This is a genomic window from Rhodanobacter terrae, assembly GCF_042657005.1.
Lineage (GTDB): Bacteria > Pseudomonadota > Gammaproteobacteria > Xanthomonadales > Rhodanobacteraceae > Rhodanobacter > Rhodanobacter terrae.
Genome location: NZ_JBHSNG010000001.1, coordinates 171263 through 226961, shown reverse-complemented (window position 1 = coordinate 226961; position 55699 = coordinate 171263). Strand labels below are relative to the sequence as shown.

The following is a 55699-nucleotide window of genomic DNA, read 5'->3' as shown; positions in this document are numbered from 1 at the left end:
GGCGGATATGATTGAAGAAGGGCCAGCGCATACCCCGCATCATTGGCCGTACGGGGGGTTTCGCGCAATGCGCGAGAAGTCATGGACGACGGTTCCCCCGGCTTGCCGCTTTACGAAGCTTTTACATGTGCCATCGCGAGATGTAAGGGGCACGGCTGCATGTCATAATGAGCCATTGCGCGAGGCCGCTGGTCGACCTTGTCCCCGAATCCATCATTGCGGAGCAACGAATGGCCCTTGCCATCCGCGACGTGTGCGAGCACGACCTGGATGCCGTACTGGCGCTCAACAACGCTGCCGGTCGCTCCATCCTCGCCCTCGAAGCCAGCCAGTTGCGCTACTTCTACGAGCACGCCGAATATTTTCGCGTGGCCGAGATCGACGGCCACCTGGCCGGCTTCCTGATCGCGCTGCGCGAAGGCGGCAATTACGAAAGTCCCAACTACCGCTGGTTCGCCGAACATTACCCGCAGTTCGTCTACATCGACCGCATCGTGATCGCGAATGCCTACCGGCGTCACGGCCTGGGCCGGATCTTCTATTGCGACGTGCAGAGCTACGCCGAAGTGCGGGTGCCGCTGCTCGCCTGCGAAGTGTTCCTGGAGCCGCGCGACGACGTGGTGGTGCTGTTTCACGGCACCTACGGCTTTCAGGAGGTCGGCCAGCAGCGCATGGGGAAAGACGGCCCGCAGGTCAGCCTGCTGGCCCGCGATCTGCCGAGCTACGCCTACGTACGCGACACCTGGCTCGAACATGGCGGCCTGCCGGACGTACCCTGGCTGGCCGAGCGCGAACGCCCTTTTGCGAATGACTCCACCCCACGCCGCCTCGCCGGAGAGCGGCGTCCATGAATGCAAAGATGGAAACTTCCGACGCGTGCGACCTGCGCTTCGGCCAGGTCGGTATTGCCTGCGTGCGCGTGCGCCGGGTCGACGCCGCCGCGTTGTGCGACGAACTGGAACGCCGCGTGCGTGCCGCGCCGCAGATGTTTGCCCGCGCTGCGGTGGTGCTGGACCTGAGCCACCTGCTCGACCTGCCCGACGACGGTGCCGTCGACGCGCTGCTCGAAGCGGTGCGCAGCGCCGGCATGCTGCCGGTGGGCCTGGCCTACGGCACCAGCGAGACCGAAGCACTGGCCAAGCGCATGGGCTTGCCGCTGATCGCCAAGTTCCGCGCCGCCTATGAACCGGTCAACAGCAGTCCCGCCGCCGAACCGGCCACGCAGGCGGAGCCGGCTGCTCCATCGGTGCAACGCGAGCCCATCCTGTCCGCGCCGGCTCCCGGCATCTTGCAAGGCGCCCAGCACCATGCCGGCTCGGTGCGTTCGGGCCAGCAGGTCTATGCGCGCGACCGCGACCTGATCGTCATCGGCGCCATCGCCAACGGCGCCGAGGTGATCGCCGACGGCAACATCCACATCTACGGCAGCTTGCGCGGGCGCGCCATGGCCGGTGCGCAGGGCGACCAGAAGGCGCGCATCTTCGTATCCGACTTCCGCGCAGAACTGGTAGCGATTGCCGGGCAGTATCGCGTTTTCGAAAAGATACCCGGCGACCTCGAAGGCCAGTCCGTGCAATGCTGGCTCGATGGCGAAAAGCTGATGATCGCCAAGCTGTGATCACCTACAACAAGAACAATCATGCGGAGATGGGCCCTTGACTGCTGAGATTATCGTTGTCACTTCAGGCAAAGGCGGCGTCGGCAAGACGACGACCAGCGCCTCGCTCGCCACCGGCCTTGCGATGGCCGGCAAGAAAGTCGCCGTGATCGACTTCGACGTCGGCTTGCGCAACCTGGACCTGATCATGGGCTGCGAACGGCGCGTGGTGTACGACTTCATCAATGTCGTGCACGGCGAAGCCACGCTGAAACAGTCGCTGATCAAGGACAAGCGCCACGACAACCTCTACGTGCTGGCCGCCAGCCAGACCCGCGACAAGGACGCGCTGACCCAGGAAGGCGTCGAGAAAGTACTCGACGGCCTGTCCGAAGACGGCTTCGAGTACGTCGTATGCGATTCGCCGGCCGGCATCGAGAAGGGCGCGCATCTGGCGATGTACTTCGCCGATCACGCGGTCGTGGTGGTCAACCCGGAAGTCTCCTCGGTGCGCGACTCCGACCGCATCCTGGGCCTGCTCGCCAGCAAGACCCGGCGTGCCGAGCGCGGCGAAGGCCCGGTCACCCAGCATCTGTTGCTGACGCGCTACAACCCCGCCCGCGTCGCGATCGGCGAAATGCTCAGCGTCAAGGACGTCGAGGAAATCCTCGGCATCGAAGTGGTGGGCGTGATCCCCGAATCGGAAAACGTGCTGACCGCCTCCAACAACGGCATCCCGGTGATCGTCGATGCCAATTCGCATGCCGGTCAGGCTTACAGCGATACCGTAGCCCGCATCCTCGGTGAGGAGCGCCCGCTGCGCTTCATCGACGTGCCCAAGAAGGGCTTTCTCCAGCGCGTGTTCGGAGGTTGATCACGATGGGCATTCTCGATTTTCTGAAGCGCAAGCCGGAGGCCACCGCCACCGTGGCCCGCGAGCGCCTGCGCATCATCGTGGCACAGGAGCGTTCCAGCCGCGGCGCACCGGACTACCTGCCGATGATGCGCAACGAGTTGCTCGAAGTGATCAAGAAATACGTTCACGTCGACCTCGATGCGATCAACATCAATTTCGAGCGCGACAGCGGACACGAAATCCTCGAACTCTCGGTGACCCTGCCGGAAGGCAAACAGGCCGCCAAGAGCGAAACCAAGAGCGAAGCCAAAATCGGCTGAGCCTGCCCCGGGGCACCCAGCCCGTAATCGCCGCAGCATGTCCGCCGGACAATCCAGCGTCGCCCGGCGTCGTCTCCCCCTCGGTCATCTGCGCCAACCGCGCACGCCCATGCCTTCCCCCACCTCTCCCCATGCCGATTCCGACGGCCCGGCCAGCACCGTGATGCGGATGGCGCAGATCGGATTCGAGGCGTCCACCGCCCTGCTCGCCCGCCATGGGCTGCTCTTGCAGCAGGTGTCCGCCGGCGAGCCGATTCCCGGCAGCTTCTGGGGCGACGAGGAAGCCGGCATCATCGGCAACACCGTGTATGCGCGCGACGACACGCCGGTGCATTCGTTGCTGCACGAAGCCGGCCACCTGATCGTGCTGCCGCCGGAAAGACGTCCGGACGTCCACACCGACGCCACCGATTCGATCGAGGAAGAGGACGCCACCTGCTACCTGCAGATCGTGCTGGCCGACCAGCTGCCCGGCGTGGGACGCGTGCGGCTGATGGCCGACATGGATGCCTGGGGCTATACGTTCCGGCTCGGTTCGGCGCTGGCGTGGTTCGAGCAAGATGCCGGCGAAGCGCTGAAATTTCTGCAGGAGCGCGGGCTGATCTGAGCGTCCCTAGCGCGCGTGCCACTCGCCGTCGCTGCCCTTACTGTATTGCTTCTTCACAGCCGCCCAGGCGACCTTGTGGGCAGCCTCCTCGCGCGATTCATCGCCACGCCGCTCGTTCTCGTCGGCGTATTCGTCCCACGCATGGTTGAACGCCTCCTTGTAGATGTCCTGCGCGTGCGTCGGCAGGTGATTGCGTACCGAATCGGGCAGGTCACTGATGGCTTTATAAGGCATGACAAGACTCCATGGGCCTGAGTAACGCCACTCATCACCCATGCACGGTCAAATGGCCGTCAACGTCGTGTCGTCGTTGCGGCAATTCCCGTTCGCCATTCGCCGCCGCCCCCGTCGAGCGGCGTGATCGCGCCGGGCACTGGCCTCACCGCGCATCGCGGCTCCGAGCAGACTAGCGACCATCGCGACAGCATCGGTGACGTCATGGCCACGCGCAGGCTGGTGCTGCTGTTCGACGGCATCTGGAGCAAGCCCGAATCGAATACCGGTGTGGAACGGTTGCCCCAGCTGGCGGCGCGCGACGCCACCGGCGCAATGGCCGCTCAGCGCGGCTCGGCAATCTCCGCCTGCATCCCCGTGGCCGGCTCGGCGGCTGCCGCTGGCCGATCGGGCGAACGGCGCGTGATCGCGTGGTACCACCGCCATGCCAACACGCCGGTAACGGTCAGTACCGATGCGCCGAGCGCGAGATGCAGCATGCTGACCGACAGCAGTGGCGAGAGCACGCCGGCCACCACGCTGCAGAGCAGCAGGCTGGCGAACGCCTGCACCGAGGAAATCCCGCCGCGCTGCCGCGGGAAACGATCCAGCAGCAACAGCGTCAAGGTGGGGAACGCTAGCTGCACGCCGACGCCGTGCAGGATCAGCGGCAGCATCGACCACGGCAGCCGCGGTGCGGGAAACGCCCATGCCAGCAGCAGATGCAGCGCACAGGCCAGCAACATCACCGCATAGCCCAGATTCAGCGTGAACGCCGCACTGTGCCGTTCGGCCATCCGTCCAGACAGCCACGCGCCACCGATCAGACCGGTTACCACCGGCAGGAACAGCCACGGGAAACCCGCCGCCGACAGGTGCAGCAGCTGGCGCACGATGCGCGGTGCCGAGGCGATATACAGGAACAGGCCGGCGAAGTTGACCGAACTGGAAATCAGCAGCGGCCAGAACGGCCGATCGCGGCCAAACGACAGGTAGCCGGCCAGCAGCGGCCGCGGCGCAAACGACGTACGCCGCGCCGGCGGGTGGCTTTCCGCCAGCAGCAAGGCCAGCGCCAGCGCCAGCAACGTGGTGAATCCCGCCAGCACCCAGAAAATGCCGTGCCAGCCGCCCAGTGGCAGCAGCAGCGCGCCGACCATCGGCGCAATCACCGGCGCCACCCCGAAAATCATCATCACGTGCGACATCAGCCTCTGCGCGGCAGGGCCTTCATGTGTATCGCGGACTATCGCGCGCCCCACCACCAGGCCCGCACCGGCGCACATGCCCTGCAAACCGCGGCAGGTCAACAACATCGCGAACGAGGTCGACAGCGCGGCGCCGGCCGACGCGAGCGCATAGACCAGCATGCCGGTGACGATGACGGGCTTGCGTCCGATCGCATCGGAGATCGCGCCGTGGAACAGGCTCATCGCCGCATAGGTGATCAGGTACACGCTGAGCAGCTGCTGCAGCGCGGCGTCGTTCACCGCAAAGCGCGCGCCGATCAACGGAAATGACGGAAACACTGCATCGATCGAGAACGGCCCGATCATCGACAACGCCGCCAGCAGCCAGGGCAGGCTGCGGCGCACGGTGCGATGTGGAGGGTTCATGGCGGCGCGACGGTAGCGGCAAGGCCACGCAGTATAGGGCCGCCGCGACGACGCACAGCGCTTGACTGCAGCACCGTCAGATCGACTAGGATGCCCACTCGGGAGATGGCATGCCTCCCGTTTCGGGGAATCTCCGGCATCCCGGAACAAACCACTTCTCGCCCGTCGTTGAGGTTGATGATGCCTGCACCACCGGCTTCCGGGGGCGCAGGCGTGCCTGCCACCGCGGTAACCGGACACTTTCATTGTCAGGAGACGCGCTCGTGGGCTTTAGCGGATTTGTTGCAATTGGTGTCGGCGGCGCGATCGGCTGCTGGCTGCGCTGGGGATTGGGCGTGCTGTTCAATCCGCTGTTCCCCACCTTGCCGCTGGGCACGCTGGCGGCGAATCTCGTCGGCGGCCTGCTGATGGGCTGCGCGATAGGCGTCTGGAATCACTTCCAGGCACTGCCCCCGCAGCTCCAGCTGTTCGTGTTCACCGGTTTCCTCGGCGGGCTGACCACGTTCTCCACTTTCTCGGCCGAATCCGCCACGCTGCTGCTGCGCCAGCAATACCTGTGGTTCAGCGGCCACGTGGCGGTGCATGTGATCGGCTCGCTGGCGATGACCGTGCTCGGCATCTTCCTCACCCGCAGCGTGCTGCGCCATTGATACGGGGAACCACATGAATCAGGAACACCTGCAACAAGGCGTGCATCTCTATTTCTACTGCCACCTGCGCGCCAAGCACGACGGCATGCTGCTGTCCGAGTGGCTGCTGGAACAGGCCAAGCAGCATAACCTCGGCGGCGGCTCGGTATTCCGCGCGATCGCCGGTTTCGGCCGGCACGGCGTGCTGCACGAGGAGCAGTTCTTCGAGCTGGCCGACGACCTGCCGGTCAAGGTCGAATTCCTGCTGCGCGAGGATCAGGCCGAGCTGCTGGTGCAGCTGGTGCGTGCGGCCGGCGTCGATGCGACGTATGCGTATTCACCGGCTAGCTTTGCGGTGGTCAGCAAACACTGATCAGCGCGAATCGCCCAACGACGAGGCAGGCATGAGCCAGGACGATCTGAAAAACCGCGCCAGCGAATTGCTCGAACAAGCCGGCATCCACATCGACGGCGATGCCCCGATCGACCTGCGCGTGCACGACGGGCGCCTGTACAACCGCGTGTTCGCGCGCGGCTCGCTGGGCCTGGGCGAGGCCTACATGGACGGCTGGTGGGATGCCGATGACCTGCCCGGCCTGTGCACGCGACTGCTCACCGCCGGGCTGGATCAGGAACTGAAAACGCTGGACACCTTGCTTGCGCACCTCAAGGCCCGGTTCATCAACCTGCAGCGCGGCGAGCGCGCGTTCGAGATCGGCAAGGCGCATTACGATCTGGGCAATGACCTGTTCCAGGCCATGCTGGGGCGGCGCATGGTGTATTCCTGCGGCTACTGGGCGAAGGCCGACAACCTCGACGATGCACAGGCGGCCAAGCTCGATCTGGTCTGCCGCAAGCTGCAGCTCAAGACCGGCCAGCGCGTGCTCGACATCGGCTGCGGCTGGGGCGAAGCGCTGAAGTACGCCGCCGAGCACTACGGCATCGAGGGTGTCGGCATCACCGTCTCGCAGGAGCAGGCCGACTACGCGCGCGATCTGTGCGCGGGGCTGCCGGTCGAGATCCGCCTGCAGGATTACCACGACATCAACGAGCGCTTCGACGCGGTGTATTCGCTGGGCATGTTCGAACACGTCGGCGGCAAGAACTATCGCGTGTATTTCGAAACCGTGCGCCGCTGCCTCAAGGAAGACGGCTTGTCGCTGCTGCACTGCATCGGCAGCAACAGCGCGCCGGCGCAGACCGATCCGTGGATCGAGAAATACATCTTCCCCAACTCGATGATCCCCGCCGCCAGCCAGGTCGCCGCCGCGCTGGAGGATCTGTTCGTGGTCGAGGACTGGCACAACTTCGGCGCCGACTACGACCGCACCTTGATGGCATGGCGCGCCAACATCGAAGCGGCGTGGCCCTCGCTGCCGGCAACCTACGACGAACGCTTCCGCCGCATGTGGCGCTATTACCTCGCCGTGTCCGCCGCGGTGTTCCGCAGCCGCCGCGACCAGCTGTGGCAGATCACGCTGAGCCCGCATGGCGTCGCTGGTGGCTACCGCGTGCCGCGCTGAGGTCGCTGTTGGCCGGAGTCCGGCTTTTTTTTGCGGCGACGTATCCGCCGGCACGATGCAAATCCAACGGAAGCGAACCATGAATCAGAAAGAAGACCCACTCTCCGAATACCTCGTCCTCTCCCGCGGCCAATGGGACAAGGACGCCTCGCGCGAAGATATCCAGGACGCGATCGACCGGTTCTACGCGTGGTATGACCGGCTCCTCGGCGAGGGCAGGATGGGAGTCGGCAAGCGGCTGGCGCGGGAGGGCAAGGTCGTGTCGCGGCGGGCGACCATGGACGGCCCGTTTGCCGAAGCCAAGGAGGTGGTCGGCGGTTACTGGTTCATCCTCGCGAACAGCCTGGACGAAGCAGCATGCATTGCGGCGGAAAACCCGTGCCTGGCTTACGGCCTGGTCTGCGAGGTCCGGCCGATCGACCCCGCACGCGGCAGCGCCTACGCATTGACCAACGAGACCCCGACCTAGGAATACGGCGGAACCCATGCACATCCGCCTCGACGACCTCACCGGCTCCGACATCATCCAGCTGCTGCGCGAGCACCTGCAGGGCGTGGCGCAGCATTCGCCGCCGGAGAGCGTCCATGCGCTCGACCTCGACGGCCTGCGGCGGCCGGAGATCACGTTCTGGAGCGTGTGGCCGGACGGCGAGCTGATGGGTTGCGGCGCACTGAAGGAGCTCGATCGCCGGCACGGCGAGATCAAGTCGATGCGCACTTCCGCGGCCCATCTCCGCAAAGGCGTGGCGGCGAGGCTGATCCAGCACATCCTGGAGGAGGCCGAGCGCCGCGGCTACGAGCGCGTGAGCCTGGAGACCGGCTCGATGGAAGGATTCGCGCCGGCTCGCCGCCTGTATGCGCGCTTCGGCTTCGTGACATGCGGGCCATTCGCCGACTATGCCGAGGACCCCAACAGCACGTTCATGACCCATGCGATACGCGCGACAATGCCGACATGAAACCGTCCTGGCCCGCGCGCCTGCTGCTCTGCCTATTCCTGCTGCTGCCCGCGGCAGCCATCGCCCGCCCCGCGTTATGGGTGGTGAAAAACGCCGACACCACCATCTACCTGTTCGGCACCGTGCACCTGCTGCCGAACGACACCGCGTGGCACTACCCGGCGCTGGACCGGGCGGTGGCGGACAGCCGTACGCTGTATATCGAGCTGACCGACGACGACCAGGCGAACATGATGGCGCTGGTGCTGCGCTATGGCCTGGACACGGAGCACCCGCTGTCGAGCCTGCTGAATCCGTCCGAACAGCTGCGGCTGACGACGGCGGCGACCAGGGCCGGGGTGCCCGGCGGCATGCCGGCGCTCAACGTGATGCGCCCCTGGCTGGCGGCATTGACGCTGGCGACCGCGCCGCTGCTGAAAGCCGGGCTCGACCCCGAGCATGGCGTCGACAAGCAGCTGAAGGAGCAGATGGCCGGTGACGGCAAACAGGTGCTGGGGTTGGAAACCGCCGAGCAGCAGATCCGCTTTCTCGCCGACATGCAGCCGGCGGTGGAACTGGCCTTCCTGCGTTCCAGTATCCGCGATGTCGACAAGGGCCCGCTCGAACTGACCCAGCTGATCGACGCGTGGAAGAACGGCGATGTGGCCACCATCGCCCGCCTCGAAGACGAGGACTTGCGACAGACCGAGCCGAAGCTGTATCAGCGCCTGCTGGTGCAGCGAAACCAGAACTGGGCCGCCCGCATCGGCGACCTGCTGCGCCACCACAGCGGCACGATCTTCATCGCCGTCGGCGCCGCCCACCTGGCCGGGCCGGACAGCGTACAGGCGCAGCTGCACAAGCTGGGCATCGATGCCGCCCGCCAGTAGCGGAAGGCTTGTGGCGGATTGTCTGCTGAAGGGACAGCTGCGAATGGTCGCGTCGCGACGTAAAGCCCCTCTCTCCCCGGGAGAGGGTTCGGTCGGAGCGCAAGAGTGACATTTCCCGCTCCGTGCGCACCCTCATCCGCCTGTCGGCACCTTCTCCTGGAGGAAGAAGGGCTTCCCCTTGCAGCTTGGCGGCTTGCTGAGGACGCGGATCGACGGTGAGCTGGGAATCGGCGCTTATCAGATCGCCCCATGAGACCGGATGACCAGCCCTTCGGCTGTCAAGAGCCCCGCTTGGCCAGCCGCCTCGATCAGTCGATGCCAGCGACAGCGTGCGGCAAGTAGCGTGCCTCGAGCGCCTCGATCTCGGCATCCGGCAACCTGACCGCCAGCGCCGCCACCGCTTCTTCCAGATGGTGCGGCTTGGTTGCACCCACGATCGGTGCGGTCACCGTGGACTTGTGCAGCAGCCAGGCCAGCGCCACCTGTGCGCGCGGCACGCCAAGTCGTGCGGCGACCTCGCCGACGCGTTCCACCACGGCCTTGTCCGCCGCCTTGCTCGCGGCATACACGCCATCGCCCCACGGGTCGGAGCCACCGCGCACGGTGCTGGGTTCGTCCTCCCACGCCCGCGCCAGCCGGCCGCGCGCCAGCGGGCTCCAGGGCACCACGCCGATGCCCTCGGCCGCACACAACACGAGCATCTCCCGCTCTTCCTCGCGGTACAGCAGGTTGTAGTGCGGCTGCATCGAGACGAAACGCGTCCAGCCGTGCAGGTCGGCGGTATACAGCGCCTTGGCGAACTGCCACGCCGACATCGACGAGGCACCGATGTAACGAGCCTTGCCGGACTTCACCACGTCGTGCAGCGCCTCCAGCGTCTCCTCGATCGGCGTGGCCTCGTCCCAGCGGTGAATCTGATACAGGTCGACATAGTCGGTGCCGAGCCGGCGCAGGCTGGCGTCGATCTCGGTCATGATCGCCTTGCGCGACAAGCCACCGCCGTTCGCATCGGCACGCATCGGATAGAACACCTTCGTCGCGATGACGACTTCCTCGCGCCGGGCGAAGTCATGCAATGCGCGACCCAGCATAAGTTCGCTGTCGCCGCCCGAATACATGTTGGCGGTGTCGAAATAGTTGATGCCCAGCTCGAGCGCGCGCCGGATGAACGGCCGGCCGTGCTCCTCATCCAGAGTCCATGGCCTCTCGTCGGTGGGCGTTACCGAATAGCTCATGCATCCGAGGCAGATGCGCGAGACCTTGAGGCCCGACTTGCCCAGATTGATGTAGTCCATGGTGAATTCTCCTCTTGGTTTCTCGGAAATATGCACGAAAAAAAACAGGCGCGGCACTCACCGGCGACTCGCCCGGTGCAGGTTGACGCCGGCGATGACCAGGGTGATGCCGGTCATCTCGACGGGACTCGGTATCTGGTGCAGCACCACGACGCCGACCATGCTCGCCGTAGCCGGCAACAACGCGAGCAGCAGCGCGAACGTGGCCCGCGGCAGACGCGCCATCGCCAGCTGGTCGCATATATAGGGGACCACCGACGACGACACGCCGATGCCGATGCCGGCGGTCAGCAGAGCCGGACTGGCGAGAGCCACCGTTGCATCATGCAGGCCCAAAGGCATTACGACCAACAGCGCCACCAGCATCGCCGCGGCGAGCCGATCGACCCCTGCACTGCCGCCGTCCCTGGCGACACGATGCCCGAGCACGATGTAGAGCATGAAAAGGCCGCAGTTCGCAAAGGCGAACAGGAAACCCATCGGCGCGTCCGCGATCCGGATGTGAGTCAACATCCAGACGCCGGCCACCGCCACGGCGAGCGCGACGATATTGCGCTGCGTGCGCGTGCCCGCCAGCGCCAGCGCGATGGGGCCGATGAACTCGATCGCGCCCACGGTGCCCAACGGCAGTCGTGCGATCGCCAGATAGAAACAGACATTCATGCAGCCGAGTACGGCGCCCAGCGCCACGATGGTCCAGCGGCCATTCGCGTCCTGCCGCAGGAAATAGCGCCACGGCCTTCGCCACAGCGCAAAAATCAGGCCGGCGCTGGCGATCCTCAGCCATGCCACGCCCAGCGGTTCGACGCGGGAAAAGAGCAGTACGGCAAACGCCGGGCCCAGATAGTGGAACACCGCACTGACGACGAAATACAGCTGCGGCGGCAACCGTTCATCGAGAGAGGTGCAAGGAGACGGCGAACGGCCCAGCGCTGATGTTTGCGGTTCATCGTGCATGGCTCTACTTTTACAAGCAATAAGCGCATGATCAATCAAGATATAAAGGGTTCGTGGGACAAATTTTTACTTGTTGAAGGTTTGGTGAGCCATATGCCTCAGATTTCCAGCCTCATGTCCGATCCGCGCAATATCGCGCTGATTCATGCCCTGCAGGCCGACCCGCGCCAGCCGGTGACCAAGCTGGCGACCACCGTCGGCATGTCGGCGCCCGCAGTGAAGGAACGGCTGAACCGGCTGGAGGACGCCGGCGTGATCCGCGGCTACCGCCTCGACCTGGATCCCAAGGCGATGGGCTGGCCGATCACGGCGTATGTCCGCGTGCGGCCGGTGCCGGGACAATTGCCGAAGATCGCCGAACTGGCGCAGAAGATGCCGCAGGTCGTGGAATGTCATCGCGTTACCGGCGAGGACTGCTTCATCATCAAGGTGCATCTGGATGCGCTGGAAAATCTCGACCTGATCCTCGACCGCTTCCTGCGCTACGGCCAGACCACCACCTCCATCGTGCAATCCACGCCGGTCCCCTTGCGCGCGCCGCCGCTGCCCGCCGTCAAGAGCAAAACCCGATGAGGCGCGGCCGCCGGCGCCTCACAATAATCGCCGCGAGGCAAGCTGTCCCGCGACGGCATGATCTGGCACCATCGACCGGCTATCCGCGCTCTGCGCGCAACTCATCAGACGTCCCCGCATGAACCTGCAAGCCAATTACGAACAGATCCCGCTGAAGGAATACGCCGAGCGGGCCTATCTCGACTACTCGATGTACGTGGTGCTGGACCGCGCACTGCCGTTCGTCGGCGACGGCCTGAAGCCGGTACAGCGGCGCATCATCTACGCGATGAGCGAGCTGGGCCTGGCCGCCACGGCGAAGCCGAAGAAATCCGCGCGCACCATCGGCGACGTGATCGGCAAGTTCCATCCGCACGGCGACAGCTCCTGCTACGAAGCGATGGTGCTGATGGCGCAGCCGTTCTCGTACCGCTATCCGCTGGTCGACGGTCAGGGCAACTTCGGCTCGCCGGACGATCCGAAGAGCTTCGCGGCGATGCGCTACACCGAATCCAAGCTCAGCCCGATCGCCGAGGCGCTGCTGGGCGAGCTGGGCCAGGGCACGGTGGACTGGGTGCCGAATTTCGACGGCACCATGGACGAGCCGAGCTGGCTGCCGGCACGCGTGCCGCACGTGCTGCTCAACGGTTCGATGGGCATCGCGGTGGGCATGGCCACCGATATTCCGCCGCACAACCTGCGCGAGCTGGCCAGCGCCTGCATCCGCCTGCTGGACGATCCGGACGCCAGCGTGGCCGACCTGTTCGAGCACGTGCGCGGACCGGATTATCCGACCGAGGCGGAGATCATCACGCCGCGCGCCGACCTGCTGGCGATGTACGAGAGCGGCACGGGCTCGGTGCGTGCCCGCGCGGTGTACCAGCGCGAGGAAGGCAACATCGTGATCACCGCGCTGCCGCATCAGGTCAGCCCGTCGAAGATCCTCGAGCAGATCGCCGCGCAGATGCGCGCGAAGAAGCTGCCGATGATCGAGGACCTGCGCGACGAGTCCGATCACGAGAATCCGATCCGGCTGGTGCTGGTGCCTCGTTCCAGCCGCGTCGATGCCGACGAGCTGATGCCGCACCTGTTCGCCACCACCGATCTGGAGAAGAGCTTCCGCATCAATCTCAACATGATCGGCCTGGACGGCCGGCCGCAGGTGAAGAACCTCAAGCGCATCCTCGGCGAGTGGCTGACCTTCCGCACCAGCACGGTGACCAAGCGCCTGGAACATCGGCTGGCCAAGGTCGAGCGCCGGCTGCACCTGCTCGAAGCGCTGCGCATTGCCTACCTCAACCTTGATGAAGTTATCCGCATCGTGCGCAGCGAGGACGAGCCCAAGCCCGTGCTGATAGCGCGCTTCAAGCTCAGTGAGGAACAGGCCGACTACATCCTGGAAACCCGCCTGCGCCAGCTGGCGCGGCTGGAAGAGATGAAGATCAACGCCGAGCGCGACCAGCTCGAAGAGGAACGCGCCAAGATCACCGTGCTGCTGAAATCGCCGGCCAAGCTGAAGGGGTTGATCAAGGAAGAATTGCGCGCCGACGCCGCCAAGTTCGGCGACGACCGCCGTTCGCCGCTGGTGCAGCGCGAGGCGGCGCAGGCGCTGGACGAGAGCGCGCTGGTCGCCAGCGAACCGGTCACCGTGGTACTGAGCCAGAAAGGCTGGGCGCGCGCAGCGAAAGGCCACGACATCGACGCCGAAGGCTTGAACTATCGCGAGGGCGACGGCCTGCTCGCCACCGTGAAGGCGCGCACCACCCAGCAGGTGGCGTTCATCGACTCCACCGGCCGCAGCTATTCCACACCGGCGCATACCCTGCCCTCGGCACGCGGCAACGGCGAACCGCTGACCGGGCGCTTCAGTCCTGTCGCCGGCGCCAGCTTCGACGCGGTGATCGCCGGCGACAACGACACGCGCCTGATCCTCGCCACCGATTTCGGCTACGGCTTCGTCGCCCGCTTCGAATCGCTCACCGGCCGCAACAAGGCCGGCAAGCAGATCATCAGCCTCAGCGACGGCGCGCACGTGCTGGCGCCGCAGATCAGCGCCGACCCGGCGCGCGACCGCATCGTGGTGGTCACCACCGAAGGCCATCTGCTGATGTTCTCGGTAGCCGAACTGCCCGAGCTTGACAAGGGCAAGGGCAACAAGCTGATCGAGGTGCCGAAGGCCAGGCTCGCCAGCGGCGACGAGCGCGTGGCCGGCATCGCGGTGGTCAGCGAGGGCAAGGGCGAGGTCACCTTGTACGCGGGCCAGCGCAAGCTCACCTTGAAGTGGTCGGATCTGGTCGAATACGGCGGCAACCGCGCCACCCGCGGCGGCCTGCTGCCGCGCGGCCTGCGCCGGGTGGAGCGGATCGAGACCACCGGCTGAACGGCGCGGCAGGAACTTCCTGCCGCCGCACGCTTCGAAGGTGGAGGTGCACGCCAATGCGCGTGGCGCGTTGAGCACGTCATACCCCGGAGTCAAGCATGAACATCAAACGGCACCTCACTGCCCTCGCAACCCTCTTGCTGGTCGCCACGGCATCGGCACAGACCGCCAACAAGCCGCTGAACCTCAAACTGCCGCCCAGCGATGTGCCGGCAACCAGTTCGACGACGGCCAAGCCTGCCAGCCCTGCGCCCGGCGCGTATTACGGCGACACCAGCGGCCGCATGGGCAACAACGACGCCACCGCAGCCACCACCACCGACTGCGACGACTACCGTTACAACCAGCCGCAGGTCCACGGCAGCGTCGGCATGGGCGTGGTCAGCGGCAACCATTTCGGCGGCAGCTACCAGACCGGCACGGTCAACCTCACCAAGGCGTTCGGCAGTTGCGATCACCCCACCGGCGGCGTCAGCATCTCGATCGGCGGCGGCACCGGCAATTTCCACGGCCACGGCCACTGATCGATCGGCAACGCAACGCAGACGGAAGCCGTCCATGCATGGCGAATACAAGATGCTCGGCGGCAAGCTGGTGGTGATCGACCTGGACGTGCGCCACGGCCGGCTCGCCGATGTGCGGCTGAGCGGCGATTTCTTCCTGGAGCCGGACAGCGCGTTGCGCACCATCGACGCCGCGCTGGAAGACCAGCCGGCACAGGCCACCGAGAACGAGCTCGCCAACGCCGTGCGCGACGCGCTTCCGCCCGACGTGATGATGTATGGTCTTTCGCCGGAAGCCATCGCGGTCGCCGTGCACCGCGCCTTGCATGGGGAAGCCGAGGCATGACGCGTACCGATTGGCGCGACCACGACTGGCAGCTGATCCACACGACTCCGCAATCCCCGTCGCTGCACATGGCGCTGGACGACGTGCTGACCCATGAAGTCGGCGCCGGTCGCCGCCGGCCGACCCTGCGCATCTGGGAATGGGCCGCCCCGGCGGTAGTGATCGGCCGCTTCCAGTCGCTGCGCAACGAGGTCGACGCCGACGCGGCAGAGCGCTATGGCATCGAAGTGGTGCGCCGGGTCAGCGGCGGCGGTGCCATGTTCGTCGAGCCGGGCAACACGATCACCTATTCGATCTACGCGCCGCAGTCGCTGATCAAGGGACTGTCGTTCCAGGAGGCCTATGCCTTCTTCGACGAGTGGGTACTGCAGGCGCTGGCCGAACTGGGCATCAAGGCGTGGTACCAGCCGCTCAACGACATCACCTCCGAAGGCGGCAAGATCGCCGGCGCCGCCCAGGTGCACCGTGGCGGCGCGGTGCTGCACCACGTGACGATGGCCTATGACATCGACGCCGCCAAGATGCTGGACGTGCTGCGCATAGGCCGCGAGAAACTGTCCGACAAGGGCACCGTCAGCGCGGCCAAGCGGGTCGATCCGCTGCGCAGCCAGACCGGCCTTCCCCGCGAGGCAGTGATCGAGCGCATGGTCGCCACCTTCCGCCGCCTGCACGGCCTCAGCGACGATGCCGTGCGACCGGCCGAGCAGGTGCGGGCCGAGGAACTGGCGCTGGGCAAATTCTCCAGCACCGCGTGGCTGGCCGACGTGCCCTAGCGCCCCCGCGATCTTGTAGGAGCGGCTTCAGCCGCAATGCCTGTATCGCAAGTGAAGCATCGCGGCTGAAGCCGCTCCCACAACGGCGAAAGCACGGCGCTACAGCCGGGTGTACGACCACGACTGCATGCGGCCGTCCCTGTACGGCATCACGCCGTGGAACGGACGCGGGTCGGTGTCGAACACCAGTGGCAGGAAGTGGCGGTCTCCTTCCCACATCGGCAGTTCCATCAACCGGTCCAGCGCCACCCACTCCAGCGTGCCCTCGGGGTTGGATGTCAGCGGCGTCCCGCTGTAACGCTCGATCACGAAGATGAAGCCGAGCCAGTCCTCGCCTTGCTTGCCGAAGCCGGGCCAGTTCAGCGTGCCGCGCAACTGCATCGACTCGCAGCTGATGCCGGCCTCTTCGAAGATCTCGCGCCGCATGCAGCCGGCGATATCCTCGCCCGGCTCCATCTTGCCGCCCAGACCGTTGTACTTGCCCAGGTGCTGGTCGTCCGGGCGGGCATTGCGATGGATCATCAACATTTCGCGACGGGCGGGCGAAAGCACGTAGCCGAGGGTTGCCACTATCGGGGTATAGGGCATCGCAGGGGCACCGAAAAAGAAATCGAGTCTAACGGCAGGCGCACTCTTTCGCGGAATCCGGCTGAACAATCGCCGCCGGCCGGGCTTGCGCCCGCGCCACGGGGCGGCGACCATCCGCAGATGTACCGATCCGCCTCGTCCCCGCTGCGCATGCGCTCCGCACCACGAAGGCCGCGCAGGCTGCTGCATGTGTTGCTGCCGCTGGCGCTGTTGGTGGGTGCGCCCGGCTGTGCACCGAGCGCACAGGCGGTGGACAGCGGCGAACTGGCGTTCGAGGGCCAGGACTACCGCGTCGTCCGGCTGGATCTCAAGCACGAGCAGCTAGGCCTGTACTGGCGCGACCCGCAGAGCGGCCAGCCGTTCGGCAGCATCGAGTCCTTGCGCCAATGGGGCGACGCGCGCGGCCGGCGGCTGCTGTTTGCGACCAATGCCGGCATCTACGACCACAAGTTCGCGCCGCTGGGCCTGTACGTCGAAAACGGCAAGACCGTGGTGCCGCTGAACCTGGCGCATGGCAATCCCGCATCCGGCAATTTCTCGCTGCTGCCCAATGGCGTGTTCGCGATCTACCCGGACGGGCACGCGGCGGTGCGCACCAGCGCCGCGTTCAAGGCCGAAGGCAAACCGGCGCAATGGGCCACCCAGTCCGGCCCGATGCTGCTGATCGACGGCAAGCTCAACGAACAGTTCGTCGACGATTCGTCCAGCCTGAAATGGCGCAGCGGCGTCTGCGTGAAAACCTCGACCGAAGTGGTCTTCGCGGTAAGCGAGGCGCCGGTGAACTTCCATACGTTTGGACGTCTGTTCCGCGACCGGCTCGGTTGCCGCGACGCGCTGTACCTGGACGGCAGCATCTCGCAGCTGTACGTCGACGGCGAGGGCTACACCGGGGCACCGGCCTTCATGGTCAAGCCCTACGCCGGCATCTTTGCGGTATTCGCCAAGCCATGACGACGCGGCGCTGGCGTGTCCTGCGCGCTCTGCTGCTCGCCCTGCTGGCGCTGCTGCTGATCGTGTTCGGGGCCGGTTGGTGGCTGCTCGCGGGCAGCCGGGCCCAACTCGACGGCATGCGCCGCATCGCGAGCCTCTCGGCGCCCGTCAGCATCAGCCGCGACGCGCTTGGCACGGTCACCCTCGAGGGGAAAAGCCGTACCGACCTCAGCTACGCGCTCGGCTATGTGCACGCGCAGGAGCGCTTCTTCGCGATGGACCTGATGCGTCGCATGTCGGCCGGGGAATTGTCCGCGCTGATCGGGCCGGCGGCGCTGGAAACCGATCTCAACCATCGCCGCCATCGCCTGCGGGCCGTGGCCGAGGCAGCCTATGCTCGGTTGCCGGCGACGCAGAGACGCGAGCTCGACCGCTACCGCGACGGCGTCAACGCCGGCCTCGCCGATCTGCGCGTACGGCCTTGGGAATACCTGCTGCTGGGCGTCCGGCCGCAGCCGTGGCGCTCCGAAGACAGCATGCTGGTGATCGCCGCGATGTACCTCGATCTGGACGGCGACGGCCGCAACCAGCGCGAACTGCGCTTTAGCCAGATGCGCTCGGTACTGCCCGCTCCGCTGGTGGACTTCCTGCTGGCGCCCGACCCCGACTGGGAGGCGCCGCTGAGCGGCCAGCTGTCGCGGGCGCCGGTGATCCCCACGACCGACATGTTCGACCTGCGGCATCTGGCACCGGCCCGACTTTCCGCCAGGCTGACCGCCGCGCTGACACCCGCGCTCGATGCGCGGCGTCCCGGCAGCAACAGCTTCGCCGTCGCCGGCACGCTCACCGGCACGGGCGCGGCCATGCTCGCCAACGACATGCACCTGTCCCTGCGCGTGCCCAACATCTGGTTCCGTACCCGGCTGCGCTATCCGGATCCCACCGCGCCGAACGGACAGCGCGACGTCAACGGCGTCAGCCTGCCCGGCACGCCCGCCATCGTGGCGGGCAGCAACGGCCAGATCGCCTGGGGCTTCACCAACAGCTATGGCGACTGGCAGGACTGGGTACGCGTGCAGCGCGACCGGACCGACCCCGCGCGCTACAAGGTGCCCGACGGCTGGGCGGCGATCGAAATCCACGACGAGCACATCCAGGTCAAGGGCAGGCCCGACAGCGTCCTCGAGGTCGAGGACACCCGCTGGGGGCCGATCATGGGCAAGGACGCCGACGGCACGTCGCTGGCACTGGCATGGACCGCCGGCCGCCCGCGCAGCTACAACCTCGATCTGATGCAGCTGGAGCACGCGGGCGACGTACCCGCCGCGTTGAACCTGGCGCCAAGGCTCGGCATCCCGCCACAGAATCTGCTGGTCGCCGACAGCGCCGGGCATATCGGCTGGACGATCGCGGGCAACGGCATTCCGCTGCGCGCAGACATCGATCCGCTGCTGCCGTCGGACTGGTCGACATCTGGCAGCGGCTGGCAGGGCTGGGCCGCACCCACGCAATATCCGCGTATCGAAGATCCTGCCGGCGGCCGCCTGTGGACGGCCAACAACCGCACCACCGACGGCGATGCGCTGACCTTGCTCGGCAACGGCGGCTACGACCTCGGCGCCCGCGCACAGCAGATCCGCGACGACTTGCAGGCACATGCCCGTTTCACATCCGGCAACCTGCTCGACATCCAGCTGGACAACCGCGCGCTGCTGCTGACCCGCTGGCAGCAACTGCTGCAGCAGACATTGACAGGCGCCAGGACGCCGGCGTTGCAGCAGCTGCGCCAGCTCACCCAGCCGTGGCGCGGGCGCGCCGCCGTCGACAGCGTCGACTACCGGCTGGTGCGCACATTCCGCGACCGGGTCAGCGAGCTGGTGCTGGCCCCGTTCGTGGCACGGGTCAAGCAGCGCTACCCGGACTTCAGCTGGCCCGCCCACACCAGCGCCGAAGCCGCGGTATGGGAATTGATACGCGGTCGGCCGCCGCAATTGCTCGATGCGAAGTATCCCGACTGGAACGCCTTGCTCATCGATGCGGCCAGTCAGGTGGCGACCGAGCTTGGCCAGCAGCCCGGTGGCCTCGCCGCACGCAGCTGGGGCGAGTACAACCGCAGCCGTATCCGTCACCCGCTCTCTGCCGCGTTGCCGCGCTGGCTGGGGCGCTTCATCGACATGCCCGACCAGCCGCTGCCCGGCGACAGCAACATGCCGCGCGTCGACATACCCGGCTTCGGCGCTTCCGAGCGGCTAGACGTATCGCCAGGTCACGAGGCCGAAGGCGTGCTCGAGATGCCGGGCGGCCAGAGCGACAACCCGCTGTCGCCCTACTTCGGTGCGGGACACGCGGACTGGGTCGAAGGCCGGCCTACACCGTTGTTGCCGGGGCAGACGCAGCACACGCTTACTCTAGAGCCTGGCCACGCGCTGACGCGCTGACCGACTTCCCCTCAGCGGGAACCTCGCACGCCCCGGTTGCGGTCACACCGCCCCGACCACGAAGCTCGGCTCGCGGAGCTCGGGCCGGAAGGCGGTTCCGGCCGGCCGCGCGTGGTATCGCCTCGCGGTCATGGGCGTGGCCGCGCCTGTGCGGCATTCGGCCGCACGGGGTGATCCGGGATCACCTGATCAAGGTCAAGGGGGTCGCCTTCGTGCGCACGCATGATCCGCTCAGTCCACAAGGCGGATTCGCCTCATGATCAACTGCAATACCGTCATCATCGGAGCCGGCCCGGTCGGCATGTTCCAGATTTTCGAGCTGGGCCTGCTCGGGCTGGATGCGCACGTGATCGATTCCGTGCCGCATGCCGGCGGGCAATGCACCGAGCTGTATCCGGACAAGCCGATCTACGACATTCCGGCGGTGCCGGTGTGCAGCGGGCGCGAGTTGATCGAGCGGCTGCAGCAGCAGATACGCCCGTTCGCCCCGCAGTTCCATCTGGGCAATACCGTCACTTCGCTCGAGCGCATGGCGAACGGCCGCTTCCGTTTGCACACCAGTGCGGGGCTGGCGTTCGACGCCGGCGTGGTGATCATCGCCGGCGGGTTGGGCGCGTTCGCACCGCGCGCGCTGGACCTGCCGGAGGCCGCATCATTGGCAGGCCGCACGCTGCATTACAAGGTGTCGCAGCCGGCACTGTTCGACGACCAGGACATCGTGATCGCCGGCGGTGGCGATGCGGCGCTGGACTGGGCGCTGGCCCTGGTCGACCGGGTGCGCAGCCTGGTGCTGGTCCACCGTTCGTCCAGCTTCCGCGCGGCACCGGCCAGCGTGGCGCGCATGCAGGCGCTGTGCGACGAGGGCCGCATGCAGCTGTGCGAAGGCGACATCGCCGGGCTGGAAACCGCCGACGAGGCTCTGGCGCAGGTGCGCGTGCGCACGCGCAGCGGCATGGTCCAGCGCATCGAAGCTTCGCACCTGCTGGTGTTCTGGGGCCTGCATCCGGCACTGGGGCCTATCGCCGAATGGGGGCTGGCGCTGGAACGCCAGCAACTGGTGGTGGATCCGTCGACGTTCCAGACCTCCACGCCCGGCGTCTTCGCAGTGGGCGACATCAATACCTACCCGGGCAAGAAGAAACTGATCCTTTCCGGCTTCCACGAGGCGGCGCTGTGCGCCTTCGCCGCGCATGCGCACCTGCATCCCGGCGACAAGGTGAACCTGCAGTACACGACCACCAGCCCGGCGCTGCAGCGGCGCCTTGGCGTGCGCGGCGATGCCGTCGCGCAACCTCCGCCACGAGTTGCCGCCGGCGCGGCCTGAACCCTCGCACATCGCGTCACACATGCACACACCCACCGCCACGGGAGGCATCCCATGCATCGTTTCCCCGACCCCAGCGACCTGCGCTCGCCCGAGCGCCGGCGCTGGCTGAAACAGACCGGGCAACTCGCCCTGGCCGGCGGCCTGCTGGCTGGCGGCGGCTGGGCAGTGCTCAGGCGCAGGCAGAACCTGTGGCAGGTCCGGCGCGAGCACACGCTGATGCAGACCTCGGTGGCGGTCACCTGCCTGTCCGACGACGTGCAGGCGGCGGGCGCGGCGATCGAGGCGGCCTTCGCGCGGATGGCCGCGACGGCTGCGGAGCTGACCCGATTCGATCCCGCCAGCCCGCTGTCGCGGCTGAATCGCGACGGCCGGCTGGCGCTGGTGCCGGCGAACCTGCAGGCGGTGCTGCGCGAGGCGCTGTCGCTGTCGGCGCTGACCGGGGGCGCGTTCGACGTCACCGTGCTTCCGGTGCTGCGTTATCTCGAAACCTTGCGTGGCGTATCCGGCATCGATGCGCACGAACACCATTCGATCGACCGCCGCGAGCAACTGGTGGGCTGGCGCGACCTTGCGCTGGACGCGCGCGGCGTGCGGCTGCGGCGGCCGGGCATGGCGGTGACGCTGGACGGCATCGCCAAGGGCCATGTGGTCGACCAGGGCATCGCGGCACTGCGCGCGGCTGGCATCGAGTACGGCCTGATCGACGCCGGCGGCGACATCCAGGCGATCTGCGGCAACGATCCGCAGCGGCACTGGAACGTCGGCATCGTCGACCCGCGCGACGTGAGCCGGGTGGCGGCGGTGGTGCAGGTGCGCAACGCGGCGCTGTCGACCTCCGGCAACTACCGCGTGTTCTTCTCCACCGACCGGCGCCTGTTCCACATCGTCAACCCGCGTACCGGCTATTCGCCGCAGAGTTATTCCAGCGTGACCGTGGTGGCGCCGCGGTCGGTGCTGGCCGACGGCATGAGCACGGCGGCGTTCTCGCTGGAGCTGCCGCAGCTGTCGGCGCTGATGGCGGCGCGGGACCACCAGTGGCTGGCGTTCTCGCGCACCGGCGAGCAGCGCTGGCGCTCGCGCGATCTGCCGCTGATCGCCGGTACGGCGGAGCTGGCGTGATGTGCGCCTGCCGCTCCCGCTCTTTCGTGGCGCAGTTGCTGCTCGCGCTGCTGCTGCTCGCGCCGGCGCCCGTCGCACTGGCCGGCATCGACGCGAAGCACCCGCAGCTGCACCAGGCGTTCCCCGACGCCACCCGCTTCGGCGACATCGAGGGCACCCCGCCCGCCGCCGCGGTGTACCGCGGCGACAAGGTCATCGGCTACGCGTTCGAGACGGTGATGGTGGCGCCGGTGCCGGCCTACTCGGGCGCACCGATCAACATCCTGGTCTCGATCGGCACCGACGGCAGCATCCGCGACGCCCGCGTGCTGGAACAGCACGAGCCGATCCTGCTGGTCGGCATCCCGGTGCAGAAGCTGTACGACTTCGTGGCCCGCTACATCGGCCACCGCGTGGACGATCGCATCGTGGTCGGCGGCGGCAGCAGCGGCAGCGTGCGCATCGACGCGATCAGCAGCGCCACGGTGACCTCGATGGTGGCCAACGAGACGATCATGAACTCGGCGCTGAAGGTGGCTGCCTCGCGCAAGCTGATCGCCGGCGCGGCCGACACCGGCGCGGCCGCCGCGCAGGTTCGCTCCGGCTACTTCGTGCCCGCCGACTGGCAGGCGCTGACCGGCAACGGCGCGATCGGCCACCTGCAGCTGGCGCGGCAGGCGGTCGTCGATGCGTTCAAGGGCCAGCCGGAGAGCGGCCTGGTCGACGACCCCACCGCGCCGGCCGCCGGCCATGGCACGGACACCTTCATCGACCTGTACTTCGCCGACGTCACCCCGCCCACGGTGGGAAGAAACCTGCTGGGCACCGCGGCCCACGCCGAGCTGATGAAACAGCTCAAGCCCGGCGACACCGCGATCGCGGTGATGGCCAACGGCATCTACTCGTTCAAGGGACTGGGCTACGTGCGCGGCGGCATCTTCGACCGCGTGCACCTGCTGCAGGACGGCAAGCTGGTGCTGTTCAAGGATACCGACCTGGTGTCGATGAACGACACCCCGCTGCGCGGCAAGCCGGCGTTCGCCGAGCAGGCGATCTTCATCGTGCGCAACAGCGGCAGCGGCTTCGATGCGACCCGGCCGTGGACCCTGCAGCTGATGGTGAACCGCCAGGTCGGCCCGCTGCAGAGCATCTACCACACCTTCACCCGCGACTACCGCATGCCGGCGGCCTACACCACGCGACCGGACGCCGCCGCCAAGGCGCAGGCCGACGCGCTGCCGGCCGACGCGCCGCTGTGGCAGAAGGTCTGGTACGGGCGTCGCATCGACATCGCGCTGCTGCTGGCCGGGCTCACCGTGCTCACGCTGATCCTGATGTTCCAGGACTGGATCGTGACGCGCCCGCACCTGCTCGAACGCCTGCGCGTGGGATTCCTGATCTACACGCTGGTGTTCATCGGCTGGTACGGGCTGGCGCAGCTGTCGGTGGTGAACATCCTCACCTTCATCCAGTCGGTGCTGCACGGCTTCCGCTGGTCCACGTTCCTGATGGATCCGCTGGTATTCATCCTGTGGGTGTTCGTGGCCGCCACCCTGCTGCTGCTCGGGCGCGGCATCTACTGCGGCTGGCTGTGCCCGTTCGGCGCGCTGCAGGTGCTGGTGAACAAGCTGGCGCGCCGGCTGCACGTGCCGCAGTTCGAAGTGCCCCAATACGTGCACGAACGGCTGTGGGCGATCAAGTACATCATCCTGCTGGTGCTGTTCGGGATGTCGCTGCAGTCGCTCAACATGGCCGAGCGCTACGCCGAGGTCGAGCCGTTCAAGACCGCGATCAACCTGCACTTCGCCCGCTCCTGGAGCTACGTGCTCTACGCGGTGGCGCTGGTGGCGGTGTCGGCGTTCAACAACAAGTTCTACTGCCGCTACGTATGCCCGCTGGGCGCCGGGCTGGCGGTGTCCGGCCGCTTCCACCTGTTCGAGTGGCTGCGCCGGCGCAAGGAATGCGGGCGCCCCTGCCAGATCTGCGCGAACGAATGCGAAGTGAAGGCGATCAACGCGATCGGCCAGATCAACTTCAACGAATGCCACTACTGCCTGGATTGCCAGGTCACCTACGCCAACGACAAGAAGTGCCCGCCGCTGGTGGAGCGCCGCAAGAAGCGCGAACGCGCCGCACGGCCGCTGCCCACGCCGGTGCTGACGATCATCCCGGCAGCGACGCCGGCGACCCCCGAGCCGGCGAAGGCCGCCGACTGACCCACTCACCTATCCAGAGGGATGGAGCGCCATGCACGACGAATCGAGCAACAAACCCGGCCAGTCCGGACAAGCTGCGGAACCGGGCAACCCCGCGCGCCGCAACTTCATGAAGACCAGCGCGCTGGCCAGCCTCGCCGGTGCGGCGGGACTGGCGCTGGCAGGCTGCGGCCGCAAGGGTGACCAGGCCGGTGCCACCGGACCGGCCAAGGCGGCCTCGGCCGCCGGCGAACTCTCCGACCACGTGCCGCCCGGCCAGCTCGACGAGTACTACGGTTTCTGGAGCGGCGGCCAGTCCGGCGAGGTGCGCATCGTCGGCGTGCCTTCGATGCGCGAGCTGATGCGCATCCCGGTGTTCAACCCCGACTTCACCATCGGCTGGGGCGTCACCAACGAGAGCAAGCGCGTACTCGGGCCGAACTTCCCGCCCGGCGGCGACTGCCACCACCCGCACATGAGCCAGACCGACGGGCACTACGACGGCCGCTACATCTTCATCAACGACAAGGCGCACACCCGCGTGGCGCGCATCCGCTGCGACGTGATGCGCACCGACCGCATCACCGACGTGCCCAACGTGCAGGCGATCCACGGCCTGCGCGTGCAGCGCGCCCCGCGCACCGGCTACGTGTTCGCCAACGGCGAGTTCCTGATCCCGGCGCCGAACGACGGCCGCGACCTGGACGATCCGAAGAAGTACCAGACCATGTTCAGCGCGCTCGATGGCGACACCATGGAGGTCGTCTGGCAGGTGCTGGTGGACGGCAACCTGGACAACACCGAGGCCGACTACGCCGGCAAGTACGCCATCTCCACCTGCTACAACAGCGAGCGCGGCATGGACCTGCCCGGCACCATGGAGGCCGAGCGCGACTGGGTGGTGGTGTTCGACATCGCGCGTATCGAGGCGGCGGTGAAGAAGGGCGACTTCAAGACCATCGGAAGCTCGAAGGTGCCGGTGCTGGACGGCCGCCACGGCTCGTCGTTCACCTTGTACATCCCGATCCCGAAGAACCCGCACGGGATCAACGCCAGCCCCGACGGCAAATACGTGGTGGCCAACGGCAAGCTCTCGCCCACCGTCACCGTGATGGAGTGGAGCCGCATCGACGACTGCTTCGCCGGCAAGCTCAAGGACCCGCGCGATACGGTGGTGGCCGAGCCCGAGCTGGGCCTGGGCCCGTTGCACACCGCCTACGACGGTCGCGGCAACGCCTACACCACGCTGTTCATCGACAGCCAGATCGCCAAATGGAACATCGCGGACGCGATCGCCGCCCACGCCGGCAAGAAGGTCAACTACCTGCGCCAGAAGATCGACGTGGCCTACCAGCCTGGTCACTGCCATACCTCGATGGGCGAGACACGCGACGCCGACGGGCGCTGGCTGGTGTCGCTGAACAAGTTCTCCAAGGACCGCTTCCTGCCCACCGGCCCGCTGCATCCGGACAACGACCAGCTGATCGACATCTCCGGCGAGACCATGAAGCTGGTCGCCGACGGCCCGGTCTACGCCGAGCCGCACGACGTGATCCTGCTGCACCGCCGGCTGCTGATCGACAAGGTCAAGAAGAGCTGGGACCGCGACGATCCGTTCTTCGCCGAGACGGTGGCGATGGCCAAACGCCACGGTATCAACGTACTGTCCGACAGCAAGGTCATCCGCGAAGGCCGCAAGGTGTTCGTGTACATGACCTCGGCCGCGCCGATCTTCGGCATGGGCAGCTTCAAGGTGAAGAAAGGCGACGAGGTGACCGTGGTGGTGACCAACATCGACGCGGTGGAGGACGTGACCCACGGCTTCTGCATCGTCAACTACGGCATCAACATGGAGATCAGTCCCGGCGCCACTGCTTCGGCCACTTTCACCGCCGACAAGGCGGGTGTGTTCTGGTACTACTGCACGTTCTTCTGCCATGCGATGCACATGGAGATGAGCGGGCGGATGCTGGTCGAGGCCTGAGCCGCGCCGTGCCGTCGCGCAGCGCGCGGCGGCACGGCCTGGCCCTTCGGTCCCATGCATATGCTTCGTTTCCTTGCGGCCCTGGCGCTGGCGCTACCACCGGCGGCATCGGTGTATGCGCACGTGTCGCTGGAGCAGGTCGTGGCCGCGGCAACGCCGGGCGCCACCGTCAGCGTGCCGGCCGGCGTGCACGCGGTGCACCTGCGGCTGGACAAACCGATCACCCTCGTCGGCGAACCCGGCGCGATCCTCGACGGCGGCGGCGAAGGCGACGTGGTGCGCATCGGCGCCGCGCAGGTCTCCGTGCGCGGGCTGACCATCCGCCATAGCGGCACCGATCTCACCGCGATGAACGCCGGCATCTTCGTCGAGCGCCAGGCGCGCGACGTCACGCTCGAGGGCAACCGCATCGAGGAGAGCCTGTTCGGCGTCTACCTCGACGGCGCGGCCAACGTGCGGGTCGCGCGCAACGTGATCCGCGGCATGCGCTCGCTGCGCGTGGCCGACCGTGGCGACGGCATCCACCTGTGGAACGACACCGGCTGCACCATCGAGGGCAACGACGTGGCCGAGTCGCGCGACGGCATCTACGTCTACGTCAGCCCGCACAACACCATCGCGCGCAACGTGGTGCACGAGGTGCGCTATGGCATCCACTACATGTATTCGCAGCACAACCTGCTGCTGGACAACGTCAGCCGCGGCAACCTGGCCGGCTATGCGCTGATGTCGTCCGATCACCTCAAGGTGATCGGCAATACCGCCGAGGACGATGATTCCTACGGCTTCTTGCTCAACTACATCTCGCACAGCGAAATCGCCGGCAACCAGATACGCCACATCACCGGTCTGCGCGACGCGCAGGGCGAGCTGATCGACGGCACCGAGGGCAAGGGGCTGTTCGTCTACCTGTCGCAGTTCAACACCATCCACGACAACCTCGCCGCCGACTCGCAGATCGGCATCCACGTGACCGCCGGCTCGGAGAACAACCGCCTGTGGGGCAACCGCTTCGTGGACAACCGCATCCAGGTCAAGTACGTGCAGAACCTCGCCCAGGAGTGGTCGGCGCGCGGCCGCGGCAACTTCTGGAGCGACTACCTCGGCTGGGACCTGGACGCCGACGGCATCGGCGACATCCCGTTCCGCCCCAACGACGGCATCGACGTGCTGCTGTGGAAATACCCCTCCGCACGCAACCTGATGTCCAGCCCCGCGGTGCTGCTGCTGCGCTACGTGCAACGCGCGTTCCCGGTGTTCACGCCGCCATCGGTGCAGGACAGCCACCCGCTGATGCAAGCCCCCGCCTCCTTCCGGCCCGACCATGAACCAAGCGATTGAATTCGACGCGCTGGCCAAGCGCTACGGCGCGCTCGCCGCGCTCGACGGCGTCAGCGCCTGCGTGCCGCGCGGCCAGGTGATCGGCCTGCTCGGCCACAACGGCGCCGGCAAGTCGACCCTGATCAAGCTGATCCTCGGCCTGATCGCACCCAGCGGCGGCCGCCTCGCCGTGCTCGGCCAGTCACCGTGGCGCGCGCACGCCTTGCGCCGGCGCATCGGCTACCTGCCCGAGAGCGCCACCTTCTACGCCAACCTCAGCGGCCGCGAGCTGCTCGACTACCTGGCCCGGCTGAAGCAGGCGCCGCGCGCCCAGGCGCAGGCGCTGCTGGAACGCGTCGGCCTGGCGCACGCCGCCGACCGGCGCATCGGCACCTACTCCAAAGGCATGCGCCAGCGCCTCGGCCTCGCGCAGGCGTTGCTCGGCTCGCCGGAACTGGTGCTGCTGGATGAACCGACTACCGGTCTCGACCCGCAGGCCACCCGCGAGCTTTACCGGATCGTCGGCGAACTGCGCGCGGACGGCCGCTGCGTGCTGGTTTCCTCGCACCTGCTGGCCGAACTGGAACCGCATATCGACGGTGCGCTGATCCTGCGCCAGGGCAAACTGCTCGCCGCCGGCAGCCTGGCCGCACTCGGCGAACAGGCGGCACTGCCCGCCCACATGCTGCTGCGTCCGCACGAGGACGCCGGCGCCGAACTGATGACCCAACTGGCCGCGCGCGGCCTGGCCGCGCAGTCGCGGCCCGACGGCCGACTGGAGCTGCAGGTGCCGCGCGAAGCCAAGCTGCACACGCTGCGCGAACTCCTCGCCAACCCCGCCATCGCCGACCTCGACGTACGCGAGCCGACACTGGCGCAACTGTATGACTGGCTCGGCGCCGGCCCCCAGCCCGCCACGGACGCCCGCGCATGAACAGCATTTTCATCGTCGCCTGGAAGGAGTTCCGCGACGACTTCCGCAACCGCTGGACGATCGCACTCACCGTGCTGTTCGCGCTGCTGGCGCTGGGCATCGCCTGGTTCGGCAGCGCCGCCGCCGGCCGGGTCGGCTTCACCTCGTTCGACGCCACGCTGGCCAGCCTGACCACGCTGGGCGCTTTCGTGATCCCGCTGATCGGCCTGCTGATCGCCTACGACACCATCGTCGGCGAGCGCGACGACGGCACCTTGCTGCTGATGCTCAGCTACCCGCTGGCGCGCGGCCAGCTGGTAGCCGGCAAGTTCCTCGGCCACTGCGGCGCGCTGGCCGCCGCCACGCTGGCGGGTTTCGGCCTCGCGGTGGCGATCATGCAGCTGATGCAGCCGCCCGCGCAGACGCTGCAGGCGTGGCTGCACATCGGCCGCTTCATGCTCAGCGCCTCGCTGCTGGGCGCCTGCTTCGTCGGGCTGGCCTGCCTGATCAGCGTGCAGACCGCCGACAAGTCCCGCGCCGCCGGCCTGGCACTGATCGGCTGGTTGGCCAGCGTGGTGCTGTTCGACCTCGCGCTGCTGGCGCTGCTGGTAGTCAGCGGCGGCAACCCGGTCGAGCGCGCGGTGTATCCCTACCTGCTGCTGCTCAATCCGGTCGACGTATTCCGGCTGGTCAACCTCACCGCGCTTGGCGACGGCGCCGGCAACGACCTGCTGACCGGCATGACCGCCCACCACACCTACTCGCCCGCCCTGCTGTGCCTGGTACTGCTGGGCTGGGCCATGGCGCCGTTCGCGTGGGCGATGCTCGCGTTCCGGCGCAAGGAAATCTGAGGAGAACCCGCATGAGGATCCCTTCCGCGATGAGCTTCCGTGCGGTGGTGCCGGCTCTCGCCCTGACCCTGCTGGTCGGTTGCGGCGGCAGCACCGCCCCCGCGCAACATGCCGTCGACATCCATCCGGACGACACCTGCGCGGTGTGCGGCATGTACCTGGACGGCTCGCCCGGTCCGCGCGCGGAGGCCTGGGTGACCGGCCGCGCCAAGCCGTTGATGTTCGACTCCACCCGCGACTTCTTCGCCTACGTGCTACAGCCGGAGAACCAGCCCGATCTGCAGGAACTGTTCGTGCAGGACAGCGCGCGCATCGACTGGCGCCAACCTGCCCACGCCGCGATCAGCTTCATCGATGCGCGCCGCGCGTCCTACGTCGCCTGGCAACCACTGCCCGGCTCGATGGGACCGACCCTGGCGCCGTTCGCCACCCGCGCTGCGGCGGCGGCCTTCGTCCGCGAGCATGGGGGCGCCGTGTTTGGTTTCGACGAGATCACGCCGGCGCTGGTGGCCACACTGGACTATCGGTGCCCCGCCCGGGTGGCCGCCGACGATGGCCAGCGCCGACAGCAGTGCCTCGCCCAACCCGCGCCTTCCACCGGCCTGCCGGCCCATCCAAATCCGTAACCGGGAACCCAGAACGTGTTTGGACCAGGGACGCCGTGATCCGTTCAATGCAGGCGTCCCCGGCCCTCTCTGCCCGCAGACCAAGGGGTTATCGCACGGTCATGTCTCGATCAGCAGGCGCTCGCAGACGGCGCGATACAGCTGCGGCAACTGCTCCAGTTCCTCCACCGCCACGCACTCGTCCACCTTGTGGATCGTGGCGTTGACCGGACCGATCTCGACCACTTCGACGCCCATCGGCGCGATGAAGCGACCGTCCGACGTGCCGCCGCCGGTGCTCTGCTCGGGATCGATGCCGCACAGCTCGCGGCAGACCGCCAGCACGGTTTCGCGCAGCACGCCGCCGGGCGGGGTGAGGAACGGCTCGCCGGAGAGGTTCCAGTCGATCGCGAAGTCCAGGCCATGGCGGTGCAGGATCGCCTCGGCGCGCGCGCGCAGGTCCTCGGAACGGCTGGCGGTGCAGTAGCGGAAATTGATCAGCGCCTCAAGCTCGCCGGGAATCACGTTGGTGGCGCCGGTGCCCGCGTTGAGATTGGAGACCTGGAACGAGGTGGGCGGGAAGTCGCTGTTGCCTTCGTCCCAGCGCTCGGCAGTCAGCTCCGCCAGCGCGGGCGCGAAGGCATGGATCGGGTTCAGCGCCTTCTCCGGATAAGCCACATGCCCCTGCACCCCGCGCACGCTGAGCGTGCCCGACAGCGAGCCGCGCCGGCCCACGCGGACGAGGTCGCCGAGCCGCTCTTTTGCCGACGGCTCGCCCACCACGCACCAGTCGATGCGCTCGCCGAAGGCGCGGAAGTGCTCGACCACCTTGCGCACGCCATCGAGATTGGTCGGCCCCTCCTCGTCGCTGGTCAGCAGCAACCCGACCCGGCCGCGATGATGCGGATGCGCAGCCACAAACCGCTCCAGCGCCACCACCATCGCCGCCACCGAGCCTTTCATGTCGGCGGCGCCGCGGCCGTATAGACGGCCATCGCGGATCGTCGGCTCGAACGGCGGGCTTCGCCATGACGCCTCGGGGCCGCTAGGCACCACGTCGGTGTGGCCCAGAAAAATCAGGGTCGGCCCGGTCGTGCCGTGCACGGCCCACAGATTGTCGACTTCGCCGTAGCGCAAATGCTCGACGCGAAAACCCGCGGACTCCAGTCGTCCGCCGATCAACGGCAGGCAACCGGCGTCTTCGGGAGTCACCGAGCGGCGACGGATCAGGTCACAGGCGAGGTCGAGAACGTGGGACATGCGGCAAGGCTGATGGTCGGCGGTGCTGCAGCATATCAGGCAGACGGGCAACGACTGCGTGCCGCCCCGCCGGAAATTGCCGTATGATTGACTGAGTCAACTATTGTGTCGATGTTGGGAACTCGAAAAACCCGTGATTTGGACCGCCATCCCAGCGAAAGCTGGGGCCCGGTGACTCTCACTCATCGAAGCCCAAGAACACTGGATCGCCGCTTTCGCCGGGATGACGAGCAATGGCCAGTTTTTCCGAGGTCCCCATACGTCATGTCCCATATTCCCGGACAGGAGCCGCCGTCATGCCGAGTGCCGTACCCGCCACACACGTGGAAACGTTCCGCGAATTCAACCGTTTCTACACGCACCGAATCGGCGTGCTGGAAAAAGGCCTCTTGTCCAGTTCCTTCACCCTCGCCCAGGCCCGTGTCTTGTTCGAGCTGGCACAACGCGCGCAGGCCAGCGCCAACGAGATCGGCGACCTGCTGGGGCTGGATGCCGGCTACCTCAGTCGTATCGTGCAGGGCTTTGCCAGCAGCGGGCTGATCACGCGCAAGCCCTCGCCGGACGATCGCCGGCGCATGCTGCTGTCGCTGACCGCCGCCGGCAGGCGGGCGTTCGCGCGGCTGGACCGCAGCTCCCGCACCCAGGCCTCGGACATCCTGGGCGGACTTTCACCCGATGGACGCGATCGCCTGCTGTCCAGCATGCAATCCATGCGGCGCCTGCTGGCAGGCGCGGAGCCCCGTGCCCGCGGCCGCGTCACGATTCGCACTCATCGCGCGGGCGACATCGGCTGGGCGATCGAACGGCATGGCCGGCTGTACACCCACGAGTACGGCTGGAACGAGGAGTTCGAGGCGCTGGTGGCCACGCTGTTCGCCGACTTCGCCACGCGCCACGACCCCGTCCGCGAGCGGATGTGGATCGCCGAAGTCGACGGCGTGCGCGCCGGATGCGTCTTCGTGGTGCGGAACGCGGACGACCCCACGCTCGCCCAGTTGCGCTGCCTGCTGGTCGACCCCGGCGGACGCGGCCATGGCATCGGCCGCCGCCTGGTGGACCGCTGCATCGCCTTCTCCCGCGCTGCCGGCTACCGGGGCATGACGCTGTGGACCAACGACGTGCTGGTGTCCGCCCGGCGCATCTACGAGGCCACCGGTTTCACCTTGGCGAAGGAGTATCCCCACCACAGCTTCGGCCACGACCTGGTCGGCCAGATATGGACACGCGACCTCTGAGCGCCGGTTTACGGTCTGGCTCGCGCGATCAGCCCGCGATCGCCACTCCCAGCAGGTGCCCCACGGTATAGGTGACCGCCGCCGCCGCCGTCGTGATGGCGAGTTGCCGGGCGATCGAGAACAGCATGCTGCGGCCGGTGAACAGCGAGGTGCCGATGCCTATCAGTGCCAGCCCGGCGGCGGTGGAACAGGCGCTGGCCAGCAACGCGGCATGACCGCCCAGGAAGAAGTACGGCGCCACCGGAAACAACGCGCCACACGCGAACAGGCAGAACGACGAAACCGCCGCGCCGTAAGCCGAGCCACCCAGCTCTCCCGGATCGACGCCCAGATCCTCGAGCACCATCATGTCCAGTGCCGCCCGCGGAGTATCGGCGAGATGTCCGGCCAGGTGCTCGGCGGCGGCCTGCTCCATCCCCTTCTCGCGATAGATCCCTGCGATATGCCGCAGGCCGTCTTCCGGCGCCACGGCAAGACGCTCTGCGCGTTCGGTGATCTGCGCCTGGTAGAACTCGCGCGAACTGTTCACCGACAGCCATTCGCCCAGCGCCATCGAACAGGCGCCGGCAACCAGGCCCGCCAGGCCGGCCAGCAGCACGGCGCGGTCTCCCGACGCGGCGCCAGCCATGCCCATCACCAGGCTGACGTTGGAGACCAGCCCATCGTTCGCGCCCAGCACCGCCGCCCGCAAGGTATTTCCGCTCTGCGTGCGATGCCGATGACCGTGCGCACCGAGTTCGCGCGGCGCCACGAAATGATCGCGGTGGCCGCTGCGGTCCACCGGCGTGTCGTCGTGATCGGCATGCTCCAGCCGCACCACCGTCGGCATCACGAATTCGGTACCGAAGCGTTGTGCGAACCAGCTCAGCGCACGCACGCGCGCGCCGATGCGGATCGGCGGCACGGCCGCGCCCAGGACACGCAGACGCGTTTCCCAGAACTGCGCATTGCTCTGCTCGCCCGCCGCTATGCGGCGATAGGCCTGACTCAGTCGCGGATCGGTCGCCAGCTCCGCCAGCCGCGTATACAGCGCGGCGTTGTCGCGTTCGATGCGCAGGTTGCTGCGGAATCTGCGTGCGGGATGACTGCCCATGTCCGCGCCCGTCATGGAGCGTCGAGCTCGTCGTCGCGCTGACCAAGACAGACCAGCGCAAGCAGCAGCACGACGACGAAACGGAAAGCGCTTTCCAGGCCATTCCACTGGCTGGACATCCACATGCCGAACCACTCGCCGCCGATAGCCATGAAACCGCCCAGCCACAGCAGCAGGCCGGCCGTCAGCCCGTATATCGCAACGCGCTTGGCACGACGGAACGTCGATGCCGGTGCCCGGCGTGCGCGCCACATGCGCCAGGCGCCGATCCAGCACAGCATGGCGGCCACGCTTTCGGTGCCGATGATCAACGCATAGGCCGCTTGCTGCAGCAGCGGTGAATGGACGGCACGGTAGTGGATGCTGGCGTCGGGAAAGATCGAATCCATCGCCAGCACGTGCTGCACGAATACCAGGTTGCTGCCGTAGTCGGTGATGTTGCCGAACGCGACCAGCGTCAGCCACAACGCGATCACGGCCATCAGCAGGATGCCGGAAAGCCGCATCGCCATCTCAGCGCCCGAACAGCTTCTTGAAGCCGTTGTCGGTGAAGCCCACGCTCACCGTGCCATCGGGCTGCACCACCACCGGACGGCGGATCAGGGCTGGATACTCCTTCAGCAGCAGGGTCCACTCCGGATCGCTGCCCGGCTCCTTGCGCTGCGGCAGCAGGTTGCGCCAGGTCGTGGACGACTTGTTGACGAGATTCTCCCAGCCGCCCAGCTGTTGCGCCCATTCCTTCAACGTCGCCGCCGGCACCGGCGCAGCGCGGTAGTCGACGAAGTCATGCGGCACCTCGAAGCGGGCGAGCCAGTTGCGCGCCTTTCTGCAGGTGTCGCAGTTTGGAAGTCCATACAGGACGGGATTCATTCGCCGCTCCGCAGCAGTTCGTTGATGCTGGTCTTGCTGCGCGTTTTCTCGTCGACCTGCTTGACGATGATGGCGGCGTACAAGCTGTGGCTGCCGTCCTTGGCCGGCAGGCTGCCGGATACCACCACGCTGCCGGTCGGCACGCGGCCATAGCTGACCTCGCCGGTGGCGCGATTGTAGATGCGGGTGGACTGGCCGAGGAACACGCCCATGCCGATCACGCTGCCGCGTTCCACCACGACGCCTTCGACGACTTCCGACCGCGCGCCGATGAAGCAGTTGTCCTCGATGATGGTGGGGTTGGCCTGCAGCGGCTCCAGCACGCCACCGATGCCGACGCCGCCGGACAGGTGCACGCCCGCACCGATCTGCGCGCAGGAACCCACCGTGGCCCAGGTGTCGACCATGGTACCGGCGCCGACATAGGCGCCGATGTTGACGTAGCTCGGCATCAGCACGGCGTCTTTCGCGATATGCGCACCGCGGCGCACCAGTGCGCCGGGTACCACGCGTGCACCGAGATTCTGCAATTCGGCGTCGTTGCCGTGAGCGAAGCGCAGCGGCACCTTGTCGAATGCCTGCGCGGGGCCGCCATCGACCACGCGATTGTCATTGAGGCGGAAGTACAGCAGTACCGCTTTCTTGATCCACTGGTTCACCGTCCAGCCACCGCGGCCATCCGGTTCGGCGACACGGCGTTCGCCGGATTCGAGCAGGTCGATGACCTGGCCGATGGCGGGCCGCAGGTGGGTCTCGATCTCGGCCTGGGTCAGGTCGTTGCGGCGCTCGAAGGCGGCGTCGATCAGGGTTTCAATGGTTTGCACGGGACTATTCACCGGTTGAAGTCGGACGGAAGGCGGCAGCCCTGAGGCTGGTCACAAAGAGTACATGCTGCCGGCATCGATTCGACGTCGCCGCCGAATTCATCGGTCTTTAACGCGAGTCGGCAGTACAGTGCATGGCCTTCGGCAACGGCGCGAGATTTCCGCCGGCGCTTCGTGATGCTGGCGGCTCGACCTGTCGCGAACCGCCGCCTCGGCGCCGGCCAGCCCAACCCTCCTCGAGGAACCCGAAATGAGCCAGTTGAAGATCGCCGTCATTGTCGGAAGCCTGCGCGCGGATTCGTTCAACCGTCGGCTCGCCCGCGCCGTGGAGAAACTCGCGCCGACCGAATTCGCGTTCAGCCACATCCAGATCGACGACTTGCCGTTGTACTCGCAGGATTTCGATGCCGCCTACCCTGCCGTTGCCACCCGACTGAAGAAGGATATCGAATCAGCCGATGGCTTGCTGTTCGTCACGCCCGAATACAACCGTTCGATTCCCGGCGTGTTGAAGAACGCCATCGACATCGCGTCGCGTCCGTGGGGCACCAACTCGTTCGCCGGCAAACCCGCCGGGGTGATCGGCACCTCGATCGGCGCCACCGGCTCGGCACTTGCGCAGCAACACCTGCGCAACGTGCTCGCCTACCTCGACGTACCGACGCTGGCGCAGCCGGAGGTATTCGTTCATTTCAAGGATGAGCTGATCGCGGACGACGGCACGATCCGCAGCGAAGGCACCGCGAAATTCCTGCAGGGTTTCGTGGACCACTATGTCGCCTGGGTCAGACGCTTCGCCCACTGAGAGAATCCGGTCGGGCCGCCGATCCGACGTGGCCGGCGCGCCGTTTTCACCGCGCCGAAACGACGGGTATGCTCATCTTGCATCACCCGCTTGCGTCGCGGCAGCCATGTGCGACACGCCTCTTCATCAGGCCACCACGACGCGAGATTCGCCCCGTCATCTGTCGCAGGGCCGCATCATGCGTGAACAAATCAGCGAAGGATTCATGGTCTTCATCTCCGATGGCGACGAAGGCATCGGTTCCGTCCGCGAGATCAGACCTGGATTGCCTGAACTGGTCGTCTATATCGAGAACGCGGGCGACTTCGTGGTGCCGCTCTCGGCGGTCAGGGACGTCCATTCCGACAAGGTCGTGCTGAACTTCGACCGCCTGGATCTCCGCCTGCGCGATGCGATCCGGCACGCTCGGGACTCGGAAGATCCGAACTACGAGTCGCCGGCATCAACGGAAGACGAAGACACCTGACCGCTGGAAAAGGTCTCGGCCCGGGCTGGCGGAATAATATGCACGCACCGGTCTTGCCGCATGCCCGCCGGACAGGTCACCGATCCGGCCCGGCGGGACAGGCCGCCGGCGGCGCATCTTCCACGCGCGTACCCCAGCCGGACACGTCCGGGGTATCGGCCAGCTGGTACTTCAGCGTGCCGCCGCGCTCGAGCCGGTCGACGTCGATCCACACCGCGGTTTGTGGCCGGCCATCGAAACTCGCCCCGCGAACGGAGCGCGGGTGCAGCGCGTTCGCGCCGTTGGCTTCGACCACCAGCTTTCTGCCTCCGGCCAGCGTACCGGCCCAGCCGGTCGTGCAGCACACCGGCGAGATGAAGGGCGCGCCGCTGACGATCGCGGTCGCGACGGGCGCCAATGGCAGCAGCTGCTTCTTCCAGGATGCCGGCGACGGCTACGGCTACCGCAAGGGGCAGTCGCGCACCATCGTCGTGACTCAGGACGAAACCGGCGTGCGCCTCGACATCCCGCGCAACCGCGGCTGGCAGCGCATCGAAGCGGTCGAATTCGTCGGCATCGGCGCCGCGCCGGCGCTGGTGCGCATCGACGGCAAGCCTGCGCGCGACGTGCGATTCGACGCCCGGACGCGGCGCCTGCGCGTCGCGTTGCCGAACGAAGGCGTGAAGCGGATCGAGCTGTCGCGCTGAGGCGGGGCACGCGCCATGCCGGATAACGCGAAGGCATCCCGGGGAGCAGCGCGCCAGGTCCGCGACGGGACTCATCTGCGTCCGTCCGCTCAGGGACAAACAAAAGGGGAACCCTCCCGGATTCCCCTCTCAGGCCCATCAGATCCATGGGCTAGAAATTGGTGGGCGGTACAAGGATCGAACTTGTGACCCCTACCATGTCAAGGTAGTGCTCTACCGCTGAGCTAACCGCCCGTCCCGCGCAAACCAGCTACGCGAGCCGCGCAGTATACGGGAGCTGCCGGCGCCCGACAATATCCCGGCAGGCGGCCCCGTTGCCGGCTCAGCGCAGGACCTGTTCGCGCAACTGGTGGATCTGGTCGCGCAGCCGGGCGGCCTCCTCGAACTCCAGATTCTGCGCGTGCTTGTACATCTGCGCCTCGAGCTTCTTGAGCATGCCGGCCGTCTGTTGCGGGTTGAGCGCGCCGTAATCGGCAGCCTGCTCGGCCACCGCGCGGCTGCGCGAGGATTTGCCGCCGCGGCGATTGCCCGCCTCGCTGCGCGCGCCTTCCATGATGTCCGCGATACGCCGCACGATGGTGGTCGGCACGATGCCTTGCTGCTCGTTCCACGCCAGCTGTTTCTCGCGGCGGCGCGCGGTTTCGTCGATCGCTGCCTGCATCGATCGGGTGATCTGGTCGCCGTACAGGATCGCCTTGCCGCGCACGTTGCGGGCAGCGCGGCCGATAGTCTGAATCAGCGAGCCGGTGGAACGCAGGAAGCCCTCCTTGTCGGCATCCAGGATAGCCACCAGCGACACTTCCGGCATGTCCAGCCCCTCGCGCAGCAGGTTGATGCCGACCAGCACGTCGAACTCGCCCAGACGCAGATCGCGGATGATCTCGCTGCGCTCGACCGTCTCGATGTCCGAGTGCAGGTAGCGCACTTTCACGTCGTGTTCGGCCAGATATTCGGTCAGGTTCTCCGCCATGCGCTTGGTCAGCGTGGTGACCAGCACGCGATCGCCGATCGCCACGCGCTTGTGCACTTCGCTGAGCAGATCGTCGACCTGGGTACGCACCGGCCGTACTTCCACTTCCGGATCGACCAGGCCGGTGGGACGCACCAGCAGCTCGACCACCGCCTCGCCGGATTTGTCCAGCTCGTAGGCGCGCGGCGTGGCGGAGATGAAGATCGAGCGCGGCACGCGCTGTTCCCACTCCTCGAAACGCAGCGGCCGGTTGTCCATCGCCGATGGCAGGCGAAAGCCGAATTCCACCAGGGTTTCCTTGCGCGACCGGTCGCCCTTGTACATCGCGCCCAGCTGCGGCACGGTGACGTGCGATTCGTCCACCACCAGCAAGCCATCGGACGGCAGGTAGTCGAACAGCGTGGGCGGCGGCTCGCCGGGCGCGCGCCGGGTCAGGTGCCGCGAGTAGTTCTCGATGCCCTGGCAGTAGCCGACCTCGGCCATCATCTCGATATCGAAACGTGTGCGCTGGTCCAGCCGCTGCGCCTCGACCAGCTTGTTGTCCTTGTACAGTTGTTCCAGCCGCTCCTTCAGCTCCACCTTGACCGTCTCGATCGCGTTCAGCACGCTCTCGCGCGTACTGGCGTAATGCGTGCGCGGGTAGACCGTATAGCGCTGCACCTTGCGGACCGTCTCGCCGGTGAGCGGATCGAACAGCGACAGGTTCTCCACCTCGCCGTCGAACAGCTCGATGCGCAACGCCTCGACTTCCGACTCGGCCGGGAATACGTCGATGATCTCGCCGCGCACACGATAAGTGCCGCGGCGCAACTCCATCTCGTTGCGGGTGTATTGCAGTTCGGTCAGCTGATGGATCAGCTTGCGCTGGTCGATGCGCTCGCCCTTGGCCAGGATCAGCCGCAGCGACAGATAGTCTTCCGGATTGCCCAGGCCGTAGATCGCCGACACGGTCGCGACGATGATCGAATCGCGCCGCGACAGCAGCGCCTTGGTCGCCGACAGCCGCATCTGCTCGATGTGCTCGTTGATCGAAGCGTCCTTCTCGATGAAGGTGTCCGACGCCACCACGTAGGCTTCCGGCTGGTAGTAATCGTAATAGCTGACGAAGTACTCCACCGCGTTGTGCGGGAAGAATTCCCTGAACTCGCCGTACAGCTGCGCAGCCAGCGTCTTGTTCGGCGCCATCACGATGGTCGGCCGCTGCACCCTCTCGATCACGTTGGCGATCGTGTAAGTCTTGCCTGAGCCAGTGACGCCGAGCAGGGTCTGCGCCGCCAGGCCTGCCTCGAAGCCCGCGGAGAGACTCTGGATCGCCTGCGGCTGATCGCCCGCGGGTCGATAAGGTGCAACGAGCTGGAAGCGGTCGGTCATCGGCTACAGATGTGGGCGCGGTAGTGCATTTTAAATCGGGCCTGCTGACAAGGTGCGTCAGCAGAGGCCGACCCGAGCTCCGCCTTCGGGCTACTGGCTGGTTGGCAGCAGCGTCCTAGCATGAGTGTCCCGGACAACGCAGGACGCGACGCCGTGACAGCCCTCCGGAACGTCAGGTCCATTCATCGGCAACAAGGCGCGACCTTGATCGAGCAGATCATGGTGCTCGCCATCGTAACGGCGCTCACCGGCCTGGCCATACCGTCCATGCGGAAGCTGCTGGACCGGAACCAGTTGCAGGTCGCGCAGACCGACTTCATCGCGGCACTTCGACACGCTCGCGAAACCGCCATCGTCAGCGGCAGGCGCACCTTGTTCTGCCCGACCCGCGACGGCAACCGCTGCCATGGAGATACCCGCTGGGACAGCGGATGGCTGCTCGGCCACGATGCCAACGGCGACAACCAGCCCGACAACGGGCCGCTTTATGTCAGCCTCGGCCACAGCTACCACGGCAAGCTGATCATAAGCAGCAGCACGGGCAGGCACGTCGTGCGTTTCCAACCCGACGGCAGCGCCAGCGGCAGCAACATCACCTTGCTGTTCTGCCAGCCCGCCAGCCCGCAGCATGCGCTCAGCGTGGTGGTCTCCAACTCCGGCCGCGTCCGCGGCGCTCCGGCCAGCAAAAATCAGATCGCAAACTGCTCGCAAATGAACTGACCGGACGTCGTCGCCGCAAAAAGCAAAAAGCCGGCAATGTGCCGGCTTTTCATCGAACGTGGCGCCCGAAGCTGGACTCGAACCAGCGACCCCCTGATTAACAGTCAAGTGCTCTAACCAGCTGAGCTATTCGGGCGTGAGCTGCGTAGTTTGTCGATAGCGCCGCGGGCTGTCAAGCCATCGCGGACAGGTTTTCGCGCACCCTCAGGCGGTCAGCACCCGGTAGCACGGCACATACGCCGCGCCGCCGGGCAGCTTCATGCGGTGCTGCTGGACGAACGCCTGCAACAGCTTGTCCAGCGCGTGCATGATGTCCGCGTCGCCGTCGATATCGAACGGGCCATGCCGCTCGATCGCCTGCACGCCTTCCTCCTTCACGTTGCCGGCGACAATGCCGGAGAAGGCCCGGCGCAGATCCGCCGCCAGCTCATGCCGCGGCCGGTCATGACGGATCTGCAGCGCGCGCATGGCCTCGTGGGTGGGCCGAAACGGCAACTGGAACTCCAGCGGAACCTGCAGCGCCCAGTTGAAGAAGAAGGCGTCCCTGGTGTCCAGCCGGTTGTGGCGCACCTTGTCGATGCCCTTGATCATCGCCCGCGCCACTGCCGACGGGTCATCCACGATGATCTGGTAATGCTGCGCCACCTCGTCGCCCAGGCTCAGGCGCAGGAAGCGATCGATCTGCTCGAAGTAGGCGGCCGATTCGCGCGGCCCGGTGAAGATCAGCGGAAACGGCGTACCGGCGTTGTCCGGGTGCAGCAGGATGCCGAGCAGGTAGAGAATTTCTTCCGCGGTACCGACGCCACCGGGGAACACCACAATGCCGTGGCCCATGCGCACGAATGCTTCGAGCCGCTTCTCGATGTCCGGCATGATCACCAGATGATTGACGATCGGGTTCGGCGACTCGGCGGCGATGATGCCCGGCTCGGTAATGCCGATGTAGCGGTTGTGCCGGCGCCGCTGCTTGGAATGCGCAATGGTCGCGCCCTTCATCGGCCCCTTCATCGCACCCGGCCCGCAACCGGTGCAGATGTCCAGCCCGCGCAAGCCCAATTGATAGCCGACCAGCTTGGTGTATTCGTACTCGTCGCGCGAGATCGAATGACCGCCCCAGCAGACCACCAGGTTGGGGTCGATGTTCGGCTTCAGGATGCGCGCGTTGCGCAGTATCTCGAATACGGCCTGGGTCAGCCCGGCCGAACCGCCCAGGTCCACCCCGATCTGTTCCAGCTGGGTGGACACATAGACGATGTCACGTACGACCGCCACCAGCAGCTCGTTGATGCCGCGAATGATCTGGCCATCCACGAAGGCCTGTGCCGGTGCATGGCTGAGCTCGATCTTGATGCCGCGATCCTGCTGCAGCACCTGGATATCGAAATCCGGGTATTGCTCGAGGATCGCCCGCGGATCGTCGCTGATGCTGCCCGAAGTCAGCACCGCCAGCGCACAGCGTCGCAGCAACGCATGCAGGCCCGAGTCGCTGGCGCCGCGTAACCGCGCCACCTCGTTGCGGGAAAGAATATCCAGCCCGCCGACCGGTGAAATGCGGGCGCTGACCGTGGCAGCCTTGGCGGCCGCGCGGGTATGTGTGTCATTCATTTGAATGGTTCTCCTTGCCGCTTCTTCGCGGAAACGTGCGCCCGCGTCGAGCGAGACGGACCGCGTAGCTTCCCGCGCCCGTCCCGCATGGTCAAGCGCGCCAAAAAAAACCGGCGCCCTCGCGGACGCCGGTTGCCTGCCTGACCAGTCGACGGATCAGAAGGTGTATTTCACGGTCAACTGCACGGACCAGCGCTGAGCCAGATCGTCGTTGTTGTTGATGTAGGTCGGAACCGCCAGCGGGTTGTAGTTGCCGCCTTTGTCGATGTAGTTGGTGCAGGTTGGCGCACCGCCGCAGGCGATGTCGTAGATGTACTTGCCGGTAGCCGGATCCACGCCGTAGAAATCGGCCAGCGGGCGCCCGCCCGGGAAGCCCACGCGCTTCTCGATACCCCACTTCTTGTTCAGCATGTTAGTGAAGTTGTAGACATCGAGCTTCACGATGCCCTTGTTGCCCTTGAACAGGCCCGGGATCTCCTGGCTGAAGCTGAGATCGAGCTGATTGATCCAGCCGGCACGGTCGCCGTTGCGTTGGGCGATCTGGCCTTGATGATCCTTCAGGTAGTCGTTGTGCTGGATGTAGTTGTAGAACTGCTGCTGCAGCTGCGCATCACGCGCGGTATTGCCCGTGGTGCGGAACTCCACCTGACCCGGCTTTGGAATAAAGACCAGGTCGTTCACGTAGGTGTCTCCGTTGGCATCGTTGCCGAACGTCCAGCTGTACGGCGACGCGTTGTGGCCGTCGAAGAACGCGCTAGCGCTGGTGACATAGTCGCCGAAGAAGCGGTGCTGCCAGTTGAGGCCGGCGATCACGCGACGCGGAATCGAATAATTCGACGGGCTAGCCACGTTCTCGTTCGGATTGGTGACGTAGTCGTTCTTGTAGTTCGAGGTGGCCACGCTGGAGGTGCCCGGATTGACTTCGGTCGCACGGCTCCAGGTGAAACCGACCATGCCGGACCAGTCGTCGGAGAATGACTTCTTCAACGATAGCGCCAGGCTGTCCGCGGTGCCGCGGCTGGTATTGGCCAGGTTGATCACATCGCCGAACGCCGCGTTGGCGCCGGTGCGGGTCGCCTGGCCGGTGGCCTTCGGATCCTTGTTCGGCAGTGCGTAGAACGTCTCGCGACCATCGGGCAGCATGCCGTTGGCCGTGCCGGCCACTTTCTGCGGGTTACCCAGGTTCAGGTTCTGATACAGGATCGCATCACGCTGGATGATGTGCTCGTAGTCGACCGTGGCGACCAGGCCCCACCACGGCAGTTCCTTGTCGAAGCCCAGGCTCAGCTTCCACGCACTCGGCAGACGGAAGCCCGGCGAGAGGGTGTTCACGGTCATCTTGCCCGCACCCAGTGCACCATCGTTCTGATGGTACGGATCCGGACTGAAGGCCGGAACATTGGTACCGTTGCACGGCGCGGGACGCGTCGGGCCGCAGTTGTACTGGGTCTGGGTGACGCCGGAGTTGGAGAAGATGTTGCCGATCCAGACATTCGGCGGATTAGCGATGAACAGGCCCGCGCCGCCGCGCAACTGGGTCATGTGCTCGGTGTTGAAGTTGTAGTTGAACGACATGCGCGGCTGCACCACGCGGTTGCCGTTGACCGTGGTCTGGTTGCTGCGGCCGTAACCACCGGTCGCGCTGCCCTTGGCGTTGACACCGGGCGCCAGCGCAAACGTGGGGTTGTACAGCGGCTGGTCGTCCATCAGCGGAATGTCGATGCGCACGCCGTACTGCACCGACAAGTTGTTGTTGACCTGCCAGGTGTCCTGCAGGAACACGCCCCATTGCTTGATGCCGTAATTGGCGGCTACCTGTGCCTGGGTCAGGCCATTCGCCGGGCGGTTGTAGTAGTACTGGTAGTAATACTGCCTGAGGAAATTCTGCAAGCCGGTCATCGTCACGCTACCGGCCTTGGAGTCCTCGAACGTGTAGCTGCCGTAGGCGTTCTGCAGGAACAGGTTGTAGAACTTGTCCTTCTCGAAGTCGACGCCGCCCTTGATGGTGTGGTCGCCCGCGTAATAGGTGCCGGCCCACGCCGCGCTGAGGGTGGACGTTTTCAGCACGTTCGCCTGGCTGGAATACTCGGTGCCGAACTCCACCGCCGGGCCGCTGAACGTGCCGGGGTATACCGTGATGTCCGGCATCGCCACGCCGTTGTACGGGCCGCGCAACTGATCGAAGCTCGCATACGACACGGTCGTGTCGGTCGAGAAATTGGGCGACCAATCGTCATAGAAGTGCAGCGCATAGCTCTTGCTGTCGACGTTGGTGTTGTACCAGCCGCTGGACAGCACCAGCTTGGTGGTGCTGCCGGTGATGATCGGCTTGTTTTCCTTGGTCTGGCTGTAGGTGAAGCTGGCGCGGTGGTCGTTGTTGATGTTCCAGTCGATCTTGCCCAGGTAACGCTTGTCCTGCAGGTTGGAGTTGCCGCCGCCGATCGAACCGAGATCCTGGGTGATGCCCACGGTCTTGGCCGCGTCACGCACCTGCTGCACCATCGCCGAGGTCAAACCTGCAATCGGCGTACCTGCACCTGAATCCACCGGGCCGTACGGGCTGCCGGCACCTACCTGAACGCTCTTCTCCAATGATGCGAAGAAGAACAGCTTGTCCTTGATGATCGGGCCACCGACGGTGGCGCCACCGGTCCACTGACGGTCGAAGCCCTGGTACTTCGCATCGTTCTCGTTCTTGCCGATCATGTTCTGGTTCTGGAACACGTAGTACACCGAACCATGGAAATCGTTGGTGCCGCTCTTGGTCACCGCATTGATGGTGGCGCCGAGGCCGCGGCGGGTCGCCGTGTCGTAGTTCGCCGTCGAGATGTTGTATTCCTGGATGGTGTCCTGCGAAATCGGCGTACCCAGCGTCGGCAGGCCGTTCGCGTTCAGGCCGAACGGATCGTTCGCACTGACCGAGTCGATGGTGATGTTGTTGTAGCGGCTGTTCTGGCCGATTGCGGACATCTCGCCGCGGGCGCGGTCCGTCACCACGATGCGCGGATCGAGGCGCACGATGTTCTGGATCGAGCGTCCCGGCGTCGGCGTGGCTTCCAGCTCTCGGCTGGAGATGTTCGTCGAGATGCCCTTGTTGTCGGGCGAGAAGGTCTGCGCCAGCGTGCTGGCGGAAACGGTGACGCCTTGCAGATTCTTCGCGTTCTGCTCGCTCGCACCACCCATGGTGAGGTTGATCGCCGACTCCTGCGCCAGCTGCAGATAGACGTTGTCCTGTTCGGCCTGGCTCAGGCCGGCCTTGGACGCGGTCACGTCGAACGGACCGCCGACGCGCAGACCCTGCGCCGAATAGCGACCGTCCGCGCCGGTGGTGGTGATCTTGGTGGTGCCCGAGGGTTCATGCACGATCTGCACCGTGGCGCCGGCCACCGGCTGGCCGTTCGCGTCGAGCACGCGGCCGCTGATCGAGGAGGAGGTGTCTTGGGCAATGGCCGGTAATGTCACGGCGAGCAACGCGGCAATGGCCAGCGGCAAGAGTTTTGAGCGGATTGAACTGTTCATCGTGGACGGACCCCTAGGATTCGCGACGTAAGGAAACTGGACTTTGGACCGCAGACATGAGGGGCGGCGGCCGCAAATGGGCACCGCTCATGCTTGATCCGTACTGTGTTTTTTGCGGTGATTCGTGACGCGAAGGTGACGGGGCCACCCCGTCTGCCAACAAATTGTTAAGTCAATTTTAACGGCAGTTTATGACACTTCGGCGACAAAGTTCCACCGTTTTGCAAAAAATTACGCCGCCCGAAAGGGATGGGTATATCGCAGTTATTTCCATGAATTCAGATGGTTGGAATTTAATAACGCGCAAGATATTGCATCGGGACAGCGCGCGCATCCACGGATCGCCCACGGAATTTTTCAGCCCGTTCTGCCGAGATAACGGGCGCGTTTGGCCGGCTTCAGGCTTGCCAGATCCAGCATCACCAGGCCATCCACGCAGCCGGAAAAATCCGGGTCCTCGCCGAAGTCGAGAAACTGCACGCCTTCGGGTTCGACCAGGTCGACGTACTGGCGATACAACACCGGCAGACTGACGCCCAGCGCATCCAGGTGGTGCTTCAGTTTGCCCAGGCCGGCCGACGCATCCAGGCCTTCCAGCGCCGCGCGCACGCATTGCACGACTTCGGGCGAGATCACGAACGGCTGTCGCGCGGCGGCCAGTCCCGGCGCGCCGAAATAGTGCTGGTGCGCCGCAGCGATCCATTCGCGCGCCTCGCGCGGCAGGCTCACCGACATGCTGACCGGGCCGAACAGGTAATGCAGTTCCGGGTGCCGCTGCAGATACAGCCCGATGCCCTGCCACAGCTGGTCGAGCGCACGGGAGCGCCAGTACGCCGGCGCCACGAAACTGCGCCCCAGCTCCATGCCCTGCGCCAGCCGCGACTCCAGCGCCGGCGAATAGCTGAACAGGCTGGAGGTATACAGCCCCGACATGCCGCGTTCGGCGATCAGCCGGCCGCCATGCCCGAAGCGATAGGAACCGACGATGCGCAGCGCCTGCGGATCCCACAGCACCAGATGTTCGTAGTGCGGGTCGTAGGCATCCAGGTCGCGGCGCGCGCCGGTGCCTTCGCCGACCTTGCGGAAGGTCAGTTCGCGCAGCCGCCCGATCTCGCGCAACACCGCGCTGTCGAATGCGCCCTTGAACAGCCACGCCTGCTTGCCGTCGCCGAGGTCGGCCAGCTTTTCCGAGCGCGCCAGCTCCGCGGCCACCTGCTCGGCCGGCTCCGGCAACGCCAGCGGCGCCTGGCCGCCGAAGATCAGGCCGCGATGCTGGCCGACCCGATACACATGCCGGCGCATCAGCTTGGTGGCCTGCGCCGGCGAACCGCCGCTGCGCCGCTGCAGCTCATCGGCGCTGACCAGCGCACCGATGCTGAAACCGATCCGCCGCTTGCCCGGCGCCACCGCCTCGCGCGGCAGCATCGCCGTGCTCAGCGGCTTGGCCAGCATCGACAGCCCGTAGAACATCGCCGAATTGCGTGCGGCGACATGGATCGGCAGCACCGGCGTCTTGCTGCGCAACGACAACCGCACAAAACCGTCCGACCACCGGCCGTCACGCACGCCGCCCGGACGCATACGCGAGACCTCGCCGGCGGGAAACACGATCAGCGCCTCGCCGTTGTCCAGTGCGCGGTAAATGCCGCGCAGGCGCGACGCGGCGCCTTTGCCAAACACGTCCACCGGCAACATCAGCTTGCCCAGCTGCGGAATCACGGCCAGCCAGTCGTTGCCGAGAAAACGCACGTCACGGCGTACCGAGCCGATCAGCTGCAGCAAGGCCAGGGCGTCCTGCATGCCCAGCGGGTGATTGGCCACCACCAGCAACGGGCCGTCGACCGGGATGTGCTCGCGTTCGCGCGGATTGACCTGATAGCTGGTACCGAGAATGTCCAGCACGCGCTCGACAAAATCGAAACCCTCGGCGGCGCCGACTCGTTCCAGTACGCGATTGAAGCCGTCTTCGTCGGCCAATCGCCCGAGCACACCCGCCATCGGGCGGCGGATGCGCGGGTATTGCGCCAGCCATGGCAGGCGCTCGGTCAGGGATTGTTCGATGCTCAGCATATCTGCGCCCTCGGATTTCCCCCATCCTGGCGATCGATTATGACAGCTGAGCAATCATCCGAAACGCTCCCCGCGACAGATCGGATGGCGCCGTTGTTTCAAACGTTCAGATGCAGGAACGATGCCACGCCGGCCATGAACATCTGCACCGACAATGCGATCAGCAGCATGCCCATCACGCGCTCCAGCGCCGTCAGCACGCTCTCGCCGAGCCAGCGGAACAGATAGGTGGCGCTGAGCAGGATCAAGGAGGTCGCCAGCCACGCCAGCAGCAGCGCTATCGTCCAGTCGGCCGTGCGGCCGGGCTGGGTGTTGGTCAGCAGCAGCAGCGCCGCCATGGCCGATGGGCCGGCCACGCCGGGAATCGCCATCGGCACGATGAACGGCTCGCCCTGCCCGGGCTTGCCAAAGATGCCGCCGCCGTCGGCCGGCGGAAACACCATGCGGATGCCGATCAGGAACAGCACGATGCCGCCGGCGATGCTGATCGAGTCCGGCTTCAGCTGCAGCAGCCTGAGGATGTGCTGGCCGCCGAACAGAAACGCCAGCAGCACGCCCAGTGCGATCAACAGCTCGCGCACCATCACCCGGCGCCGACGCTTCGGCGGCACGTCTTTCAGCAAGCTCAGGAAGAACGGGATATTGCCCAGCGGGTCCATGATCAGAAACAACATGATTCCCGCCGACAACGTGGTCATCTGCGTTTCCATCTCGACTCCATTTTTGTGTGAAGCGGTCGCTTTTCTGCGAAGCGGTCGCGGCGCCGGGGTGCCGGCGTTCAGTCGGCCCGCAGATCCAGTACCGCGCCGCGAGCCGCCGCGCCCTGGGCGCCGAGCAGGTAGATCGCCGCGGCGGCGGCGGCATCCGGCAGCGCGCGCTGCATGATGTCTTCGCCGAAGTACGCCTGTTGCCGCAACGACGTGCGCATCGGCGCCGGCAGCATGGCATGAACACGCAGTGCGCTGTGGTCGGTTTCCTCGTGCAGGATCGCCACGAAGCGCTCCAGTGCCGCCTTCGACACGCCGTAGCCGCCCCAGTGCGCGCGCTGCAGCAACTCCGGATCGTCCAGCACGAACACCACCGCGCTGTCGCGGGCTTGCGTCAACAGCGGCAGGCAAGCCTGGGTCAGCGCGAACGGGGCGTTGACGTTGACGTGCATCGCGCGCAGCCAGGCATCCGGCTTGTGCATGGTGATCGGGGTCAGTCCGCCGAAGCTGACGGCCGCGTGCACGATGCCGTCGAGCCGTCCGAAGTCACGCTCCAGGCCTTCGGCCAGTGCGGCGTAGTCGCGCGGCGTGGCCACCTCCATGTCCAGCGGATGGATCACCGGCTCGGCCAGGCCCTCGGCCAGCATCGCGTCGTACAACTGCTCCAGCTGGCGTTTGCGCTTGCCGGTGATCACCACCGTGGCGCCTGCACGCGACGCCGCACGCGCCACTGCGCCGCCCAGCCCGCCATAGGCGCCGGTCACCAGCACCACGCGATCGGCCAGCGTATCGGCAGCCGGTAGCCAGCCGCCCGGCAAACGGGAAACCGGCAGTGTCGTCAAGAGACTGCTCCGGCGACGTCGCTGGCCATGCGGGACAATTCACCGGCGGATTTCAGATCCTCGATGATGTCGCAACCGCCGATCAGCTCGCCCTGGATGAACAGCTGCGGAAACGTCGGCCAGTTCGCAAAATGCGGCAGCGCGGCGCGCAGCTGCGGATCGGCCAGCACGTTCACTGCGCGGAACGCGGCGCCAGCCTCCGACAATGCCATGGCGGCACGGCTGGAGAAGCCGCACATCGGAAATTCCGGCGTGCCCTTCATGAAAAGCACGATGGGATGTTCGGTCAGGATCGCCCTGATTCGCTCGTTGATGTCCATAGCTCGATGTTTCATCTTTACAATGCAGGCAGACCGATATTGTATCAGTCACCCGTCGGCTGCCGTCCGCTGCGCCGGCCTTTTCTCCCCCCAGCCACTGCTAAGGAGCCTCATCATGGCGATCGAACTTCCCCCGCTTCCGTACGAAAAGAACGCGCTTGAGCCGCACATTTCCGCCGAAACGCTGGAGTTTCACTACGGCAAGCACCACCAGGCCTACGTGACGAACCTCAACAAGCTGATCGAGGGCACCGAATTTGCGGGCGCCGCGCTGGAGGACATCATCAAGAAATCGTCCGGTGGCGTGTTCAACAATGCCGCGCAGATCTGGAACCACACGTTCTACTGGAACTCGATGAGTCCCAAGGGCGGCGGCGAGCCCACGGGCAAGCTGGCCGACGCGATCGCCAAGGCGTTCGGTTCGTTCGACAAGTTCAAGGACGAGTTCAGCAAGTCCGCCGCCGGCAACTTCGGTTCGGGCTGGACCTGGCTGGTGCAGCGTCCGGACGGCTCGCTCGGCATCGTCAACACCTCGAATGCGGCCACCCCGATCACCGGCAGCGACAAGCCGCTGTTCACCACTGACGTGTGGGAACACGCTTACTACATCGACTACCGCAACGCCCGCCCGAAATATGTGGAAGCGTTCTGGAACCTGGTGAACTGGGATTTCGCGGCCGGCAATCTGGCCTGATTCGCCTGTCTGCTGAAACAAGAAAACGGAGCCGAACGGCTCCGTTTTTTTTGGCTGGATCCGGACCCGATCAACCCAGCGCGTGCAGCACCGGCACGGCCTGCGCCTCGCGCCCCAGGCCCTCGGCGATCGCGGCCAGTCGTACCGCCATCTGCGCGGCATCCGGTGCGCACACGGTGGCATGACCCACTTTGCGACCCGGCCGCGCCTGTTTGCCGTAGTCGTGCCAGTGCGCATCGACCGCTTGCAGCACGGGCGCCATATGGGGCAATTCGCCGATCCAGTTGAACATCGCCGAAAGACCACGCGCGCCGGTGTCGCCCAGGGGCAGCCCGAGCACTGCACGCACATGATTCTCGAACTGGCTGGTGTGTGCACCCTCGATGGTCCAGTGGCCGGAGTTGTGCACCCGCGGAGCCATCTCGTTGCCGAGCAGCTCGCCGTCCTTGACGAATAGCTCCAGCGCGAACACGCCCACGTAGCCCAGCCGCTCGGCCAGAGTTCGGGCGAGCGCGGTCGCGTGCTGCTGCAATACGTCGATATCCGGCGCGGGGGCCAGGCTCATCGACAACACGCCGTCGGTATGCCAGTTGCGGGTCAGCGGCCAGGTGCGGAAATCGCCGTCGCGACCGCGCACGGCGAGCACCGACAACTCGCGCTCGAACGGCACGAACGCTTCCAGGATCAAGCCATGCTTGGATCCCTGCGCGCCAAGCTCCGCCCATGCCGCATCCGCATCGGCCAGTGCTCGCAGCCGGAACTGGCCCTTGCCGTCATAGCCGAGCCGGCGGGTTTTCAGAATCGCCGGCGCGCCGACCACGGCCAATGCCTGATCCAGCTGCTCGCGCGTATCCACCGCCATGAAGGCCGGGGTCGGCAGACCGCATTCGCGAAAGAGGGTTTTCTCGGCCAGACGATCCTGCGCTACCGCCAGCGCGTGCGGCGCGGGAAACACCGCCACCCGCTGGGCCAGCCAACGTGCCGTCTCGGCCGGCACATTCTCGAAATCGAAGGTGACCACGTCGACCTGCGCGGCAAACGCTTCCAGGGCGGTGTAGTCGGCCCAGTCGGCCACCACCAGTGGCGCGACCTGCCCGGCACAGGCGTCGGCGGAGCTGTCCACCACCAGCGCCTGCGCACCCAGCGGCGCCGCCGACAGCGCCAGCATGCGCGCCAGTTGGCCGCCGCCAAGAATGCCCAGCACGGACTGCCGCCGCTCGCTCACTGGCGCGGATCCGGCTGTTCGAGCACGGCCTGCGTCTGCCGCGTCCGCCAGTTGTCCAGCGCGCTGGCCAGCGCCGGATCGTGCAGCGCCAGCACCGCCGCGGCCAGCAGGCCCGCGTTCACCGCGCCGGCGCGGCCGATCGCCAGCGTGCCCACCGGAATGCCGGCCGGCATCTGCGCGATCGAAAGCAATGAATCCATCCCGTTCAGCGCCTTCGACTGCACCGGTACGCCGAATACCGGCAGACGGGTCTTCGCCGCCAGCATGCCGGGCAGATGCGCGGCGCCGCCGGCACCGGCGATGATCACCTGGATACCCCGCGCCGGGGCCTGCTCGGCGTAACGGAACAGAAGGTCCGGCGTGCGATGCGCCGACACCACCTGAACCTCGTGCGGCACGCCCAGCTCGGTCAATACGTTGGCGGCGTGCTGCATGGTTTCCCAATCCGAACGAGAGCCCATTACCACGCCAACGCGCAGCGGCTTGGTTGTTTCTGTCATGGCCGGACCGTCCAAAAACGGCTATTGTACGGGCTTTCCCAGCCATGGCACACCTGCAGACCCCTCATGGACAAGCGTCTACTCGACATCCTGTGCTGCCCCGTCAGCAAAACGCCGGTACGCCCGCTGAGCAAGCATGAGCTCGATGCAGTGAATGAGGCGATCGTCGCCGGCAAGGTCGATTCCGTCGCAGGGGTGGCCGTACGCGAGCGAATCACCGAAGCCTTGATCACCACCGACAGCAAGGTGATCTACCGGGTCGAGGACGGCATTCCGGTCATGCTGCCCGAGGAAGGCATCGGCACCGCGCAACTGACGGACTTTCCTGGGGTTTAGGAATGCTCCAATCGATTCAACACCGGCGGCATGGCACGGATGCCTGATATGGCTTATCGTCACCATCTGCGCGGTTTGTCCGGGATTGCCGCGCATGGCTGATGTTTCAGGGGGATGGCGATGAACGAAGCAAGTGATTCATCCAGAGTCGTCAATTTGAGCCAGCGCCTGGACCCTGCCAGCGAGCGCGTCGGTGAGTTGCTCAACGCCGTGCGGGGCATTGCGGCCAGGCGTCTGCAGCCATGGATCAGCAATGCCTTCGAGCATCTCGACGATGCCCTGTTCGACCTGGCCGAGAAGGCCGAAAACAATGCCGCACAGATGCACTACTTCGACGGCATGCGCGAAGTGCGCAAGCGCCGTCCCGCGGTGGAACGAAGTTTCCTGGGCACGATCAACCGCGACCTCGGCGAGCTGGCGCACCCGCTGCAATCGTCGCAGGGCAATGGCCTGCCCGTATCGACGGGCACGGTCGAATTGACGCTGGTGGCGGACAACGAGCTGGAGGAATCTCTGGCGATCACCAGCATGATCGGCAAACACGACTCGCGGCTGGCGAACGAATTACTGGCGGTCAACCAGCGGTTGTCGGTGATTTGCGGCGGCCACAAGATCGAGAACGCCAGCAACCCGGTGGCGCCAGCACTCCTGACGCAGGCGTTTCGCCAGGCGCTGCACGAGCTCAGTGCGGACATGCGCGTCAAGCTGATCATCTACAAGCTGTTCGATCGCTACGTGTTGTCGTCATTGGAAGAGCTCTATCAGGAAATCAATGCCACGCTGGTTCGCGCCGGCGTGCTGCCGCAACTGCGCCAGGGAATGCGCAGCGACGAGGCGAAAGCCAAGCCCGCCGCCGGCGCCGCCCGGGCGGCCGCGACGTCGGATGAGGCCGGCGATATTCCCAGCGACCTGCTGCAGACCTTGCACGCATTGTTCAGCGCGCGACGCGGCCCCGCTGTCGGCGCCGACGGCGGCATGCATGCCATGCCGAGCGGTCCGCTGCCGTCGGCAAACGAATTGCTGGGCGCGCTCAGCGTATTGCAGAGCCAGATCGCCAGCGCCGGTCCGTTGCCGTACGCGCGGCCCGACGATGCCGCCGAGCTCAGCCGCGAAGTGCTGCAGCTGAAGAGCCAGCTGCTGACCCAGATCGGCGCGTTGCGCGGCGAACGGCCCAGCCATGTCGCCAGCATCGACGAAGACACCATCGACCTGGTCGGCATGCTGTTCGAATTCATCCTGGAAGACCGCAACCTGCCCGTCGCGATGCAGGTGATGCTGGCCCGGCTGCAGATTCCCTACCTCAAGGCGGCGATCCTCGACCGCAAGCTGTTCGCCCACCGCCAGCATCCGGCGCGCCGGCTGCTGGACTGCCTGGCCGAGCAGGCCAAGGGCTGGTCGGAGGAGTCCGATCGCGACCACCGGCTGCACGAGAAAGTGAAGTCGATCGTCGATCAGCTGTTGCACGACTTCGACGACGACATGGGCATCTTCGAGCGCCTGCTGGCCGACCTGCAGCAGTTCCAGGAAATCAACAAGCGACGTTCCGAACTGGCCGAGCAACGCGTCGCCGAATCCACCCGCGGCCGCGAGAAACTCGAGCAGGCGCGCCGCCGCGCCGCCCGCGAGATCCTCGATCGCATCGGCGATCAGAAACTGCCACCGCTGGTGCACGGCGTACTCGCCCGGGCATGGGCCAATCATCTGGTGCTGACCCTGCTGCGCCAGGGCGAAACCTCGCCGGAGTTCAGGAGCGCGTTGCGCTTCGTCGACGACTTCATCGCCAGCACCCGGCCGGCCACAAGCCCGGAAAGCCGCCAGGCGCTGCGGCAGATGCTGCCCAGTGTCGAACGCGCGCTGCGCCAAGGCCTGACCAACGTGGCGTTCCAGGAACAGGACATCGAGCGCCTGCTCGGCCAGCTGCATACCTACTACCGGCAGCAGCTCGGCGAGACGCTGGACGCGACCGAGGTGGTCACGGTCGACGAAGACGCAGCCATGCAGTCGATACCCGACAGCATCCAGCCAGTCATCGACCGCGGCACCGCGGCAGACGACCCGGCCGACGGCGAAGAAACCGTCGAGGCGCCGCTGGACAGCCCCGAATGGCATCAGGTCCAGGCGCTGCAGCCGGGCACCTGGCTGGAGTTCTGCCTCCCCGATGAGGCGATGACCCGCGCCAAGCTGTCATGGATCAGCCCGATGAGCGGCCGTTACCTGTTCGTCAACCGGCGCGGCCTGAAAGTGGCCGATTACGCGCCGCGGGAACTGGCGATCCTGCTCACGGATGGCCAGGCCCGCATACTCGCCGCCAACGCCTTGTTCGACCGCGCGATGACTGCGATCGTGGGCAAGCTCAGCCAAGCCGAGGCCGCGCCGTCCACCGGAACGCCGTCCAGGGACGCCGATCCCGCATGAGTCACGCTCCATCGTTCGCGCCGCCGGACGCGACACAGATCGCCGCCGATATCGAACGCGCCTTCGCCGAAGATCTGGGCGATGGCGATGCCACCGCCGGACTGCTGCCGGTCGACGCCCATGCCCACGCCGAGCTGACCTGCCGCGACGCGGCGGTGATCGCCGGCACGGCATGGTTCGATGCCTGCTTCCGTCGGCTCGATCCAGCCGTGCAGATCGACTGGCGCACCGCCGATGGCGAGCGGGTCGACGCCGGCGCGGTGATCTGCCGCCTGTCCGGCCATGCCCGCTCGCTGGTCACCGCCGAGCGTTCGGCACTGAATTTCCTGCAGCTGCTGTCCGCCACCGCCACGGTCACCGCCGAGTATGTCGCTGCCGTCGCCGGCACCGCGGCGCGGGTGCTGGATACCCGCAAGACCATTCCCGGCCTGCGCGTCGCGCAAAAGTATGCGGTGCGATGCGGGGGCGGCCACAATCAGCGCATGGGTCTGTACGACGCGATCCTGATCAAGGAAAACCACATCATCGCCGCCGGCGGCATCGCCGCCGCGGTCCGGGCGGCACGTCAGCTGCACCCGGATCTGCTGCTGGAGGTCGAGGTGGAGAATCTCGACGAGCTGGCGCAGGCGCTGGCGGCCGGCGTGGACCGGATCATGCTGGACAACTTCGAGCTGGCGCAGATGGCCCAGGCGGTGCAATACACCGCCGGCCGCGTGCCGCTGGAAGTCTCCGGCAACGTGGATCTGCGCACGATCGGCGAGTTTGCGCGTACTGGCGTCGACTTCATCTCGGTCGGCGCGCTGACCAAGCACGTGCGGGCAGTCGACCTGTCGTTGCGGCTGCAGCTGAGCTTGCACGCCGCCGGCCGCGCCCACACACTGCGGGGATGAGCGATCTTTCCAGTCTGCTGCTGTTGCTGGCGTTC

57 protein-coding genes and 2 tRNA genes (2 of these 59 cut by a window edge) are annotated in these 55699 nt (G+C 66.3%); 36 read left to right on the top strand and 23 right to left on the bottom strand.

Features of this window, described 5'->3' with window-relative positions; translation table 11 throughout:
• On the bottom strand, window positions 1-31 hold the start of the coding sequence (locus ACFPPB_RS01045) for a sensor histidine kinase (RefSeq protein WP_377323511.1). 1193 nt of this gene lie to the left of the window's left edge; 31 of the gene's 1224 nt are visible here — the first part of the coding sequence; it begins with the start codon at window positions 29-31; its stop codon lies beyond the left edge, outside the window.
• 199 nt (window positions 32-230) lie between these two features.
• On the opposite strand from ACFPPB_RS01045, the gene ACFPPB_RS01040 reads away from it, so the two are divergent.
• The 5 genes from ACFPPB_RS01040 to ACFPPB_RS01020 all read left to right on the top strand — a co-directional run bounded on the left by ACFPPB_RS01040 (window position 231) and on the right by ACFPPB_RS01020 (window position 3380).
• A complete protein-coding gene (locus ACFPPB_RS01040; RefSeq protein ID WP_377323509.1) occupies window positions 231-851 on the top strand; it encodes a GNAT family N-acetyltransferase in 621 nt (206 codons plus the stop codon).
• Complete coding sequence (minC, locus tag ACFPPB_RS01035; RefSeq protein WP_377323507.1) at window positions 848-1618, top strand: septum site-determining protein MinC; 771 nt, start codon at window positions 848-850, stop codon at window positions 1616-1618. Before ACFPPB_RS01040 ends, minC begins: the two co-directional genes overlap by 4 nt.
• Before the next feature lie 37 nt (window positions 1619-1655).
• Window positions 1656-2471 (top strand): septum site-determining protein MinD, encoded by an 816-nt coding sequence (gene minD / locus ACFPPB_RS01030; protein ID WP_377323505.1) that lies wholly within the window; start codon window positions 1656-1658, stop codon window positions 2469-2471.
• 5 nt (window positions 2472-2476) lie between these two features.
• Window positions 2477-2773 carry a cell division topological specificity factor MinE gene (gene minE, locus ACFPPB_RS01025; RefSeq protein ID WP_377323503.1) on the top strand — a complete coding sequence of 99 codons (297 nt, stop codon included), beginning with the start codon at window positions 2477-2479 and terminating at the stop codon, window positions 2771-2773.
• Window positions 2774-2861: 88 nt separating this feature from the next.
• A complete protein-coding gene (locus ACFPPB_RS01020; RefSeq protein ID WP_377323834.1) occupies window positions 2862-3380 on the top strand; it encodes a hypothetical protein in 519 nt (172 codons plus the stop codon).
• Between the two features lie 6 nt (window positions 3381-3386).
• On the opposite strand, the gene chaB is transcribed toward ACFPPB_RS01020, so the two are convergent.
• Window positions 3387-3614 carry a putative cation transport regulator ChaB gene (gene chaB, locus ACFPPB_RS01015; RefSeq protein ID WP_377323502.1) on the bottom strand — a complete coding sequence of 76 codons (228 nt, stop codon included), beginning with the start codon at window positions 3612-3614 and terminating at the stop codon, window positions 3387-3389.
• Between the two features lie 323 nt (window positions 3615-3937).
• A complete protein-coding gene (locus ACFPPB_RS01010) occupies window positions 3938-5206 on the bottom strand; it encodes a multidrug effflux MFS transporter (RefSeq protein ID WP_377323500.1) in 1269 nt (422 codons plus the stop codon).
• A gap of 263 nt (window positions 5207-5469) precedes the next feature.
• Here ACFPPB_RS01010 and crcB point away from each other — a divergent pair, with 263 nt between their 5' ends.
• The 6 genes from crcB (at window position 5470) to ACFPPB_RS00980 (ending at window position 9186) form a co-directional block, all read left to right on the top strand.
• Complete coding sequence (gene crcB, locus ACFPPB_RS01005) at window positions 5470-5856, top strand: fluoride efflux transporter CrcB (protein ID WP_377323498.1); 387 nt, start codon at window positions 5470-5472, stop codon at window positions 5854-5856.
• A gap of 13 nt (window positions 5857-5869) precedes the next feature.
• Complete coding sequence (locus ACFPPB_RS01000) at window positions 5870-6208, top strand: DUF190 domain-containing protein (RefSeq protein WP_377323496.1); 339 nt, start codon at window positions 5870-5872, stop codon at window positions 6206-6208.
• A gap of 31 nt (window positions 6209-6239) precedes the next feature.
• Window positions 6240-7358: a cyclopropane fatty acyl phospholipid synthase gene (cfa, locus tag ACFPPB_RS00995; RefSeq protein ID WP_377323494.1), complete on the top strand. Its 1119-nt coding sequence runs from the start codon at window positions 6240-6242 to the stop codon at window positions 7356-7358.
• A gap of 79 nt (window positions 7359-7437) precedes the next feature.
• Window positions 7438-7827, top strand: coding sequence for a YciI family protein (locus ACFPPB_RS00990; protein WP_377323492.1), 390 nt, complete (start codon window positions 7438-7440; stop codon window positions 7825-7827).
• A gap of 16 nt (window positions 7828-7843) precedes the next feature.
• On the top strand, window positions 7844-8317 hold the full coding sequence (locus ACFPPB_RS00985) for a GNAT family N-acetyltransferase (RefSeq protein ID WP_377323490.1): 474 nt from the start codon (window positions 7844-7846) through the stop codon (window positions 8315-8317).
• Complete coding sequence (locus ACFPPB_RS00980; protein ID WP_377323488.1) at window positions 8314-9186, top strand: TraB/GumN family protein; 873 nt, start codon at window positions 8314-8316, stop codon at window positions 9184-9186. Before ACFPPB_RS00985 ends, ACFPPB_RS00980 begins: the two co-directional genes overlap by 4 nt.
• Window positions 9187-9494: 308 nt before the next feature.
• On the opposite strand, the gene ACFPPB_RS00975 is transcribed toward ACFPPB_RS00980, so the two are convergent.
• Entirely contained in the window at window positions 9495-10481 is a 987-nt protein-coding gene (locus ACFPPB_RS00975) for an aldo/keto reductase (protein WP_377323486.1), read from the bottom strand.
• A 57-nt stretch (window positions 10482-10538) separates the two neighbouring features.
• The gene (locus tag ACFPPB_RS00970) at window positions 10539-11438 is read right to left on the bottom strand and encodes an EamA family transporter (RefSeq protein ID WP_377323484.1); all 900 of its coding nucleotides are present in this window, start codon (window positions 11436-11438) and stop codon (window positions 10539-10541) included.
• Between the two features lie 93 nt (window positions 11439-11531).
• Between ACFPPB_RS00970 and ACFPPB_RS00965 the strand changes: the two genes are divergently transcribed.
• From ACFPPB_RS00965 to ACFPPB_RS00945, 5 genes are all read left to right on the top strand, one after another.
• Window positions 11532-12011 carry an Lrp/AsnC family transcriptional regulator gene (locus ACFPPB_RS00965; RefSeq protein WP_377323482.1) on the top strand — a complete coding sequence of 160 codons (480 nt, stop codon included), beginning with the start codon at window positions 11532-11534 and terminating at the stop codon, window positions 12009-12011.
• A 118-nt stretch (window positions 12012-12129) separates the two neighbouring features.
• A complete protein-coding gene (parC, locus tag ACFPPB_RS00960; protein ID WP_377323480.1) occupies window positions 12130-14370 on the top strand; it encodes a DNA topoisomerase IV subunit A in 2241 nt (746 codons plus the stop codon).
• 98 nt (window positions 14371-14468) lie between these two features.
• The gene (locus ACFPPB_RS00955) at window positions 14469-14894 is read left to right on the top strand and encodes a hypothetical protein (protein ID WP_377323479.1); all 426 of its coding nucleotides are present in this window, start codon (window positions 14469-14471) and stop codon (window positions 14892-14894) included.
• Between the two features lie 34 nt (window positions 14895-14928).
• Window positions 14929-15219 carry a biotin--protein ligase gene (locus ACFPPB_RS00950; protein WP_377323477.1) on the top strand — a complete coding sequence of 97 codons (291 nt, stop codon included), beginning with the start codon at window positions 14929-14931 and terminating at the stop codon, window positions 15217-15219.
• Window positions 15216-15992, top strand: coding sequence for a lipoate--protein ligase family protein (locus ACFPPB_RS00945; protein WP_377323475.1), 777 nt, complete (start codon window positions 15216-15218; stop codon window positions 15990-15992). Before ACFPPB_RS00950 ends, ACFPPB_RS00945 begins: the two co-directional genes overlap by 4 nt.
• A 99-nt stretch (window positions 15993-16091) precedes the next feature.
• On the opposite strand, the gene ACFPPB_RS00940 is transcribed toward ACFPPB_RS00945, so the two are convergent.
• Window positions 16092-16580 (bottom strand): NUDIX hydrolase, encoded by a 489-nt coding sequence (locus ACFPPB_RS00940; protein WP_377323473.1) that lies wholly within the window; start codon window positions 16578-16580, stop codon window positions 16092-16094.
• 180 nt (window positions 16581-16760) lie between these two features.
• On the opposite strand from ACFPPB_RS00940, the gene ACFPPB_RS00935 reads away from it, so the two are divergent.
• The 10 genes from ACFPPB_RS00935 (at window position 16761) to ACFPPB_RS00890 (ending at window position 30262) form a co-directional block, all read left to right on the top strand.
• Window positions 16761-17531, top strand: coding sequence for a phosphodiester glycosidase family protein (locus ACFPPB_RS00935; RefSeq protein WP_377323832.1), 771 nt, complete (start codon window positions 16761-16763; stop codon window positions 17529-17531).
• A complete protein-coding gene (locus tag ACFPPB_RS00930) occupies window positions 17528-19948 on the top strand; it encodes a penicillin acylase family protein (protein ID WP_377323471.1) in 2421 nt (806 codons plus the stop codon). Before ACFPPB_RS00935 ends, ACFPPB_RS00930 begins: the two co-directional genes overlap by 4 nt.
• Window positions 19949-20204: 256 nt before the next feature.
• Entirely contained in the window at window positions 20205-21272 is a 1068-nt protein-coding gene (locus ACFPPB_RS00925) for an NAD(P)/FAD-dependent oxidoreductase (RefSeq protein ID WP_377323469.1), read from the top strand.
• Window positions 21273-21326: 54 nt separating this feature from the next.
• The gene (locus ACFPPB_RS00920) at window positions 21327-22394 is read left to right on the top strand and encodes an FAD:protein FMN transferase (protein WP_377323467.1); all 1068 of its coding nucleotides are present in this window, start codon (window positions 21327-21329) and stop codon (window positions 22392-22394) included.
• A complete protein-coding gene (locus tag ACFPPB_RS00915) occupies window positions 22394-24589 on the top strand; it encodes a 4Fe-4S binding protein (RefSeq protein ID WP_377323465.1) in 2196 nt (731 codons plus the stop codon). Before ACFPPB_RS00920 ends, ACFPPB_RS00915 begins: the two co-directional genes overlap by 1 nt.
• Window positions 24590-24620: 31 nt before the next feature.
• Complete coding sequence (gene nosZ / locus ACFPPB_RS00910; RefSeq protein ID WP_377323463.1) at window positions 24621-26552, top strand: TAT-dependent nitrous-oxide reductase; 1932 nt, start codon at window positions 24621-24623, stop codon at window positions 26550-26552.
• Window positions 26553-26612: 60 nt separating this feature from the next.
• Window positions 26613-27893: a nitrous oxide reductase family maturation protein NosD gene (locus ACFPPB_RS00905; protein WP_377323461.1), complete on the top strand. Its 1281-nt coding sequence runs from the start codon at window positions 26613-26615 to the stop codon at window positions 27891-27893.
• Entirely contained in the window at window positions 27877-28806 is a 930-nt protein-coding gene (locus tag ACFPPB_RS00900) for an ABC transporter ATP-binding protein (RefSeq protein WP_377323459.1), read from the top strand. The genes ACFPPB_RS00905 and ACFPPB_RS00900 overlap by 17 nt, the downstream gene beginning before the upstream one ends.
• On the top strand, window positions 28803-29636 hold the full coding sequence (locus ACFPPB_RS00895) for an ABC transporter permease (RefSeq protein ID WP_377323457.1): 834 nt from the start codon (window positions 28803-28805) through the stop codon (window positions 29634-29636). Before ACFPPB_RS00900 ends, ACFPPB_RS00895 begins: the two co-directional genes overlap by 4 nt.
• Window positions 29637-29647: 11 nt before the next feature.
• On the top strand, window positions 29648-30262 hold the full coding sequence (locus ACFPPB_RS00890) for a nitrous oxide reductase accessory protein NosL (protein WP_377323455.1): 615 nt from the start codon (window positions 29648-29650) through the stop codon (window positions 30260-30262).
• Between the two features lie 99 nt (window positions 30263-30361).
• Here ACFPPB_RS00890 and dapE read toward each other — a convergent pair whose 3' ends face one another.
• A complete protein-coding gene (dapE, locus tag ACFPPB_RS00885) occupies window positions 30362-31501 on the bottom strand; it encodes a succinyl-diaminopimelate desuccinylase (RefSeq protein ID WP_377323453.1) in 1140 nt (379 codons plus the stop codon).
• A gap of 296 nt (window positions 31502-31797) precedes the next feature.
• Here dapE and ACFPPB_RS00880 point away from each other — a divergent pair, with 296 nt between their 5' ends.
• Entirely contained in the window at window positions 31798-32736 is a 939-nt protein-coding gene (locus tag ACFPPB_RS00880; RefSeq protein ID WP_377323451.1) for a bifunctional helix-turn-helix transcriptional regulator/GNAT family N-acetyltransferase, read from the top strand.
• Window positions 32737-32764: 28 nt separating this feature from the next.
• Here ACFPPB_RS00880 and ACFPPB_RS00875 read toward each other — a convergent pair whose 3' ends face one another.
• From ACFPPB_RS00875 to dapD, 4 genes are read right to left on the bottom strand one after another with little or no spacing between them, the layout of a single operon-like run.
• Window positions 32765-33829 carry a VIT1/CCC1 transporter family protein gene (locus ACFPPB_RS00875; protein WP_377323449.1) on the bottom strand — a complete coding sequence of 355 codons (1065 nt, stop codon included), beginning with the start codon at window positions 33827-33829 and terminating at the stop codon, window positions 32765-32767.
• Between the two features lie 11 nt (window positions 33830-33840).
• Window positions 33841-34335: a DUF2165 family protein gene (locus ACFPPB_RS00870; RefSeq protein ID WP_377323447.1), complete on the bottom strand. Its 495-nt coding sequence runs from the start codon at window positions 34333-34335 to the stop codon at window positions 33841-33843.
• Between the two features lie 7 nt (window positions 34336-34342).
• A complete protein-coding gene (locus ACFPPB_RS00865) occupies window positions 34343-34699 on the bottom strand; it encodes a Spx/MgsR family RNA polymerase-binding regulatory protein (RefSeq protein WP_377323445.1) in 357 nt (118 codons plus the stop codon).
• Window positions 34696-35523 (bottom strand): 2,3,4,5-tetrahydropyridine-2,6-dicarboxylate N-succinyltransferase, encoded by an 828-nt coding sequence (gene dapD / locus ACFPPB_RS00860; protein ID WP_377323443.1) that lies wholly within the window; start codon window positions 35521-35523, stop codon window positions 34696-34698. Before dapD ends, ACFPPB_RS00865 begins: the two co-directional genes overlap by 4 nt.
• 250 nt (window positions 35524-35773) lie before the next feature.
• Between dapD and ACFPPB_RS00855 the strand changes: the two genes are divergently transcribed.
• Together ACFPPB_RS00855 and ACFPPB_RS00850 are read left to right on the top strand one after the other, a co-directional pair.
• The gene (locus ACFPPB_RS00855) at window positions 35774-36328 is read left to right on the top strand and encodes an NADPH-dependent FMN reductase (protein ID WP_377323441.1); all 555 of its coding nucleotides are present in this window, start codon (window positions 35774-35776) and stop codon (window positions 36326-36328) included.
• 106 nt (window positions 36329-36434) lie between these two features.
• On the top strand, window positions 36435-36794 hold the full coding sequence (locus ACFPPB_RS00850) for a hypothetical protein (protein WP_377323439.1): 360 nt from the start codon (window positions 36435-36437) through the stop codon (window positions 36792-36794).
• Window positions 36795-36870: 76 nt separating this feature from the next.
• Here ACFPPB_RS00850 and ACFPPB_RS00845 read toward each other — a convergent pair whose 3' ends face one another.
• Window positions 36871-37089, bottom strand: coding sequence for a hypothetical protein (locus tag ACFPPB_RS00845; RefSeq protein WP_377323437.1), 219 nt, complete (start codon window positions 37087-37089; stop codon window positions 36871-36873).
• Between the two features lie 40 nt (window positions 37090-37129).
• Between ACFPPB_RS00845 and ACFPPB_RS00840 the strand changes: the two genes are divergently transcribed.
• Window positions 37130-37480, top strand: coding sequence for a DUF5110 domain-containing protein (locus ACFPPB_RS00840; protein WP_377323436.1), 351 nt, complete (start codon window positions 37130-37132; stop codon window positions 37478-37480).
• Window positions 37481-37639: 159 nt separating this feature from the next.
• On the opposite strand, the gene ACFPPB_RS00835 is transcribed toward ACFPPB_RS00840, so the two are convergent.
• A tRNA-Val gene (locus ACFPPB_RS00835) sits at window positions 37640-37714 on the bottom strand.
• Window positions 37715-37802: 88 nt separating this feature from the next.
• Entirely contained in the window at window positions 37803-39821 is a 2019-nt protein-coding gene (gene uvrB, locus ACFPPB_RS00830; RefSeq protein ID WP_377323435.1) for an excinuclease ABC subunit UvrB, read from the bottom strand.
• Between the two features lie 204 nt (window positions 39822-40025).
• Between uvrB and ACFPPB_RS00825 the strand changes: the two genes are divergently transcribed.
• Window positions 40026-40541: a GspH/FimT family pseudopilin gene (locus tag ACFPPB_RS00825; protein WP_377323433.1), complete on the top strand. Its 516-nt coding sequence runs from the start codon at window positions 40026-40028 to the stop codon at window positions 40539-40541.
• A 59-nt stretch (window positions 40542-40600) separates the two neighbouring features.
• Here ACFPPB_RS00825 and ACFPPB_RS00820 read toward each other — a convergent pair.
• The 7 genes from ACFPPB_RS00820 to grxD all read right to left on the bottom strand — a co-directional run bounded on the left by ACFPPB_RS00820 (window position 40601) and on the right by grxD (window position 49604).
• Window positions 40601-40677, bottom strand: a tRNA-Asn gene (locus tag ACFPPB_RS00820).
• Between the two features lie 68 nt (window positions 40678-40745).
• Window positions 40746-42146: a nucleotide 5'-monophosphate nucleosidase PpnN gene (gene ppnN, locus ACFPPB_RS00815; RefSeq protein WP_377323431.1), complete on the bottom strand. Its 1401-nt coding sequence runs from the start codon at window positions 42144-42146 to the stop codon at window positions 40746-40748.
• Window positions 42147-42302: 156 nt separating this feature from the next.
• Entirely contained in the window at window positions 42303-45665 is a 3363-nt protein-coding gene (locus ACFPPB_RS00810) for a TonB-dependent receptor (RefSeq protein WP_377323429.1), read from the bottom strand.
• 357 nt (window positions 45666-46022) lie between these two features.
• On the bottom strand, window positions 46023-47735 hold the full coding sequence (olsF, locus tag ACFPPB_RS00805) for a bifunctional ornithine lipid synthase OlsF (protein ID WP_377323427.1): 1713 nt from the start codon (window positions 47733-47735) through the stop codon (window positions 46023-46025).
• Window positions 47736-47833: 98 nt separating this feature from the next.
• A complete protein-coding gene (locus ACFPPB_RS00800; protein WP_377323830.1) occupies window positions 47834-48433 on the bottom strand; it encodes a YhgN family NAAT transporter in 600 nt (199 codons plus the stop codon).
• 80 nt (window positions 48434-48513) lie between these two features.
• Window positions 48514-49284, bottom strand: a complete 771-nt coding sequence (locus ACFPPB_RS00795; RefSeq protein ID WP_377323425.1) for an SDR family NAD(P)-dependent oxidoreductase — start codon at window positions 49282-49284, stop codon at window positions 48514-48516.
• Window positions 49281-49604, bottom strand: a complete 324-nt coding sequence (gene grxD / locus ACFPPB_RS00790; protein ID WP_377323829.1) for a Grx4 family monothiol glutaredoxin — start codon at window positions 49602-49604, stop codon at window positions 49281-49283. The genes ACFPPB_RS00795 and grxD overlap by 4 nt, the downstream gene beginning before the upstream one ends.
• Window positions 49605-49719: 115 nt before the next feature.
• Here grxD and ACFPPB_RS00785 point away from each other — a divergent pair, with 115 nt between their 5' ends.
• A complete protein-coding gene (locus ACFPPB_RS00785; protein WP_377323423.1) occupies window positions 49720-50298 on the top strand; it encodes a superoxide dismutase in 579 nt (192 codons plus the stop codon).
• A gap of 70 nt (window positions 50299-50368) precedes the next feature.
• Here the strand turns inward: ACFPPB_RS00785 and ACFPPB_RS00780 are convergent, their stop codons facing one another.
• Together ACFPPB_RS00780 and purE are read right to left on the bottom strand one after the other, a co-directional pair.
• On the bottom strand, window positions 50369-51523 hold the full coding sequence (locus ACFPPB_RS00780) for a 5-(carboxyamino)imidazole ribonucleotide synthase (protein ID WP_377323421.1): 1155 nt from the start codon (window positions 51521-51523) through the stop codon (window positions 50369-50371).
• On the bottom strand, window positions 51520-52023 hold the full coding sequence (gene purE / locus ACFPPB_RS00775) for a 5-(carboxyamino)imidazole ribonucleotide mutase (protein ID WP_377323419.1): 504 nt from the start codon (window positions 52021-52023) through the stop codon (window positions 51520-51522). Before purE ends, ACFPPB_RS00780 begins: the two co-directional genes overlap by 4 nt.
• A gap of 66 nt (window positions 52024-52089) precedes the next feature.
• Between purE and ACFPPB_RS00770 the strand changes: the two genes are divergently transcribed.
• The 4 genes from ACFPPB_RS00770 to ACFPPB_RS00755 form a co-directional block, all read left to right on the top strand.
• Window positions 52090-52359, top strand: coding sequence for a Trm112 family protein (locus ACFPPB_RS00770; protein WP_377323417.1), 270 nt, complete (start codon window positions 52090-52092; stop codon window positions 52357-52359).
• A gap of 120 nt (window positions 52360-52479) precedes the next feature.
• Window positions 52480-54774, top strand: coding sequence for a DUF1631 domain-containing protein (locus ACFPPB_RS00765; RefSeq protein ID WP_377323415.1), 2295 nt, complete (start codon window positions 52480-52482; stop codon window positions 54772-54774).
• A complete protein-coding gene (nadC, locus tag ACFPPB_RS00760; RefSeq protein WP_377323413.1) occupies window positions 54771-55664 on the top strand; it encodes a carboxylating nicotinate-nucleotide diphosphorylase in 894 nt (297 codons plus the stop codon). Before ACFPPB_RS00765 ends, nadC begins: the two co-directional genes overlap by 4 nt.
• Window positions 55661-55699, top strand: partial view of a DUF3301 domain-containing protein gene (locus tag ACFPPB_RS00755; RefSeq protein ID WP_377323411.1) — the 5' portion only. The gene runs 366 nt beyond the window's last position; the window shows 39 of its 405 coding nt (coding positions 1-39); it begins with the start codon at window positions 55661-55663; its stop codon lies off the right edge, out of view. The genes nadC and ACFPPB_RS00755 overlap by 4 nt, the downstream gene beginning before the upstream one ends.

Excerpts from the sequence above, each read along its gene's own strand:
- ACFPPB_RS00955 (WP_377323479.1), top strand. The coding sequence starts at position 14,469 with ATGAACATCAAACGGCACCTCACTGCCCTCGCAACCCTCTTGCTGGTC.
- ACFPPB_RS00870 (WP_377323447.1), bottom strand. The coding sequence starts at position 34,335 with ATGCGGCTTTCCGGCATCCTGCTGATGGCCGTGATCGCGTTGTGGCTG.
- dapE (WP_377323453.1), bottom strand. The coding sequence starts at position 31,501 with ATGTCCCACGTTCTCGACCTCGCCTGTGACCTGATCCGTCGCCGCTCG.
- ppnN (WP_377323431.1), bottom strand. The coding sequence starts at position 42,146 with ATGAATGACACACATACCCGCGCGGCCGCCAAGGCTGCCACGGTCAGC.
- ACFPPB_RS00850 (WP_377323439.1), top strand. The coding sequence starts at position 36,435 with ATGTGCGACACGCCTCTTCATCAGGCCACCACGACGCGAGATTCGCCC.
- grxD (WP_377323829.1), bottom strand. The coding sequence starts at position 49,604 with ATGGACATCAACGAGCGAATCAGGGCGATCCTGACCGAACATCCCATC.
- ACFPPB_RS00970 (WP_377323484.1), bottom strand. The coding sequence starts at position 11,438 with ATGCACGATGAACCGCAAACATCAGCGCTGGGCCGTTCGCCGTCTCCT.
- ACFPPB_RS00950 (WP_377323477.1), top strand. The coding sequence starts at position 14,929 with ATGCATGGCGAATACAAGATGCTCGGCGGCAAGCTGGTGGTGATCGAC.
- ACFPPB_RS00920 (WP_377323467.1), top strand. The coding sequence starts at position 21,327 with ATGCATCGTTTCCCCGACCCCAGCGACCTGCGCTCGCCCGAGCGCCGG.
- ACFPPB_RS00855 (WP_377323441.1), top strand. The coding sequence starts at position 35,774 with ATGAGCCAGTTGAAGATCGCCGTCATTGTCGGAAGCCTGCGCGCGGAT.
- nadC (WP_377323413.1), top strand. The coding sequence starts at position 54,771 with ATGAGTCACGCTCCATCGTTCGCGCCGCCGGACGCGACACAGATCGCC.
- chaB (WP_377323502.1), bottom strand. The coding sequence starts at position 3,614 with ATGCCTTATAAAGCCATCAGTGACCTGCCCGATTCGGTACGCAATCAC.
- minE (WP_377323503.1), top strand. The coding sequence starts at position 2,477 with ATGGGCATTCTCGATTTTCTGAAGCGCAAGCCGGAGGCCACCGCCACC.
- olsF (WP_377323427.1), bottom strand. The coding sequence starts at position 47,735 with ATGCTGAGCATCGAACAATCCCTGACCGAGCGCCTGCCATGGCTGGCG.
- nosZ (WP_377323463.1), top strand. The coding sequence starts at position 24,621 with ATGCACGACGAATCGAGCAACAAACCCGGCCAGTCCGGACAAGCTGCG.
- ACFPPB_RS00900 (WP_377323459.1), top strand. The coding sequence starts at position 27,877 with ATGAACCAAGCGATTGAATTCGACGCGCTGGCCAAGCGCTACGGCGCG.
- ACFPPB_RS00985 (WP_377323490.1), top strand. The coding sequence starts at position 7,844 with ATGCACATCCGCCTCGACGACCTCACCGGCTCCGACATCATCCAGCTG.
- ACFPPB_RS00925 (WP_377323469.1), top strand. The coding sequence starts at position 20,205 with ATGATCAACTGCAATACCGTCATCATCGGAGCCGGCCCGGTCGGCATG.
- ACFPPB_RS00765 (WP_377323415.1), top strand. The coding sequence starts at position 52,480 with ATGAACGAAGCAAGTGATTCATCCAGAGTCGTCAATTTGAGCCAGCGC.
- ACFPPB_RS00990 (WP_377323492.1), top strand. The coding sequence starts at position 7,438 with ATGAATCAGAAAGAAGACCCACTCTCCGAATACCTCGTCCTCTCCCGC.
- ACFPPB_RS00770 (WP_377323417.1), top strand. The coding sequence starts at position 52,090 with ATGGACAAGCGTCTACTCGACATCCTGTGCTGCCCCGTCAGCAAAACG.
- ACFPPB_RS00975 (WP_377323486.1), bottom strand. The coding sequence starts at position 10,481 with ATGGACTACATCAATCTGGGCAAGTCGGGCCTCAAGGTCTCGCGCATC.
- ACFPPB_RS00800 (WP_377323830.1), bottom strand. The coding sequence starts at position 48,433 with ATGACCACGTTGTCGGCGGGAATCATGTTGTTTCTGATCATGGACCCG.
- ACFPPB_RS01010 (WP_377323500.1), bottom strand. The coding sequence starts at position 5,206 with ATGAACCCTCCACATCGCACCGTGCGCCGCAGCCTGCCCTGGCTGCTG.
- ACFPPB_RS00980 (WP_377323488.1), top strand. The coding sequence starts at position 8,314 with ATGAAACCGTCCTGGCCCGCGCGCCTGCTGCTCTGCCTATTCCTGCTG.
- ACFPPB_RS00785 (WP_377323423.1), top strand. The coding sequence starts at position 49,720 with ATGGCGATCGAACTTCCCCCGCTTCCGTACGAAAAGAACGCGCTTGAG.
- ACFPPB_RS00865 (WP_377323445.1), bottom strand. The coding sequence starts at position 34,699 with ATGAATCCCGTCCTGTATGGACTTCCAAACTGCGACACCTGCAGAAAG.
- purE (WP_377323419.1), bottom strand. The coding sequence starts at position 52,023 with ATGACAGAAACAACCAAGCCGCTGCGCGTTGGCGTGGTAATGGGCTCT.
- ACFPPB_RS01040 (WP_377323509.1), top strand. The coding sequence starts at position 231 with ATGGCCCTTGCCATCCGCGACGTGTGCGAGCACGACCTGGATGCCGTA.
- ACFPPB_RS00940 (WP_377323473.1), bottom strand. The coding sequence starts at position 16,580 with ATGCCCTATACCCCGATAGTGGCAACCCTCGGCTACGTGCTTTCGCCC.
- ACFPPB_RS00875 (WP_377323449.1), bottom strand. The coding sequence starts at position 33,829 with ATGGGCAGTCATCCCGCACGCAGATTCCGCAGCAACCTGCGCATCGAA.
- ACFPPB_RS00930 (WP_377323471.1), top strand. The coding sequence starts at position 17,528 with ATGACGACGCGGCGCTGGCGTGTCCTGCGCGCTCTGCTGCTCGCCCTG.
- ACFPPB_RS00880 (WP_377323451.1), top strand. The coding sequence starts at position 31,798 with ATGCCGAGTGCCGTACCCGCCACACACGTGGAAACGTTCCGCGAATTC.
- ACFPPB_RS00965 (WP_377323482.1), top strand. The coding sequence starts at position 11,532 with ATGCCTCAGATTTCCAGCCTCATGTCCGATCCGCGCAATATCGCGCTG.
- minC (WP_377323507.1), top strand. The coding sequence starts at position 848 with ATGAATGCAAAGATGGAAACTTCCGACGCGTGCGACCTGCGCTTCGGC.
- cfa (WP_377323494.1), top strand. The coding sequence starts at position 6,240 with ATGAGCCAGGACGATCTGAAAAACCGCGCCAGCGAATTGCTCGAACAA.
- ACFPPB_RS01000 (WP_377323496.1), top strand. The coding sequence starts at position 5,870 with ATGAATCAGGAACACCTGCAACAAGGCGTGCATCTCTATTTCTACTGC.
- ACFPPB_RS00895 (WP_377323457.1), top strand. The coding sequence starts at position 28,803 with ATGAACAGCATTTTCATCGTCGCCTGGAAGGAGTTCCGCGACGACTTC.
- parC (WP_377323480.1), top strand. The coding sequence starts at position 12,130 with ATGAACCTGCAAGCCAATTACGAACAGATCCCGCTGAAGGAATACGCC.
- ACFPPB_RS00915 (WP_377323465.1), top strand. The coding sequence starts at position 22,394 with ATGTGCGCCTGCCGCTCCCGCTCTTTCGTGGCGCAGTTGCTGCTCGCG.
- uvrB (WP_377323435.1), bottom strand. The coding sequence starts at position 39,821 with ATGACCGACCGCTTCCAGCTCGTTGCACCTTATCGACCCGCGGGCGAT.
- ACFPPB_RS00945 (WP_377323475.1), top strand. The coding sequence starts at position 15,216 with ATGACGCGTACCGATTGGCGCGACCACGACTGGCAGCTGATCCACACG.
- ACFPPB_RS00810 (WP_377323429.1), bottom strand. The coding sequence starts at position 45,665 with ATGAACAGTTCAATCCGCTCAAAACTCTTGCCGCTGGCCATTGCCGCG.
- ACFPPB_RS00905 (WP_377323461.1), top strand. The coding sequence starts at position 26,613 with ATGCTTCGTTTCCTTGCGGCCCTGGCGCTGGCGCTACCACCGGCGGCA.
- ACFPPB_RS00890 (WP_377323455.1), top strand. The coding sequence starts at position 29,648 with ATGAGGATCCCTTCCGCGATGAGCTTCCGTGCGGTGGTGCCGGCTCTC.